Below are 46,964 nucleotides of genomic sequence, written 5' to 3' on the forward strand. Positions count from 1 at the left end.
GTCTGTCCCTGTAAAAATATGGAACACTTTCCCACATTCCCGACACTTGTATTTGACGATTGGTGTACGTTGGCGATCGTGTGGCGCTTGTCCCACTGGTATTGCGTGTCCATTGGGACAATACAATCCTTTCGGATGTAGAATTTCTAATAACCATTCATAGCAGGCTTGCTCATCTAACAATTCCGTCAGGGGAAATTTGATCATGGCATCTCTATCGATTCATGAAAATGACTCCCTCCTATTTTGCCATTTCACCTGCTTCCCCATATGAGCGAGGAAAATATATTGCCCTATTTCACCTGCTGAATCTAGGTTTAAAATTTTGCTACAACAACTCAGGCTTTTTCTTTGGCTTTACCATATTGGAGATCAGGCGATCGCTGTCGATTACAAATAGTGAAGGCAGATCCTCAGAAGGAAGAGTCATCGAACTGATAAAGTCAACTTTCCAGCGTTGGCTATAGGTTTGTGGTAGTGACACAATCTGATCTTGAGAAACTCTTTGAAGTGCAGGTTGGGAATTACTGAGGATACCAATTAAGTGTTCATTCTGACTATGCACAATAATCAAGGAGGGTTTGGAAGCCACGACCGCTCCATTAACAACTAACTGAGGGATATTATCTACTGTTCCTTTAGTTGAACCAAATAGTATTTTCCCAAGATCGACTATCGGCACATTTTGTCCTAAAAATGTAATTCTAGGAATATGTTTGTCTAGGGGAATTACCCGATAAATAGACTCGATCGGGAGAATAAACCAAGCAAGACGTAAGCGAAATGCAACATATTGCTTAACAATATCAGGACGAAGTTCTGAAAGTCGTTGCGATCTTAGGGAAGAAATGGCTGGCATAATTTGATAATTCGTAATTAATTAGCTACAAGTTGAGATAAAGTTTGCAGAAGCTCATTATCTTTAAAAGGTTTAGCAAAATAAGCTGATGCTCCTAGACGCATAGCTAAATCTCGGTGTTTATTGCCACTGCGCGATGTGAGCATCACCACAGGGATGTTTTTGCAATTCTCATCACTACGAGATTGAACTAGGAAACCAAACCCATCTAGTCGAGGCATTTCAATATCACAGATGACAGCCCTGACGTGAGAACTCTTAGGTAACGTTTGCAATTTCCGCAATTTCTCCATCGCTTCCAAACCATCTTTAGCTTGTTCAACTCGATAGCCAGACTTCTCTAAGGTCATCGCTAAGAATCTACGTACGTTAATAGAGTCGTCAACTATCAATACAGTAACGCGCCGATCGCTTCGCTCAGATGGCAAAGTCAGGGATTTGCTAGGAGGTGCATCAATGTCGGCGATCGCCCAAACTAGTAAGTTGTCAATATCTACCAGTGGTACGAGTTTACCACCGCCTAAAATTGCACAACCCATAAATCCTGTTGGCATCGGAATCAAACTTTGCACACCACGGATCGTTACTTCTTGCTCACCCCAGTAACGATCAACTTGTAATCCAAAGGGAACGTTATTGCGGGTGACAATTAGCATTAAAGGTTCGTCTACAATCGGGCGATTTTCTGTCTCGATTTGGAATTGTGGGCGTGAGAAGTGCAGGCGATCGCCTAGTTTTAACAAAGGCACAGAATAACCTTCCCAATCCACTACTTCTTGATCGGCGACGGGATAAATGGAAGTGTCTTTGATTAAGAGAATTTCTTCGACAGCGCTGGTAAGAATTGCCATCTGCAAACCGTTACTCTCAAATAGCAGTACCCGTGCAATTGAGAGAGACACAGGTACGGTTAAAACAAAGGTCGTTCCTTGCCCTGCTTCGGTTTCAACCCGCACACTGCCGCCAATCATACTGAGGTTTGAGCGCACTACATCCATACCGACACCACGTCCTGAAAGCTCAGTCACGCGATCGGCGGTGCTAAATCCTGCTTCAAAAATTAGCTCTAATAGTTCTGATTGACTAGAGCCATCCAGATCACTCTCGCTTAATCCCATTTGCAAAGCGCGATCGCGTAGTTTCGCAAAATCAACACCATTACCATCATCACTAACGGTAATTACAGTTTGATTACCCCGATAGCCTGCGGCAATTTCGATCTTTCCCTTTGGTGCTTTGCCAGCCGCCATCCGTACTTCTGGCGTTTCGATGCCATGATCAAAGGCATTGCGAACTAGATGTAAAAGGGGATCTTCCAAAACTTCTAAAACCGAGCGTTCAACTAGAGTGGAGCTACCACGGACTACAAGTTCTACCTGTTTGCCGTGAGCTAATGACAAATCCCGTAACAGACGGGGAAAGCGTCCTAGTACTTCGCTGAGCATTCGCATTCTAGCTTGTTCGATCGCTGTTTGCATTTGGCGAGATGCTCGACCCAGTTCCCGTTCTGTACCTTCCGTATCCGTTAAGGCAGTTTCTAAGTCGCTGGAAACCTCCTGTAACTGCACCACACTATCCATGATTTCCCGTGATAGCACATGTAACTCGCTATAGGAGTCCATTTCTAATAAATCAAAGCGACTAGTATAGGGAAGAATTGATTCGTTGTTTGGACTTTGATTGGTAAAGCGATCGCCTTTAATATTGCCCTTAATACTTGTCAGCGTTTCCGAGGCAATTACTGCATTGATCGGAATGAAAGATTCTGAGGAGGTTGCCACCCGATCATATGCGTCTCTGAGTTGAGCATTAGATTGCTCTAATCCATGCATTCTCGTATTTAAAAGCTGAACTAGATCGCGCATCCGTTTTAGCTGAAGTCGTAATCCGCTACGTTCAGCATTCAACTCACCAAAGCGATCGCTAAGGGCTTCTAACTGACGCAAAGGTATCCGAATTGTCGCGTCTAGACTTTGTTCAGAGGTTGAAGGATCGTTAACTACTGGGGAATGCTCTGTGTTTAAATCTTGGAAATTCGCCAGATCGAGCGAAGATTGTTCAAGACTAATAGCTTCATCTTCATGCAGAAAATCACTATCTAAAACTTCTTGAGTGTTTTCTCCGAGATTAAAAGTATTGAGAGAATCTGGACTTGCATCTAAGCGAGATGGTGCTATTTCAAAATGCTCTGGTAAAGCCTGAAACTGACTAACCAATACAAGGGCTTGCGATCGCCTCCAAGCTTCTAGAGCCGCAGTCGTCACATCTTGAAGATTATGGTCTTTATTAGCTAAGGCTGTACCAATTTCCGCACAAAGTTGGCTAAATGCTGGTAATTCCAACATTTCACCTAAACAGCCAAATTCTTGACTAGTAAGTTCAAATTCTTCCCTTAGCACTTGTGAATTTTGATCAGCAAGTACATTGGTTAACCTTTCTAGACAAGCATCTACCTCTGTTGCAAACATGAGGACACGCATATCCTGTCCTGCTTCTTCAGAAAGTAAACTCGCTTCATCCTGCGCTGACAAGTCTCCTAAGATTTCATGCAGTTGTTGGAAGGGAGAATTAATATGTTCTTGCAACCAGTTTTCTGGAGGAATTTTCCGCTGCTTATGAATCTTGGCAACCTTTCCCATCCCATCGATCGCCGCCAGAAATAGGCTTTCCATGTCTGGGGCGATCGCTGTTTGATTACTAGCTTGCAAAATCTTAAAAAAGTCCTCTAAACGATGAGCCAGTTCACTGAGGGCATGAAATCCCATCATTGCTGCACCACCTTTCATCGAGTGAGCAGCCCGTAAAATTTTATTGATTGCCGATCGCTGCAAACCGCGATCGCTTAAGCCTAATATTTCTGTCTCAATATCTGCTAGGAAGTCCTTAACTTCATCCAGAAATAATAATCGAACTTCCCATTCGCGATCGGTTAATGTATTAGTTGCCATATCGACCTCCACGTAATTGTTTAATTATTTTTTAGGTATGTGCAAAGCACATACCTAAAAAATTAAGCAGCATCAACCTTAAAAGTTTCTACCGAAGCTTGTAACTTACTAGCAACATTGGCGGTTTCCTGTAGAGCGATCGCCACTTCACGGGAAGTTTCCGATGACTTTTGGGATTGGGTCGAGAGGTTTTCCATAACCTGTTTCACTGATTGCGAGGTCTGCACCTGTGAAGTCGTAGCGATCGAAATACCTTGGAAGAGTTCATTTACCCTTGTGGCAACCTGTACAATCTGGCTTAAACTCTTTCGCGCATCTTCAACCTTGTTTGTACCTTCAACCACCTGTAAAGTACTAGCTTCCATTGATTCGACCACTTCACTAGTCTCCTGTTGAATGCTTTCAACAATGCGGGCAATTTCTTTGGTCGCCGTTGCTGACTGAGCAGCCAGTGCGCCGACTTCTTCCGCAACCACCGCAAAGCCTCGACCTTCTTCACCCGCACGCGCCGCCTCAATACTGGCGTTTACCGCTAGCATGTTGGTTTTTAGTGCGATTTGGTCGATCAAAACGACAACCTTAGAAATCTGTTGCGAAGCTTCACCGAGTCGTTTTACTTTTTTGGTAGTTTCGGCAACGGTTTGGCGCAGTTGCAAGATACTGGCTGCGGATTGCTCGATCGCCACGCTACCAGTTTCTGCGGTGTTCGCTGCCAAGGTGGAGGCATCAGCCGCCTGTCTAGCATTACTAGCCACCTGCTGAATCGAGTTAGTCATCTTTTCGACAGATTGCAATGCTTCATCAAGTTGTTCTGCTTGTAAGGTGGCATCTTGGGCAAGAGTGCGAATCGACTCATTGTTGGTATTGACTGATGTATTTACCTGTAAAGTGGCAAGTTTTACCTGTGTTACAACGTCTCGCAAGCTTTCAACGATCGCGTTAAAGAAGTCGGCAACGATGCCAATTTCACCAGCTGAGATTTGAGCGCGAACAGTTAAATCTCCACTCACCGCACCTTCAACGTCAGATAGTAGGGTGATTAACTCGCGTTGAATGGATTCACTGCGTAAACGTTCTTTTTCTGCTAATTGCTCAGATTGCTGCTTTTGTTCTTCTTGCAGCGCAATAAAATCTTGTAACTGCCCTGCCATCAAGTTGATGTTGTTACCAAGTTGAGCGATCTCATCCTGTCCTGTAATGTCAAGACGGGTTTCAAGATTACCTTTCCCTAGTTCAACTACGGCTTCTGTGGCTTCAATAATCGGGCGGGTCGCACGTCGAGAGATAGCGATTGCTAAGATAGTCGCCAAAATAGCCACGGCTAACGTTACTGACACCAAGATTAACAATAGTTGCTGCAAAGGTTTGAGAGCGATCGCCGTGTCAATGGCGATGACTGCATCCCACTTTAGGTCTGGTAATCCATCCAGCTTGGGAAGCGGTGAATAACCCACAAATTGTTCATTATTAGAAATTAGATCGATTGATGTTGCTGAACCTATTTCCCGTTTCTCAACTAGAGGAGCTAATGCTGGAAAGTCAGTTTTTAGATCGCGTCCAACTTGCTCCTTCTCAAAAGCCACGAAAAACTTGTTATCAGATTCAATCAAGTGATAATGGTCACCGCCAACACTAAAATCTTTGATAATATCTTCAAGAGCAGATGCTTGCATTCTGGTTCGTATAACGCCAATAGTTTTTCCCGTTATAGAATCTTTAATTGGTGCAGCAATAAAGATACTGACCTTCTTAGTAACAACAGAGGCTTCGGGCTGACTGATAAATGGTCTGTCTGTACTTACCGTTGTCTGAAAGTAGGGACGTTTAGCGATATTTGTAGGTGGTGGCTCTGAACTAGCATCGATAACTAAGCTGCCGTCTAAGCGATAGACGGCAATACTGTCATAGACAAGGTAACTCTTGAGATAATTCTCTAAAATTGCTTTCTGTTCGGATGCGGGCAACAAAGCCTGCACTTTTGGGTTTGTCAAGAATGATAGTTGTGCAAGTACTTGAATATCGCCATATCGTTCTCGCATGAAATAGGCAACCCGATAGGCCATCCCATTAGTCTGAACCACCTTAGATTGTTTTGTCGTATTGGTGATATCTTGGGCAACAAAGTAATAAGAAAATCCTCCGATCGCCAGCAAAGGGATCGTGATTGCGGCAACAGATACAATAGTGGTTTTTGTCCGCAGCCCTAGATCTTGCCACCATTTTCCAATTGATTTTTTATGGACTACAGGCGATAAAGGGATAGAAACCGATGAATTGCTAGGAGCTGCCGTTTCACCACTGTCATTGCTAGATGCTTTAGTACTATGACCGTTGTTGTTGTGAACTTCAGTGCTATCGACGCGGGAACGTGAATCAAGAACCATTGTTTAAAACTCCATTTTCAAGGAAAAAGTTACAAAGAAAAGAGAAAATCCAATTTACATCCAATCTAAACAGTGAAACTATGACTAGCGATCGCCTCCGCATCTAATACATACAGATTGTTTTGATTGCCTTCAGCCTGAATGAGCCAACCATGCAAAAATGGCACAGTTTCAGCTGGATTTTTGGACTGCGGCGAATCTTGAGGAGATACGATCGCAGTCTCGGCAAAACGAATTACCCGCCCAATGCGATAAACGCCCAAACCCAGAAATGATCCACCAATTTGCAAGATCGCAATATGTGTCTCAAGCGCAGTGGAATCAAGGGGCGTAAATCCTAATAATTGCGGTAAGTCCAATACCCAAAAAACGTTACTGCGATGCTCAACTAACCCCATCAGACAGGGGTGGACATTGGGCATTTGCGTAAACCGATTGGTAGCCAGTACCAAGGTTTCACGCACAAATTTTAGTTGCACAGCAACTGTAATCTCTTGATCTAATTGCAAGGTCAAATATGGCAAGTCTACACTTGCTTGTATTTCTTCTGCTTGTAACTCGATCATTAAGTCGATCATCTTAGCCTCCTAAACCTAGCGATCGTAAGGCTTGTAAAATATCCTCTTTGGTAAACGGCTTAGTGAGATAGACATCAACCCCCTGTTTCATCCCCCACAGGCGATCGAGTTCTTGACTTTTGGAAGTGCAAGCAATGACAGGCACTTTACTAGTAGCAACTTTTTTGATCGCCCGACATAGTTCCAATCCACTCATCCCTGGCATTACCAAATCTGTAATGACTGCATTTGGATTAGTTTTACTAAACTTCTCTAATCCTTCTGTCCCATCAGCAGCACTTACTACTGCATACCCCCCCTGTCGCAAGTAATCACAGATTAACTCACGTTCTGAATTGGTATCTTCAACAACTAGTACTGTAATCAAGATCTCTCTCCTTGCTATATATAAGTCAATAGGGGCTTTCTGTCATTTATGGCTCTAGTCTGCATTAGATGACAAATATGTCTAAGCAACAGAGCGTACAGCCCGTAAAATATCTTCACGGGAGAAAGGCTTGGTAACATAGACATCAATTCCTTGTTTCATCCCCCATAACTTATCAAGTTCTTGATTCTTAGAAGTACAAGCTACAATTGGCACATCTTTTGTCTCACTATTTTTTTTCAGACTACGGCATAGCTCTAAGCCACTCATCCCAGGCATTACCAAATCTGTAACAACGACATCTGGCTTTTTACCTTCGATTTTTTTGAGGGCTTCTTGCCCATTAGCAGCACTGATTACGTTGTAACCACTTTCTACTAAATAACTAACAATCAAGTCTTGCTCAGAAGCAGTATCTTCAACTACAAGTACGGTGGTCATAATCCATTCCCTCTAAAATTTTGTTGTGGGTTTGCGTTGGTAACTAAAGACTTTAGTAAATAAGATTTTACTTTTGGCATTCATCATATTTTGTCCAAACTAGTAATTCCTAATAAAATACTTAATAAAACAAAAGATACCACACAAAAGTAATGTGCTTTTAGGTTTGTGTTTTTTAACTTACACAAAGCTAAAAATCAATCCTGTTTTCCAAGTTTTTCATCACCAACACTCACATGAGATGGCGCATGATCATCTTTAGTAAATCAGCTTGGGTAAAAGGTTTGGTCAAATAATCTGTAGCTCCTGCAAGCCTTGCACGAGCGCGGTCAATCAATCCTTTATTGCCTGTCACCATGACAATGGGAATATCTTTTAAAATCGAAGATTTACGAATTAGAGTACAAAGTTGATAACCATCAACATTGGGCATTCCAATATCCAGCAGAATTAAATCAGGACGGATAGAATTAATCTTCATCAAGGCTTTCATTGAGTCTTGAATGAGCATAACCTGAAAATCTTGAATTCCTAAATAGCTGCTGATGATGCTAAGCATTGATTCACTGTCATCAATGCAAACAATCTTCCATGTTTTGACTGTCTGCTGAGCTGAAATTTGCGAAATACCAGAGTAGTCGTTGTCGATCGCTTCATCTTCTTCCACTTCGTCATTAAATGCACCTGAAAGTTTCTCAATGCTTTCCTGTTCTTCTTCAGGTGTTAGGCGATAGGTGTGTGGTAATAAGTTAAAAGGAGGTAAAGGTTCTTTTAAGGAGATGGAGCCATCGCCAATCAGAGAACTCAGTTGTTTAGCGATCGCGAGGGGATCTTTGCCCAATAATGCACCTAACTGACAAAAGTTAAATCCACGGAGAATCCTGCCAAGGCTCTTGACAGTCTCGACAGACATGCGTTTTGTAGCCTCTTTCTCGCTGACTAAATATGGACATTGATAGGGAGAATAAATTGCAGGTCCCAGCTTATACCAAGCTTTTAACCTTTGCTCAACAACTTCCAAGGTGCGATCAATAGACAAACTACAGTAGGTATCCCGCAATAAGTGAGCATAAAAACTGCTGCTTAAGTTCTCATTAGGAAGGCATAGGAAAGCTTCTATCACTTCTTGAATAATGCGAGCCACCAGTTTACCCGCAACTATTTTGGTTAGATAATTTTCATTAACTAGCCATTGAATCGCAAGGTATTCCGTACAGAGGTTTTCACTGGTCTCCTTATACTTTGTCTGTTCTGGCGAAGTCTCGTCAAACATCAAACGCAGTTGCGATCGCAATTTGTCGTTCAGTGCAGGAACTTCGCGAGTTAGTCCCCGCAAATGCCTTTCTACTCTTTCAAAGCTTTCTAATGAATGCGATGCATAGACCAATTTTCCCCTTTCAACATAGAAAGACCAACGAATGCGATCGCAAACAACGTACATGCATCCATTTTTACTGGATTCTAGGTTCCCTAAAAGCTTCCTAGGCGAATGTTTGTATTCGTCAATCATATCGATAGTGTTATATATCATGACTTACCCCAATAGCAAAAACTAACTTTAGGATTAATCTCAAATTCCCCGCGACGAAATACTATTTGATTTTTGATGGGTCTAAAAGACATGGTTAAAACACGATATCTTTTATCTCAAGATTTTATCAAATCAAACTGTAAATAGTTGGATTTGAACTTAACGATACATATTCAATATTAAACCATTATTTGTTAATAATAAATAAATTAAAAATAAAATAAAAATTTATAAGGTAAAGCCAAAACACAAAAGTGTAGCCACACTTTTGTGTTTTGGGATAACTCTAAATCGTTTGTCGGTTTTTGAAATTTGGGTTCGTGGAATAATATAGCTATAGCCACCTGTATCAGGACAAATCAAACCCCAAATATTGTGAGGTGGTGCGAAGCGCCGCCTCACAATATTTGGGTTTTATGTCCTAGCTATCTCTTAACAAAAAATTAGAGGTCTACATCAGATGACGCATAACCATCTTCAGTAAATCAGCTTGTATAAATGGCTTAGTCAAATAATCTGTTGCACCCGCCATATTTGCTCTAGCTCGATTGATTAGACCTTTATTGCCTGTCACCATAACAATGGGAATATCTTTTAAACTAGAAGACTTACGAATTAAAGAACAGAGTTGATAACCATCAACATTAGGCATTCCAATATCTAGCAGAATTAAATCAGGATGAATCGAACTGATTTTGATCAATGCTTTCATGGAGTCTTGAATGAGCGTAACTTGAAAATCTTCACTTCCTAAATAGCTGCTGATGATGCTAAGCATTGATTCACTGTCATCGATACAAACAATCTTCCACGTTTTAACAGATTGATTTAAAACTATTCGTGAAATACTAGAAATATCATCATTGTTTGCACTCTCTTCTGTGTCAAAAGTTTCTGCAAGTTTTTCAATGTTTTCACGTTCCTCTTCAGGAGCTAGATAGTATGTACGTGGCAACATGTTAAAAGGTGCTAAGGGATCTCTTAATAGAATTGAGCCATCACTAATTAAGGGGCTGAGTTGCTTGGCGATCGCTAGAGGATCTTTGCCTAGTAATGCACCTAACTGACAAAAGTTAAATCCACGTAAAATCCGACCCAGCCGCTTGACTGTTTCCGTAGACATCCGTTTTTCCGCAGTTGTCTGGCTGACTAAATAGGGACATTGATAGGGAGAGTTAATCGTTGGTCCTAGTTTGTACCAAGCTTGGAGTCGTTGCGTAACTACTTCTAGAACCCGCTCAATTGTTAAACTACAATAGGTTTCTTTCAAGAAATGCTCATAATAGATGCCTCCAAACTTGCCATCTGGTAGTCCTAGGAATGTTTCAACAACCTCTTGAATGATTCTTGTAATCAATTTGCCTGCCATGACTTTTGATAAATAATTATCATTAACTAGCCACAGAATTGCTATGTATTCCACACAGAGAATCTCGCTAGTAACTTTGTACTTAGCATTCTCTGGAGATGGGTCATCAAATATGAGTCGAAGTTGCGATCGCAATTTGTCGTTCAAAGCTGGGACTTCTCGACTTAAGCTTCGCAGATGTCTTTCTAATCTTTCAAAACTATCTAACGAGTGGGACGCATAGACCAATTTGCCCCGCTCGATATAAAACGACCAACGGATGCGATCGCGTACAACATAAACACATCCGTCCCTACTTAACTCTAGACTCTTTAATAGCTCTCTAGCAGATTCTTTTGGCTCTTTATCTACACTATCGATGTTAACTTCAGCACGCATCATGATTAGTACCAATTGCTAGGCGTGAACTCGAATATCTCCCCCCATGAGTATATTCTTCGATTATATATTTAGAGATTCTATACTTTTTGACTAAAGCTTTTTTAGTTTCCTTGAATATTCATTAAACCATAAACCTCACTTAAATAAATAAAATACTTATATAGCAATCCTAAATGGTTTGTGGAAGCGCACCCCAAAGGGGTGCGCTTCCACAAACCCAAAAATCTACAAATGATTTAGGACTGCTATATATAGCAATGTAAGTTTTGCTTAGGACATTAAACCCAAAAGATGATAGGCGGCGCTTCGCGCCGCCTATCATCTTTTGGGTTTTGATTTTTGTCCGAGCTGTCTCTTACATTCAAAATCATGGATCTGATTCAAAACCAGCTTAAAATAACTTAAACCCGTCTTTAAAACTGTGTCGCTTTTTTTATCAAAACTTTTACCACTGTTCTTTTATCCCCTTGGGCTGTCGAGTCTCTTAATTACGATCGCTTTACTGAATTTACTATGGCAATCCAAACGATCGCGCAATCCTAGTAACTCTAGTAAACCAATCAGCTTATTAAAAAAAAATCGTTTTGCTTCATTCCTAATCGGCATCGCGCTCGTGGTTTTATTGCTAAGCAGCAATGAAATTTTTTCTAAGTGGTTAGTGCGATCGCTGGAATGGCAATATTTGCCCAACGGTGATATCCCCCAAGCTGAAGCGATCGTCGTTTTAGGTGGTGGTACTCGTCCGCGCATAGCACCTAGACCTTGGTATGAGGTCAATGAAGCAGGCGATCGCATTTTGTACGGCTCATGGCTGTACAAACAGGGCAAAGCTCCCTTAATCATCGTTACTGGTGGTCGTGCTGAATGGTTAGGCGACGGTGGCAATCCTGAATCCGAAGATATGGCGGCGATCGCCGAATTTTTGGGTATACCCTCTAGGGCGATTATCCAAGAGTCGCAATCTTTTAATACTCGTGATAATGCGGTCAATACTAAGCAAATCCTCGATCAAAGAGGGATCAACAAAATATTGCTGGTAACATCGGCTCTACATATGCCGCGATCGATGGAAATTTTTCGGAAGATTGGTTTTGAAAGCATTGCCGTTCCAACTGACTTTTTATCGGTGCAAAATGAAAATAGTAAGGGTTTGGCGGCAGTGCTAGATTTGCTACCTACCGCAGATGCGCTCAGAAATACGACTAATGCCATCAAAGAATATATTGGGCTACTTGTTTATCAATTAGCGGGATGGGCTTAAAAGAAGATGGGGCGCAAAGCGCCCCATCTTCTTTTTTTAATGCAGAGAAATTTTTAAAAAGCTTGCTAAACAAGCTTTTTAAAAATTTCTCTGCGTTTGTTTAAGTTTGAGAGAAGCGCATAGCCCTGTATGGGGACTTGTGTACATGAGGTCTCTCTGATTAAATAGGCGCTAGTAATATCAACAAAGTTATAAATCTTTATGAGCAGGGGAAACGGCAATAATAACGGCAGCATGAACACAATTTGGCTCGTGCTGGGATTAGCTGCCCTCGGTACTGGCATGGGCGCAGCGATCGCCTCACGACTAGTTTCCTATCGTCCATCCTCTGCGGATATAGTCATCAATGAAACAGCTTTAAATCCTGTTACTCCAGTGAGCAATGACTCACAGGCTTTTTGTCAATACAATGCTTTGGACTCGGTGACGGCTTCGCTGTATCAGGTCAGAGCGATCAATGCGATCGCCAATGATCCGTTACCTGCTTTATCAAGTTTGAGCAGCACCATTAATGCTGACCTGATCGCCAGTTTTACCCCTGCGCCATTTCCTCAAATTAGCGATCGCGCGCGTACTGCCAAAATCCCGATCATCATGTATCACGACATCTCTCCTACTAAAGATGTGAGTTGGGATGTCACCCCCGAAGAATTGGAAAGACATTTTCAAGCGCTCCAAGAAGGTGGATATACACCAATTACGATGGATAGAATGGTTAACCATCTAAGGACTGGCGCACAATTACCCGAAAAGCCTGTACTACTCACCTTTGACGACAACTACGTTGGGCAGTATAAATATGCATTTCCATTGCTGAAGAAATATAACTATCCTGCTGTCTGGTCGGTGCATACGCGCTTTGTGGGTACTGGCGGACAGAAGCCCAAGGCTACATGGAATCAACTGCGAGAAATGCAAAAAAGTGGTCTGATTACGGTTGCTTCTCATACGGTCAACCACTTGAATTTTCGAGATCTGAGCGATGCTGAAATCGAGAAAGAAGTAACAGAATCAAAAAAGGTTCTCGAAAAAGAATTAGGGATTGCCATCGACTACTTTACCTATCCTGAAGGAGACTTTACCGACAAAGCTAGAGATAAAGTCAAGGAAGCTGGTTACAAAGCAGCATTGTCAATGAGTCTCGATCCAAGGCAAGAGCGATCGGCTAATGAGTCAGAAGATTTATTAACAATTATGCGTTTTGGGCAGTCGCGCTTTGATGAAGCGATTGAGCAAGCATCTGGAGGAACTTCTACTAACCAAGTTGCACTTTTACCCACGGTAAGTAATGGAGCCATTAACTTTACTAGTCCTGTGGAGAAACGTAAAGTTACCATTGATGGGCTACCACTTACCCTTGTTCATGGTGGTCGCGTTGTGACAACCCATGCGGATAGCCGTTATCAGGTTGCCGAAATTATGACCAAGACTCCTAATGCGATCGCCGCTGTTGATGGAACCTTCTTCTCTTTAGAACACCTTGATAGCAATAAGATGATTGGTCCTGTGTTGAGCCAATTTTCTAGTAAGGCTGGAGTCTTTATCAATGGTAACAAGGGCGAAAATCCACTTCTCAATGGTCGTCCCCTAGTCTTGATAAGTCCTACGGCGATTAAGTTTATTCCCTACAATGCTGCTAAGCACAATTCGCTAGAAGCGGTAAGAGCCGAACTCCCAGATGTGACTGATGCTTTTGTGGGGGCTGGTTGGTTAGTTCGTGATGGTAAACCCCAACCAGCAGAATCCTTTGGTAAGCTTTATGGTTTTGATGCTAGCCGCGATCGCGCCTTTTGGGGGATTGATCGTTCTGGTAGACCGACCATTGGCGTAACTATGGAAATGATCGATTCGGTTGGCTTGGGCAAAATATTAGTCAAAGCGGGATTGCGTGATGTGGTCATGCTTGACTCTGGTGCGAGTGCTGCCCTTGCCTATCGAGGTAAATCAGTCATGGCTTACGAGCCACGTCCTGTTCCGCATATTGTCGCGCTTCTCCCACCCGATCCTGCGCCTGTGGAAACTGCTGAGAAACCGAATTGTCCAGTTAGTTTAAATCCTTAGTTCTTGGCTGTATAGCTGTCACCAAGTGTATGAGGACATAAAACCCAAGAAGAGAATGGCGGCGCGAAGCGCCGCCATTCTCTTCTTGGGTTTTGCTTTTGTCCTAACACAATCGACGGCAGCTATATATAATACCAATTCACAAAAGTGTGACTACACTTCTGTGAATTAAAAAACAAACCCTGTAAGGGTTTTAAAAACATAAAATGGCTACGCCATTTTGTGTTTTGGTATAATTCCTAGTCCTATTGGGGTTGCCCGTAAAGAATGCCACGACCGCCTGTTCCTACATACACTCGACCGAATGTAAGGCGATCGCCTTCTAGATAGGTTATATCTCCCAAAACATGGCTATTGGTGGAAACCTTTACCCATGTTGCCTTAGCGGCATCTCCCGACAGGCTAGTTGCATCATCTGACCGAAATAGCCCCTTAGTATCGTTAATAATGCCATTGACAAAGACTGTCGGATTGCGGCGACCGTTAGCTGCTTTGCCAAAGGTAATATTGCTGGCTTGCTGAACATTTGCCAATTTGTGAAAGCTCAAGCCAGCATCACTGGAACGATATAGGGCGTTATCTTTGACTGTTAACCATACTTCGCCGCGCATATCAGGAGCAGCTTTTAGAGTATGAACCCAGTGACTGGGTAAGTCCACAGGAGTTTTTTGCCATGTGGCTCCACCATCGGTACTACGATAAAATTCTCCACGATTTGGGTTTTCGTGATGTTCACGATATTTATACAGATAAAAGATATTGCCATCTACACGATCAGAGGCGATCGCTTGACTCGAAAACCATACCTGCAAGGTGGTGCGATTAGGGGCATTCTGCACAGGTAGCCAAGTTTTACCACCATCTAGCGATCGATGTGGGTAAATGTTTCCCTGAGGAGCCCAAAGGATAATCGGATTACCATTGGCTTGCAAGTTAGCAGAGACTGCCACCTTGCCATTGATCGCCCCAACTGGAGCATTGGTAAAAGGTTGCCATGATCTGCCATTGTCTGAGGAATAGGCTGAACGCAACTGGCTATTTTCTCGACCTCCTTTACCCGAGGAACTGCCAACACGCACAATCATATTAGGATTGGCTTCCGCAAAATCAAGCCCTGTAGTATCGCCAAACTGTCCATTGTCATGGGTTTGTCGAGGGAGAATGTCAAGGGATTGATGACGAAATCCGTCCATATCAGCCACACCACTCAATAACTTAGCGCCATCTTTAACGGGAGGACTCTTGAGCGTAAATACTACTAATTCTTCTAGATTGTGCATGGCAGTACACCAATTTGATGGGTTTGCCGTAATATCCTCTGTCCGCATTACCCCAAAGCCAGTGGTGAGCCAAACTTGTTTTGGTTGCTGAGGGCTAATAGCCACTCCACCCATATAGGTGTAGAGATGCCAGTTTGGCCACCAGTCCACAGCTTTTACCTTGAGCTTGATATTTTGCCAGTTATTGCCGCCGTCCGTTGTCCGATATAGCCCAGTGGGCGAAAAGGGATAAGTGGCTACGATCACAGTATTGAGATTACTGGGATCAGAGGCGATCGCACTGTAATTTCTGCCCTTTGCAGGTGTAATTGATGTCCATTTGTTGGCGTGATACTTCCATACACTGCCTTGAGGATTAGATGGGGTGTTAAAAAAGGTGACGTACAAGCTGCCATCGGCAGTTACCAACCCTTGCTGAGGATGTTGATCGCGATCTGCTCCATGATCCAGCCTAGTCCAGCTTGTACCACCATCATTACTACGATAAACACCTTGACCCATTACCCCCACATAGATCACTTGAGAACGCTCAGCTCCCTGAGAATCTGTCTGTACCGATTGGTGATCAAACAAGACAAAGGTAATACCTCCATTCGCATCCATATTCGGGACTATATTGGCAAAGCTAGATACAAATTGCCAAGATTTAGCGCCGTCAATGCTGCGGTACAACCCATCTAACCGCGACCCAAAATATATAATCTGACTATTACGGGGATCAACTGCTAATCTTTCACCTGCCCAGCGCCATATTTCATTTCCCCCCATTCTTACCTGTTTGCCTTCTGGGGTTTTGAGATTGGTGGGAGTCCAAGTGTTTCCGCGATCGCTTGATTTTAAAATTTCACCATCGGCTTTTTGTGTATAGGCTCCAGTGGCTGCATAAATTACATCGGCATTACTCGCATCTAAGGCAATACTTTCAATGCTGTAGCGATCGCGGACACCATCTAGCAACTGCACCCAACTCGATGTCAACGTATTCCAGCGATATATACCACCCACATCTGTCCGCACATAGATCAAATCAGGTTGCTGCGGATGCATCACGATCCCCGTCACAAAGCCCATACCCGCGATCGCTACATTTCGCCAAACATAGCTCCCATCTTGGTTCAAATTAGTAGCCCCCGCCTCTAAGGATGCGCGATCGCTATCCCCAAGTGCTGCACAATTATGATCCCAATGATCCCAAGCCAATCTTGAGCAACTGCCCAGGGCCAACCCTGCGATCGCTAAAGAAATAATCACAGGGTTATATGGGTGCAATTGTCTAGCCATAGGATATTGATTAACGCAATTGGTAAATAAAACTTGCTGCTCTATGTCCAGTCATATGTCCAGTCAAGAGTGGTGCGGAGCTTTGTGCAGTAACACTCTTGACTTTATAGTGTCTATTTACTTGGTTGGGAAGGCAAAAATAAATTGACGCATTTGTTTTTGTAGTTGAAGATAAAGCTAGAGTAATTATGCATCAAATATATCAGCCCTAGATTTAGCAAATTCTTGATTTAGTAGCATACCTATTGAAGAAATCCATGACAGTACGACCTTCATCGCATTCCTTAGATGTCACAGAATCAGCTAATCTAAATTTTGACTCTACAACCGAAAAGATCAAAGTCCTCATGCTAGGACCTAGCTTAAATCATCAAGGTGGCATGGCATCTGTTGAGAAGCTATTAGTCCAACACATTAATCATGATATCGATGTTCAGCATCTATCAACCTATGAAGAAGGTTCAGGCCTACAGCGACTTTGGATCTTCCAAATGGCTCTATATCAACTCCTAGGGAAGTTATGGAAAAAAGAAGTAGATGTAATTCATGTGCATTTTTCTGAACGGGCGAGCGTCTTTCGCGCAGCTATTTGGATACTACTTGCTCGCCAATTTCGCAAACCAATTGTCATGCATAGTCATGGTTGCGACTTTCATACCTTCTATGAAGCCTTGCCCCAATTTGTCCAGAGCGTGATTAATTGGGCTTTTCAAAAAGCCTCCTGTTTCATTACCCTATCTCAAAGTTGGCAAGACTATTACATCAATCAATGTCAACTATCACCTGAGAATGTGGTGACTTTGATTAATCCTGTCAAATTGCCGCCGCAAGTACCTGATCGCCGCAATGTTCAAATTGTTAGTTTTGTATGTTTAGGACGTGTGGGTCAGCGCAAAGGTTCTTTTGATTTGCTCAGAGCCTTTGCCAAGCTATCGATCGCTCAGCAACAAAATGCAAGATTACTCCTCGCAGGTAATGGAGAAGTGGAAGAGGCGCAGCAGTTAGCCGAGCGTCTTGGTATTGCTGATCATGTAGAGTGCTTAGGTTGGCTGAGTGCCGAAGACTGTAATCAACTGCTTGAAAAATCCGATGTATTTGTTTTGCCTTCCTATGCCGAAGGGCTACCGATGGCAATTTTAGAGGCAATGGGTTGGGGGTTGCCAGTATTGAGTACCCCCGTAGGTGGTATTCCTGAAGTTCTGATTTCCCATCAAAATGGCATATTAGTTAATCCTGGCAATGTTCAAGAACTAACCGAAGCGATGGAAATACTGCTGGAAAATGAGGATTTGCGAATTAGTTTTGGAAAAGCAGCAAGGCAGAAAGTTGAACCTCTAAATATTGAAGGTTATCGCGCTCGACTGAGAAATATATATCGAAATCTACACAAAGGTCTGTCAGTTCAAGACCTTACATCTCTATAAATCAATCATCTATAAATCAATCATCTATGAGTCCACAACCCCTCGTTAGTATCCTAATCAATAATTACAACTATGGACGCTTCCTTCAAACCACGATCGCTAGCGCCTTAGAGCAGTCTTATCAACCCATTGAAGTGATTGTTGTAGATGATGGCTCCACCGATAACTCTCAAGAAATTATTGCAAGCTTTGGCGATCGCATTAAAGCAATTCTCAAAGAGAATGGAGGACAGGCTTCCGCATTCAACCAAGGCTTTGCGAGTAGTCAGGGAGAAATTATTTGTTTTTTGGATTCTGATGATCTATTTAGACCTGATAAGGTCGCAGCAATTGTCCATGATTTTCAAAAAGATCAAGAAATAGGTTGGCATTTTCACAACTTAGAATTATTTGGCGATGCCATTCCTATCAATCCCGCAGAAACGGATATCAATGCTCCCAATTTCTCAAGTATTTACAATCTCATGTCCAGTATGCGTCGAGGAAAACTAAGCAATACCTTGCCCTTTAAGCTCAACACGGCTACATCGGCAATGAGCTTTCGGAGATCGCTCTTAGAAAAAATCCTCCCCATGAATCAAAACATACGAATCACCAGTGATGACTATATAAAATACGCAGCTTTAGGCATTAGTAAAGGTTTTATTTCCTTTCAACCCCTTGCCAAGCAGAGAATTCATGGTAATAATGCCTATACTGGCAATACAAAAGTTGGCATATTAAAGGGGCTAATTCAGATCTTAACTGCCGCAAATCTTAAGGAAAAGTTTCCTGAATTATCGAAGTTTGCCAATAATCTTGCAGCCTTGGCGATTACGATCTTTTGGTGGCTCGGAGATGATAAATATGAGATGGAAAAGTTAATTAACAACTATCTCGCCAAAACAACATTGCCAGAAAAATTGCAGATATACAGCAAAGCGATTTATTACCGCCATATAAAAAATCTTCTGCCTAAACAAAAAAAATAGGCTAGATAACAGACTAATACCAATTCACAAAAGTGAGCCAACACTTTTGTGAATTAAAGACCAAACCCTGTAAGGGTTTTAAAACTAAAAATGGCGGAGCCATTTTTAGTTTTGGTATAAACAATAGATTGCGTAGGAGATGGCAGAGATGAACCCCATATTAAATCTTGTAGAACAGTGGTTTACGGTATTCTCTCTGATCTTTTTTACGGGTATATTGCGCTGGGCAAGCCTATTTGTATCGCCTGATGCTAAGGCAATCTCTGCCAATGATTTCAATCCATTTGATCCAATTAATGCAATTGTCCAATATCTAATCTATGCGATCGCCCTATTTTTTCTGCTCGCCCGTAAACAAAGCAGCATTAGGACTGCAAGAGGAAACATCCTCATCTGGCTATTACCAGTCTTAACCATCATCTCCTTTCTATGGTCAGATTTTCCCGATGAATCACTTCGCAAAGGAATAGTCGTCATCCAGACTAGCTATTTTGGTCTATATTTTGCCTCCCGATTTACCATCAAACAACAACTACATCTACTTGCTTGGACATTTGGTATCGTTGCAGTTCTCTCACTACTATTCGGGATTGCCTTTTCAGGAGCTTCAATCGAAGCAGGTGCAAATGCGGGTGCATTTAGAGGACCCTTTACTCAAAAAAATTTACTTGCTCGTGTTGCAGTCTTGGGCGCGATCGTTTTTTTAATTAATGCATTGAACGAACCAAAATATAAATTTTTTCTATGGGCAGGGTTTGCCTTAAATCTACTCCTAGTTTTAGCTTCCACATCCAAAACCGCTCTATTACTGCTGTTAATGGTGTTTATCCTGTTACCCCTATACAAAGCCTTACGCTGGAAAAGTACTATCACTATTCCCTTAGTTGTGGCAATTGTCGTCATTAGTGGCAGTCTTATTACTCTAGTTTTATCCAACTGGGAACTATCACTAAACGCAATCGGTCGAGATGCTACCCTAAGTGGTCGAGTAGGACTTTGGGAAGGAGCAATAGAAAAAATCATTGTAAGACCTTGGGTAGGCTATGGCTATCAAGCATTTTGGCGTGAAGATGGTGGAGCCTTTGATATTTGGTTGTCAGAAGGATATAAACCACCCCATGCCCACAATGGATTTATTAATGTTCCCTTAGATTTAGGTCTAATCGGATTATCAATTTTTTTAGCAATCCTTGCTATTAACTATGTGCGTTCTATAATCTTTTTACGCTCAGACAAAACAGTGGTCGGGCTGTGGCCCATCTATTACATCACCTTCTTTTTTATGTATAATCACAGCGAAAATACAATCATTGAACATAATTCAATTTTTTGGATTCTATTAGTATCAACCATATTGTCAGTAAAACAATATAATCGCAATCAAATTATTTACTCTCTAACATCTAAATCTCTGACCCAAGGATAGTCAGTGTTAAAGAATTATAGATAAAACAAAAGCTGCTAAATGTTCTTCTATCCTTTAGACTGAAATGATGAATACAAATATAAATAATCAAAGGATAGAATACATTGACTTTGCAAAAGCACTTGCGATCTTGTCAATTGTTATTTATCACTATTCACTGCCATATGTATCAGGAATCTTATCTAAATTAATCATGGTTGGAGGAGCAGGTGTACATTTGTTCTTTATCTTGTCAGGATTTGGGATTGGGCTTGCACCTCAGCCAATAAAAACTCTAAAGTTTTATCAAAAGCGCTTCTTGAAAATATTAATTCCCTACTATGTTGTAGTTTTAATTATCTTCACTATCAATTTAATTTATCCAATTTACAAAAATGATGGGCTATATGCTCTGGGAGGACACTTATTCTTTTATAAAATGTTTGATGAAAATATTATGACTAGTTTTGGATATCATTTTTGGTTTATCTCAACAATAGTTCAGTTTTACCTATTTTTCCCACTACTGTCTTATGTCAGACAAAAAATTCACTCAGATAAAAAATTTTTAGTAATATCACTTTTGATTTCATCTTCTTATTGGATTGTTTTAAGTTTTTTTAAGCTATATGACCAAAGAATATTTAATAGTTCATTTTTACAATATCTTTGGGAATTTAATCTAGGGGTAGTTCTGGCAAGTTTGTACATTTCAAAAAATTTTATATTATGGGAAAGTAATAAATTTGTTTGTTTCTTTTTGTCGATTTTAAGCTTTTTGATTGCAGCATTTTTAGAGTTAAAGGGCGGTATAGGAAGAATATTTAATGATGTTTTTTCCTCCTTAGGCTTTCTTTGTATTTCTATATTTTTATATGCAATCTGTAAATCGCGGTTTTTTTTGATTAAAGAGTTTATGATTTATATTTCCAAGATTTCCTATGAATTTTACTTGGTACACCTACTTATATTTGTTTTGATAAATAGTTGGCTAAATAATTTATTGTTAATACAATCAAACATTATTTATTCTTTTTTGTTGATTTTTCCGACATCAATAATAGCCGCCCATTTATTAATGAAATTCCTTAAATGGTTTTATCGACAACCATTTATAAGCAAACTAATGTAACCAAGTGAACTAATTATGAAGATAGCAATTTTTTTAATGGATCTTGGAGGAGGAGGAGCTGAAAGGGTAATGGTCAACTTAGCTCGGGGATTTTTGAATCGTGGCATGGAAGTTGATCTAGTTTTGGTAAAAGCAGAAGGTCCTTATCTCTCGCAACTTCCTCAAAATATCAATGTTGTAGCTTTAGATTCTCCCCGTCTTATCTCCAGTTTGCCTGCCCTAATTACATATCTAAAAACAGTGCGACCTTCAGTGCTAATGTCTGCTCTCGAAGATACTAACCTAGTCGCATTGTGGGCTAGAAAACTAGCTAATGTTCCTACTCAAGTAATTGTTACAGTACATAATAATTTATCTCGCGAATCTCAAAATGCAACACAGCTAAAGAGAAAACTCACCCCACAGTTAGTAAAACTTTTTTATCCTTGGGCTGATCAAATTGTCGCAGTTTCTGAAGGAGTTGCTCAGGATCTCATTAAAATTGGTCTACCTCGCCAAAAAATTCACGCCATCTACAATCCCATTATCACAGCCGATCTCCTAGAGAAATTAAAGGAAACACTCGATCATCCTTGGTTTTTACCTGAACAACCACCTGTCATTATTGGCGTAGGTAGATTAACGAAACAAAAAGATTTTTCCACCTTGATCAAGGCTTTTGCACAGGTCAAAAAGCAAAAATCATCGCGCTTACTACTGCTTGGTGATGGCGAAGAACGTTCTACCCTCGAAAATCTAGTGCAATCATTAGGTCTAACCCAAGATGTTCAGTTTATGAATTTCGTGGCAAACCCATACATATACATGGCAAAAGCCTCAGTATTAGTTTTATCTTCCGCTTGGGAAGGTTTTGGTAATGTTTTAGTGGAAGCGATGATATCTGGTACTGCTGTTGTTTCTACGGATTGCGAAAGTGGTCCCGCCGAAATTTTAGCGAATGGAAAATTCGGTAGGTTAGTTAAAGTTGGTAACGTGGAAGAGATGGCAAAAGCAATATTAGAAACACTAGCACATCCTCCTGAGATAGAAGCTTTAAGAGCACGAGCTAATGAGTTTACCCTTGAGAAATCAATTGCTGGCTATCAGCTTCTGTTACCCGCTTCCCAGTGAAAGATTACACGTTGCGATCGCATTGAGAATTTCGCATATTATTTATTAATATTCGCCACATTACCGCTCAATTAGTAATTATATAAAAGTATCGATACTAGTGAAGTATCCAACCATGCCAACTGGCGGAGACCTTTGATATATCTTTGATACGGGCTACTAATTGCATGACCTATATTATGTGATAAAGTGTCAATGCTAACCTATGCAAATTTGTTTTAAAAAGCTAATTTAGCAACTAGGATACAATAATCAGTCTGTTAATTTCGTCTATGTAGTGTTTTGCTTAGACTTAAATTAAGACTTTAAATTACAGAGTCTCAAACAATGCTCACCACACTTCTAGCTGGTGTTACTTAACTATGTTAGTTTTCATCGTTCCCGTTAAGAGAAAGCAATCGGCTACGTCTTGGTCTGAGCTATGCAAGTTATTTGAGCGTTCTCTCCGCTCCATATGCAATCAAACCTCAACAGACTTTAAAGTGCTAGTTGTTTGTAATGAGAAACCTGAAATTGAGTTTGAGCATCCTCAGGTGGAGTACTTGGAAGTGGACTTTCCCGTACCAGCCCCTAACTATAATGCCAAAGTTGATGATCGGGCTAAACGGGTTGTAGCTGGGCTTTTAGCTGTTAAAGCTCTCCAACCAAGCCACGTCATGTCAGTGGATGCCGATGATTGTATAAGCTCTAAAATTGCTGAGTTTGTGAATCAGCACCCATCAGATAACGGTTGGTACGTTAATGGTGGTTATGAGTACGAAGAAGGTAGTAATAAAGTTAATGTCCGCCGTAAAGATTTTCATAAGATTTGTGGAACTTGTAACATTATTAATTACCGTTTATACAACTTGCCAGAGAAGATGTTACCTTACAACGAATTAGCAGGTTATGACCGTTTTTTGGGTGGTCATCCTTTAGCTAAGGGAGATCTGGCAGAACGCGGTACACCGATCGCTCCACTTCCATTCCCAGGAGTTGTATTTGTGCGCGATCGCGCAGGTGAAAGTGTCTCAATGCAGGAAGGTTTAATTGCTAAATTACAACGCAACCCCAAAGAAGTATTGCGTGGCTACAAGAAAGCCATATTAGCTCCCTTTAACGAACAACTGATTACCCCAGAAATTCAGAAGGAATTTAACCTATTCCCAATTCGCTAGACATATTTACCCAAAAATCATCACAAATCGTAAGTATTAGGGAAGAAATTATCGTGTTAGCTTTTATCATTGCACTCAAGAGTTCGCAAGTATCAAGTTCATGGGGACTAGTCTGTAAGTTATTTGAAAGAACATTAAAATCTGTCTGCAATCAAACTTCAGAAGACTATCGAGTAATTGTAGTTTGTCATGAGAAACCCGAAATTCAATTTGAGTCTCCACAAGTAACTTACATTCAGGTCGATTTTCCTATCCCAGGCTCAACATTTGCTAGTAAAGACAAAGATAAAATGCGAAAGATGCAGGTTGGGCTATTACATGCTCAGAAAATCAATGCTTCCCATGTCATGTTTATCGATGCCGATGATTGTATAAGCAAGCATATAGCCCAATTTGCTAGTCAAAATCCTGAAGAAAATGGTTGGTTTTTTAGTAAGGGTTATGATTATAGAGAAGACATATGCTTATTACGCAAACGCAATAAAAATCTCCACTTACGCACAAATACAAGTCATGTTGTCAAAATAGATTTGTTAAAACCAGAGATGAACTTATCCTCAGATGAGATTGATGCCGACTGCGGTTTAAATCATCCCCACACAGCAAGAGTATTGAGTAAAAGAGGAACTCCGCTCAAAGTATTACCTTTTAGAGGTGTTATTTACATCACAGATAATGGAGAAAATATTTGGTGGAATCAAGAGGCGCTTGAGCCAAATCGCAATAGTATTAAGAATTCCATAACTCTTCTAATCAAAGGTTTATATCAATTTTTTATTACTCAGGCAGTTACTAATTCCATACGTGAGGAATTTAGTCTATATCCGATAAATTAGCGAGTAAGAGATCTCAATCCTTAAGGGAACTATGTTAACAAAGCTTAAACAGCTTAAATCATCTATTCACAATCGACTTCATCCCGAACAGCTGAAAATCATTAAGAACATTGGCTGGTTAGCATCTGAGCGCGTTTTTCGACTAGGTGTTTCTTTTGTAACAATGGCATGGACAGCTCGCTATCTGGGCGTAGATCAGTTCGGCTATTTCAATTATGCATTTGCTTTTGTATCAATGTTTACTCCTCTGCTGCAACTAGCATCAGATTCGATCATCTTTAGAGATTTAATTAACCACCCAGAAAAAAAAGAAGAAATCCTTGGTACGGCTTTCTTTATTCAGTTCATTATTGGAGTGATCATTTTTTGCTTGTCTACTGTCGCGGTATTACTATTTCATAGTTCCGATCCACTGATTTATAAATTAGTAATTATCTTAGGGACAGGTTCTTGCTTAGTAAGTTTTGGAGTTATAGAGTCTTGGTTCAACTCATTAGTGGAAGTCAAGTATCCAATCTGGGTAAGAAATAGTGTATTTTCTCTAGCAACATTATCGCGCGTAATTTTGCTGTCAATCAAAGCACCCATTGAATATTTTGCTTGGTTAGTTGTTGCTGAGAGCCTTTTAAATGCTATTGGTTTTACAATCGTCTTTCGGATGACTGGTCACAATATCTTGGCGTGGCGATCTAACTGGAAATACGCTAAGGAATTGATGAAGGTTAGCTTCCCTTTAATTTTCTCCTCTCTAGCCATAGCAGTTTATATGCGAATTGATCTAATTATGCTTGGGCAACTATCAAGCCCCCAAGCAGTAGGTACTTACTCTGCGGCTGTAAAACTTTCAGAGTTATGGCCATTTGCTTCAACAATGCTGGTTAAGTCCATAGCGCCATCTATTATTGCCGCCAAAAAAGTTAGTGAAGAAAGTTATTATCGGAAGCTCCAAAATCTGTGCAATTTACAAGCAATCTTAGTCTACTGCATAGCCATTCCTATGACATTTCTCGCTACCCCTTTTGTTGTTTTAGTTTTTGGCAAAGATTATGCTCCATCGGGTATTGTTTTATCTATTCACATTTGGTCGTCTATGTTTTTGTTCTTAGGCTATGTTAAAGAAATATGGATTACGACTGAAGGTAAGACTTGGTTTGCTTTCGCATTTACGATAGTCGGGGCTACGATGAATGTGTTGCTTAATTTCATATTAATCCCCCCTTATAAGGAAATTGGTGCTGCTGTGGCAACAGTAATCTCTTATTGTTTTGCTGATTATGTGATGTGTTTTGTATACCCATCTGTGCGACGTTTTGGCTGGATGATGACCCAAGCAATGAGTTTAAATTTAATCAAACCCAAATTCTAAATTCCTTAGAAATCTATTTTAGTATGCTAGAGAATTTCAGAGCCGATATAGATAGATATGTAGTATTGAAAAAGAAGTCTTGGTTGATCTTACTTCTTACAGAGCAAGGACTATGGGCTTTAGCTGAGTACCGTTTTAGCTCTTGGAGACATAACTATGTCCATATTCCTTTGATTCGCCAAGCTTTACATCTCGTGGGGGTAGTATGGCATAAACTCGTTGAAATCATGACAGGTATCAGTATTCCCTATAGTGTCAAGATTGGGAAAGGACTTTATATCGGTCATTTTGGAGGGATCTTTATCAATGAAGATGCTGCTATTGGTGAGAACTGTAACTTAAGTCAGGGTGTGACAATTGGTGTTGGTGGTAGAGGCGAAGCAAGAGGATGTCCTAAGATTGGCGATCGCGTTTTTATGGGACCTGGAGCAAAAATATTTGGAGCAATTACTATTGGCAATGATGTGGCGATTGGGGCAAATGCAGTCGTGACAAAAAATTTACCTGATGAAGCTGTTGCGGTTGGTATCCCTGCCAAAGTTGTTAATTTGAATGGGTCTAAGGACTATATTATGCTGCGAGATTAGTTCTTCAGAAGGCAGTATGCAATACAAACTATAGATTCAGTCACTTTCATTAAGACAACTCAAAACCTAAAAAGCTAGAGTCGGCACTTTGACACTAGCTTTTTAGGTTTATGACCTAATAAGACTGGCGATCGCTATATCTAAATAACGTGAGTTCGGGATAAGCTACAAAATTTAAAAAGCCAAAACAGTAAAAGCCTCGCGAAGCGAGGCTTTTACTGTTTTGGCTCCTAGTTTGGGTTAATTGCAAATTGGCTCCTAGAGAGAGTTTGCAATTAACCCGAACTGAGGTTAAATACCAATTCACGAAAGTGTGACAAAACTTTTGTGAATTGAAAACCAAACCCAGTAAAGGTTTTAAAAACACAAAATGGCTACGCCATTTTGTGTTTTGGCAAATATATTGGTCAAACCAATTAGGCTTCAGCCGTTTTTTTGCTTACTGTGGTCAGTTCATACTTGTACTTTTTCAAAGCAAATTTTGCTTAAGCTCAGAATAGTACTTTTTGTCATATTCCAAGCCTCTAAATTAATTTTCATACAGTTACTATACAAAACACTAACATTTTGTTAACCTAATGTTAACAATGCATTAATCCTAAGTTAATGTAGGGTTAACCATTATGTAAACTAGGTTAAGATGGAATGAGCAAAGTTCAAGCTACCTCCAAATTTCTTTCTTTAGGTATAAAGATAGACATTAAGCTATTAATTACATTCATCCCAAGTTTACTATTCTTAATTGTGGGTATCACAACTGGATACTCTTTTGGAGTAACGCCTAGTCTTTTGCTTGGAGATCTTGCTGACATAGCAGGCAAGATTAATCCCTTATATGGTTTATTCACCAACATTGGTGTTTTGTGTTGGATTGCAACTGCAACAGTATGTTTATTCACAGCTATTACATTACGAAAATTAAAATCTAAAAAAATATTTAATTTTTTGATATATTCAGGAATCCTGTCAGCATATTTAGGTATTGACGATGCTTTTATGCTTCATGACTTCGTAGCACCGATTTACTTAAAGATTTCAGAAAATTTTATTTTGGCATCCATATTAATTGCCTTCATAGTTTATATAGTCAGATTTTATAAACTTATTCTAGCTAGCAACTATACCTTCTTTATTCTGGCGCTATCCTTCCTAACAATGTCATTGGGCTTAGATGTATGCCTAAAGTTTTTTGAAGAGACCGCTAAGATTGATGTAAATGTTGGTTTGCCATTAATCCTTGAAGATGGATCTAAATTCCTTGGTATAACTAGTTGGTTAAGTTACTTTATATACTATTGTCATGATTTGTTAATGAGTATTTTGGGCAAAGACACTCACTAATAAGCACTACTTGATTTCTATATATTTCACTATACATACAAATAAATAAAAAATCTTTGGCTGAAACAATATGGGCTTTCTGGGTTTTCGGAGAAGCCACTATAGTTTTTAATTTGACCTGTTATCTATAAATCCTCAACATTCCTAGCTTTAAAAGCCTTACGCCAGTGTTATACATTGTCGTTAAGCAAGGCTTGTTGCAAATATTTAAGTGCAGGATAAAAACTTGAAATGCACTCCTATCAAGAGCTTAAAATGATAGGCTCAAAATCCTTGTTTAGTATTGTTTTTGGGCTGTTTTGGTTTTCTACATTTGATTTTTCCTATACATTTAGTGCAAGTGTACATATTAATTAATCCTAAAATCTTTACCTAGAAGTCATTTTCAGCGATGACGAGAAAAGCACGGTATGGTTTAATACAAAAACACTCAGCAAGACTCAAACCTTTGGTGTGAAAGGCTTTCATCTTTGATTGGGTTTGATTTATTCTTAAGAACCCAGAAGATCGAATAATACTTGTTTACTTACTTTGAGTATTTGGTTGTTCCTTAGCTCTTTTCTTGCATATCAAGTATTATAAAATCACTAAACAACAAACATTATGCAAAAGCAATTAAACATTTTAGTAACAGGTGGTGCAGGTTTTATTGGATCTGCTGTAATTGCAAATCTACAATCCGTGGGGCATAACATTCATGTCATTGACAACTTGTCCTTCGGCAATCGAAAATTTCTAACAATTCCCGATACTCATTTTCATAATGTCGATATCTTGAATGCAGAGCAACTGGATTCATTAGTTCAAACAATCTCTCCTGATTGGTTAATTCATCTAGCTGCAATTCACTTCATCCCATACTGCAATCAAAATCCTACAGAAGCCAGTCTTACAAATATTCAAGGCACAATCAATGTATTGAGTGCAGCTAAGAAGCTAAAAAAATTAGAAAAGGTTTTCTTTGCTTCCACAGCAGCAGTGTATCCCATCGTCGATCAAGCAATTCCAGAAAGTCATCGCCCTGAGCCTACAGATATTTATGGCATTTCTAAGTTGGCTGGGGAGTATCTAATGAACGAATTCTATCTGCAAACATCGATCCCAACGATCATTGGTCGATTTTTTAATGCTTTTGGTCCCAATGAGACCAATGCCCATGTTATCCCTGAAATTCAGCGACAGGTTAACTTAGGAGCAAGAACAATTCAGCTAGGGAACCTTGATCCCAAGCGGGATTTTATCCATACCTCTGATATGGCGATCGCAATCTCAAAACTTCTCAATAAGTTTGATCAGGGCATTGACACCTTCAATATCGGTCGAGGTATTGAGTACTCCATTAGAGAAGTAGTTCAAGCATTTGAGCAGTCATTGGGAGCAGAAATCACGATCCAAGTTGATCCTAGTCGTGTGAGAAAAGTTGAGCGGATGCACTTATTAGCTGACATTTCCAAGCTTACCAGTTTCATTAATTGGGAACCGCAAATTAGCTTGAGCCAAGGCATTAATACACTTATTGAAACCCAAGAGTCTCTCTAAGCTATGTAAATTAGCTGTTTTTTTTTGTGATGAATCTTGACAAGTATGTTATTCCTTAATTCTATTCCTTTGTTAACCAAGTAACTCAAATTAATTGCCAGTATATGTCTACCAATTCTCCCAAGAAGAAAGTTCTATTTCAACTCCCAGTTAAGTTAAAGCCGATTTATTACGGCACTCAACCTAGAATATTAGGGATTTTGAAGTACTTCAATGATCGCCGCGATCGCATATCTGTAGATGTGGTAGTTGCTAATCAATGGCTCAAAGAATCGTACATTACTCCCAAATGGGATGACGAACAGACCCAAGAAGCTCTGAAGTTTGTTGATAACGTATTCATATACGAAGCTAGGCGCAATTTGCTCGAATTTTTATACACCCGCAGCAAAATCTTCTACTATCAAGTTCTATGGAAGGAACAGATGCCCATTGATACAGACTTCTATTCGCCTCCTGGCTATGTCAACTATGTGCGTTCCCTAGGCAAACGCAACACATACGATTTTGCTTGGATCAACACTGTCAACTTTGCCCATCTTGCCAAACCATTCCAATCGACTTCCACCAAGACAATCATCGATACCCATGACATCATGTGTCGTCTTCGTAAAGTCCTTAAAGATGTACTTAATTACAAAGGACTAAAGTTTGATTACGATCTAAATTTTGAGAAGGAAGTTCAATTGCTTAACACCTTTGACGTAGTAATTTCTGACTCCAATTACGAATTTACAACCCTAAAAAATTATCTGTCCGCCGATAAGCTCTCCTCAATTCCCCACTGTGTGGATGTCCTTGGTAGTGATGCGGAGCTAATTCCCTATCAAGAGCGAAACTTTAAGTATGACTTATTGTTTCTTGGTATGAGCAATCCTCAAAATGTCGATGCTATGAAATTCTTTCTAGGTGAAATTTTCCCTAATATTGTCAAGGGGAAACCCGATGTACGCCTCGCGATCGCAGGCAAGATCAGTAACGATATTCAAAATATCTGTAACGATCTCCAAGTCGATCCTCAACTGCTACAGAACATTGAAATAATGGGCTATGTACCAGATCTATCTGCACTTTACTATGGAGCAAGATTAATGCTTTGCCCCGTTAGAACTGGTGGTGGAACCAATATGAGATTGGTAGAAGCAATGTCATATTCACTGCCCATCATTACAACTCGGCAATGTGCTGGAGCATTATCTATGCAGAATAATGTCAATGCACTCATTACCGATGATCCAGTTGAATATACCGAATATGTTCTTCAGGCATTGGCAGATCCTCAACGCGCCCAGCAGATTTCCCACGAAATCAAACAAACCTATGATCGCCAATATGCCAAATCTGTCATTTATGAACAACTAGACACTTTATTTGGCATTAACTGATATTTTCCCCAATCTCACATGGCAAATATCAACCAACGATACGAAACAAGCACAACACAGCCTAAAGTGAATGTATAGCTGCCGTCGATTGTGTTGGGACAAAAGCCCAAGAAGAGAATGGGGCGGCGCTTCGCGCAGACATTCTCTTCTTGGATTTTATGTCCTCATACACTTGGTGGCAGCTCTTACTTTTCCCGTTATCTAGCTGTTTCAGTATAACCGCCAATATTCCTACTGCCACAAGCCTTATTCTAGCGTTGTACATTGTCATTAAACAACACTTATTGCAAATATAGTTGATTCTAAAACTCTTGCCTAGAAAGCGTTTCAGAGATGACGTGAAAAGTAAGGGTGGCAGCTATACTATAGCGTTTTTCAAGCAAGCGAGGTACAAAGGTTTGTTTCTCTGTCGAAGGCGGGAAACAAACCCGTACTTTACTAGACTGATAAACGCTATAAAGCCCTAAGCTTTAATATATGGAATACCCATTCTCAAAAGAGATGTATCTTCTGCCATTTCCATCTGATGTCTTAAAAAAATATGTCAGTTAGAATGCTTAAGCCAACAAAATACACCTATAGATACAGAAGCATCGGCAAAATCTGGTATTTCTCAAATTAGAAAATGCCTCACTGTCTACGAGAAGCTGTTAAGGAATGAAGAGGATATATAACGGCATATCAAGATTGCTCATCCTCTACCTGTAATACCAATTCCCGAAAGTGTGGTGACACTTTTAGGAATTAAAAACTCAACCCAGTAAGGGTTTACAAAACACAAAATGGCGTAGCCATTTTGTGTTTTGTAAGTTTCCTGCCACTTGGCTCAAAAATCCTTAACGTATATCAATTCTAGAAAAAGGGAGGGGGGCTTAATCTGGTAACAGATTCTGTTTTTCATGGCTCAATTTAAGATTGCTATGTAGCGCTATTATTGATATTCAAACTAAACTACATATCTATTTAAAGACCATAGAATATACTTTAGAAAATTGGATGATTTATTCTTAAATAAATCAGTTTAAACTTTTATTAGTACCACATAATAGGAATTGACAAATTGCAGATTGAGAAAATCTCTTGACTATCGTCACTATTACGAAGTATTATTCGACAGTTCTTTTAAGACTTGTTAAGAAGAGTCTTAAAAGTTATTAATGAAACTATGACGCAATCTATTGAGCCCGCTAATAATTTAGTTCTTGGATTAGTAAAAAATTATGATTTTAATACCTTAAAACCATTTTTATATTCCTTGAAAAATTCAGTTTATACTGGTGATGTTTGCCTAATTGTGAGCAATGTTAGTGAAAAAACCTTGCTAAATCTTCAAGAATTTTCCCTTCATTATCCCCAATTTAGTTTTTATACCTATTGGGACTTTCCAAGCTTAAAAATCCCATACAAGTTACAAGACAAACAATTACTTTATAAAAGTCTTAATCTTTATGTACTGTTTGATATTTATCCTATTAACCGTTTACATCTTTGGGGGATTAATACCTTTAGCAAAATTGTCGCAAACTATAAACATCAAAATTATTACGAAGTTCGTGCAAATTTGATAAAGCACTATTTGCACTTGGTCAACTCTAGATTTTTCTTGTATTATTTATACATTTTGCAGTCTGAAAAAAAATATGAAAAGATATTATTAACAGATGTTAGAGATGTTGTTTTTCAGGATGACCCCTTTAACTTTGTGTTAACTGCACCGTTAAACTGCTTTTACGAAGAAGATAGAAGAATTTACGATTGCCCATACAATTCAGACTGGCTCAAGAGAAGCTTTGGGAAAAAATCTTTGTCAGAAATTGGTCATCTAAGAATATCTTGTGCTGGAACGACTATAGGGACAAAAGAAGGCATCATAAATTATTTAGAATGGATGATGGATTACATTCTTCAATCTAACTACCAACGTTTTGGTGTAGATCAAGCTGCTCATAATTTAATCTTGCACAGAAATATGATTCCAGACGTTAAATTTTATGATAATTACCAAAGTCCGGTCTTGACGATGAATTATATTGATTCCGAGAAATTGAGATTTAGTCAAGATGGATTTTTACTCAATGAAGATGCCAGTGTTATTAGCGTTTTACATCAATATGACAGATTAGCAGATGACTTAAAAAACAAGCTAAAAGCTTATAATAGTTCGCTTACGTAATATTTAGAAGACAGAAATTTCTGTGCTGGAGCCTTATTGATGCAAAATAATATCAATACACTTATTGCTGATATCCCAATCTAAAATACTGAATATAGCGCTTTTCAAACAAGCGGGGAAACACCAACCTTTGTACCACACTTGCTCGAAAAGCACTATATCTTCTAAAGTTATGGGCAGATCCTCAACTCGCCCAATCAATTTCTCACGAAATCAAGCAAACTTATGATTGCCAATACGTTAAATCTGTTATCTATGACCAACTTGACTCTTTATGTGGGACATTAGCTGATATTTTCACCAATATCACAGGGCGAATCTCAACCAATACAGAGTTGTTAGGGAGATAATGTAAAAAAATAAAATACAACCTAAATTCAATTTGGTACAGTCCTAAACTTGAACATATGGAATCTCAATCCTATCCAGAAGATATCGACTTTAGTAAATATTGGTTGATCCTGAAGCGTCAGTGGCTTCCAGCGAGTGCAGCTTTTTTGTTGGTTGTTTTGACTGCCGCAGTAATGACCATGTTTGAGAAGCCCACTTACGAAGCTCAAGGTAAATTATTATTCAAAAAACGAGATGTATCTTCCGCCCTTCTATCAGATACTCCCGAAAAAGCAGGTCAGTTAGAATCCTTAAGTCAACAAAATACACCCGTAGATACGGAAGCAGAGGTAATTCGTTCTTCCCCAATCCTTGAACAAACAATTGCCTCCTTAAATTTAAGAGATAAGACAGGTAGCGCTCTCGATCCAGAGGATCTTTCTAAGAACTTGACAATCAAAGGTATTAAGGGAACAGATATCCTCTTAATCTCCTATAAAGGTAACGATCCTAAAGAATCTGCTGATATCGTAAATAAGTTAATTGAAGTTTATATTGAGCGAAATATATTTATCAATCGCTCGGAAACGACAGCAGCCCGTGAATTTATTACTGGTCAACTGCCTAAAACAGAGCTAGCCCTACAACAAACAGAAAAACAACTACGTCTATTTGATGAAAAGAATAACGTTATTAATTTACCTGACGAAGCAAAATCAGCAGTTTCATCCTTAGCGATATTAAACCAAAAAATTGTAGAAGTAGAGGCTAATCTAGCCAACACAACGGCTCAATCAGAAGAACTCCGCAATAAAATAGGGCTAACTGCCGAGGCAGGGATGCAGTTAAACTCCCTTAATCAATCGGATGCAGTGCAACCAGTTCTAAAGGAACTACAACAGGTAGAAAGCGATCTCGTAAAGCAACGCACACGCTATACAGAAAATCACCCCGAGGTTGTTCAACTAAAAGACCGACTAGCAGCGATCAGATCTCTACTCAACGAGCGAATTGCTCAGGTTGTGGGAAATAGTCAGCCCATTCCTTTTAGTAACCTCCAAAGTGGCACTTCTGCTCAAACTTTAACTGATAGTTTTATAACAATGGAGGTAACAAAACTTGGTTTAGATAGTCAATTAAAAGCTCTTTTAGAAGCTCAGAGAGACTATCGCAGGCGAGTTAATCTTTTACCGAGACTAGACCAACAACGTCGCGATCTCGAACGGCAGATGGCAACTGCTAAATCTAAATATGAAATTTTAGTCAAACGTTTACAAGAGGTAGAGATTGCAGAGAAACAAAATGTTGGCAATGCTCGCATAGTAGCAGCAGCAACCCCACCTACTCAGCCCGTAGATTCTAAGAGGCGTTTGATTCTAGGTGGTGGCGTAGTGGTAGGTGCATTAATCTATATCATCGTAGCCTTTTTGCTCGATATTTTAGACCCATCAATTAAAACTGCCAAGGAAGCGCAAAAATGTCTCAATTATCGTTGGCTAGGTATGATTCCTCTGTTAAAGAAAAATCCAGCCCTTGCGATTCAGCCAGATTCCAAAGAGCTAGCCATAGAGCTACCGGTCAGAGATAGACCCTACTCACTAGAAAGTGAAACCTATCGGATGTTGCAGTCTAACCTGAAATCCCTAAAATCGAATCCGATGGTTAAGACAATCGTTGTAACAAGTTCGGTTTCCAAAGAAGGAAAGTCAACGATATCAGCTAACTTGGCGATCGCTCTTGCTCAATCAGGACGCAAGGTTCTATTAGTCGATGCAGATTTTCGCTATCCAATGCAGCATTATATATGGGAATTAAGTAATGCCCTAGGGCTTAGTGATGTCATCGTAGATCATGAAAAGTTGCAAGATGCGATTAAGGAAGTTGATGTAAATCTGAGTGTTTTGCCAGCAGGTTTTACTCCTCACAACTCCTTGTCACTGATTGATTCACCCCAGATGTATACCCTAGTAAAAGACTTTTATCATAACTATGATTTTGTGATTTTCGATACCCCACCTCTTGTTTTGGTTCCCGATGTATTGACTCTAGGCAAAATAGTTGATGGTATTTTGTTAGTAGTACGCCCTGGGGTTGTCGATGCGGCTAGTGCAACTACCGCTAAAGTACAGCTAGAACAATCAGATCTAAGGGTTTTAGGTCTTGTAATTAATGGCGTTGTAATCGGACAAGAGCCAGATAATTACCTACGTCACCTCAAGGATTACCATTCTGTTCCACCAAGAAATATTCTTGTTGCTAATAATAATCAACAGACAAATTAATTAAACCACTTAGGCTATACATCAAATCTTGTAAGACTAAAATACATAATAAATTCACAAACCAATTAGAAAAATAGATTTGATTTTTCTTGATAATACCTTTTGGGTATTGCAAAGAGACTGCTAGGAATAATAAAAGCGAAAATCACAAATGATTGCAAGAATCTTTCCACACATATGTTTTGAGCTTTGTGTCCCAAGCCAAATTTTCATTGCTATATATGATTTTTAACTATTATGTTATCTTTTGTTAAAAGCGTAGTTAGAATTAATTAAATAAGGCTTTACAAACTCTAATAATTCATGTCAAATAAGTTTAATTTAAAAAACTCGGTAAGAATTTTAAATATTCAGATTGACAATACCTCTGTCAATGAAATGCTTGCACATCTTCAAGAGGGAGTTGTCTTAACGCCCAATGTAGATCATTTAATGAAACTACAAAGTGATCCAGATTTTTACCGCATCTATGAATTAGCAGATTATCGAGTGTGTGATAGCCAAATTTTACTTTATGCTTCACGATTCTTAGGTACACCTTTGAAGGAAAAAATCTCTGGCTCCGATTTATTCCCAGCTTTCTGTATGTTTCACAAAGAGAATCGTGATATAAGAATCTTTTTGTTAGGTGGTATGGATGGTGTTCCAGAGAAAGCCACTGCAATGATTAATCAAAAAGTAGGAAGAGAGATTGTTGTTGGTGCGTATTCTCCACCCTTTGGATTTGAAGCAGATGAGCAAGAGTGTAGGGCGATCCTTGAAAGAATTAAACAATCTGGAGCGACTGTGCTGGCGGTGGGTGTGGGAGCGCCCAAGCAGGAAAAGTGGATTTATAGTTATAAAGATCAGTTGCCAATGATTAAGATTTTTATGGCTGTGGGTGCTGCGATTAATTTTGAGGCTGGGGTCATTAGCCGTGCGCCTCAATGGATAAGCAATTTGGGATTGGAATGGTTATATAGATTTTTGGGTGAGCCAACTCGACTTTGGAAGCGCTATTTTATTGATGACTTTCCATTTTTTTTCTTGCTGGTTAAGCAACGCTTGAGCCTATATCAAGATCCTATAGTTTCTTTGCGTCAAGAAGAAGACGATCGCTCTAATATGTAAGGTAGTCCATCATAAGTAAGAATAAAACTATGAAAAAGGTTGAGTCTCTCTTAACTGTATGGGACTAACTTCCAACTCATCCCTAATCTGTTGACGAACGTCTATGCGAAATTTACGCAATCTCCTGTTTGCTGCTTTTGGTGGAGTGTTGATGGGACTTACTCCCGATCCGTTTAGTCAGTGGTGGCTAGCATGGATCGCGTTGATTCCCCTCTGGATGCTTGCTCAAAGGTTAAAAGTCAAAGAAGCGATCGCAATGGGAGCGATGTGGGGATTTTGCTATCACGGTATGGCTCTATTTTGGATTACCACTGTGCATCCGATGGAATGGATGGGTGTACCTTGGTGGACGAGTTTTTGGATTGCCACATTGGTTTGGCTGCTGATTACAGCGTGGGGCGCGGTATTATCGGGATTATGGGCTGGGGGAATGTCTCTCCTTACGCAGAATCTCAATGTGACGAGTCGGGTAATTATTGCCTGTGCGATGTTTAGTGGATTAGAAATTGTGTGGAGTTGGGGACCACTTTATTGGACAGCCCTAGGATTTACCCAAAGCCCCCATGATTTGCTGCTGTTACAAATTAGTCGAATTTCTGGACAACAGACTATGACTTCAGCGATTGTGGCAATTAATGGATTATTTGCAGAAATTCTCTTGCAGAGAACTTGGGCGGATAAACGACGCTGTGCGATCGCAGCCATTACTCTCTTGGTTGCGATCGCGGGTTATGGTGCATGGGAAATGCAAGGCGATCGCATGACAAGCAGTAATGGACAAGCGATCAAAGCAGGGATTATTCAAGGCAACTTCCCAAATGCTCTGACTGTAAAGCCGAAAGGATGGGAAATAGCAGTTAATAACTACACCAAAGGCTACGAAAAACTAGCTCAGTCAGGAGCAGAAATGATCGTTACGCCTGAGACTGCAATTTCTTTTCTTTATCCTAATTACGATCCTCGTCGCGAACCCTTTGATCGGGCGGTGGAGAAATATCGAGTTCCAGTATGGCTAGGGGGCTTTGGTACAACTCGTAATCCCAATGCAGAAGACCCAAATAACTATACAAATAGCCTCTTTTTGATTGATGGTTCTGGCAAGATTCTCAGTCAATACGATAAAGTTCGGCTTGTGCCAGTGGGTGAATATATTCCCTTAAGACCAATTTTAGGAAATCTAATTAGGCGCTTATCGCCATTGCGTGGTGAAGTGGATGCTGGTTCTAGTGAACAATTAGTCGATACACCTTGGGGACGTTTTATCGTCGGAATTTGCTATGAATCTGCCTATCCTGCCACTTTCCGTTTTCAAACTGCCGCAGGTGGTAAATTAATTCTCTCTGCTTCTAATAATGCTCATTTTGCCTCCTATATGTCAGCCCAACACCATGCCCAAGATGTGGCTAGAGCGATCGAAAGCGATCGCTGGGCTGTCAGAGCAACTAATACTGGCTATTCGGGCTTTGTCGACCCCAATGGACGCACGATTTGGCTTTCAGATGTGAATACCTATGAAACGCATTTGGAAACAGTTTATTTAAGAGATACTAAAACTCTGTATGTCCTATGGGGCGATTGGTTAACACCTTTACTCTGTGTGATTAGTGTCGCTATTTATGCAAGATATCGCTTCGCATCCTAAAGAAAGCTACCAATCACCACCCGCACCTCCGCCATCGCTACCTCCGCCTCCAAAATCACTACTAGAAGAAGAACTACCACCATAATCGTAGGAATCATAGCTACTCGAACTACTACTGGAAGTATCACTAGAACTGTAATAGTCTGCACTACTGGAATAACTTACAGGCGCAGGGATAAAAGGATAGACAGGTTCTTCATGAAAACAGTTTTGGCATTGACGTATACTAATTGCGTCTTTAGAAGCTTTTTTGGGGAACTTCTTGGGTTTACGAGATTGCTTAAGGTCTGCTGGAGTCATTGTCGCATAGCTACATACAGGGCAAATTGTTTCTTCTTTTAAAATATTAGGCTGGCAATAAACATGCTGACGATCGCCTTTAGCAGTTTGATTGGTTGCAAGATAGCAGCGATCGCAAGAATATACTGTGTAAGTGGCATTCCCTAACTCAACAGCCTTTAACTCTGGCTTAGTTAAGTACTGATTAGTTACATCTGAAGCTACACGCTGAACAAGATTTCGACAGCTTTGACAAAAACGCTGTTCCTTCGCTAAACACATGTCAAGGTATAGGTTATTCACTATATGCAGCCATATAAATTGATATCCCATCGCCATAACTAAGTTTGTCCCTGCAAATAACAAGTGACTAGGAATTGTCAACAAAATTGAAGTACTTGTAATTAGCCATAGCACAACTAAAGCAGGTAAATGCAAAACAATGATCAAGCTAGAACGTTCAAATCCAAATCGAGTTCCTCCATAGCGCTGTATTGGAGTTTGGAAAATGACAGTTAACTGAGCCAACCAAAATTTTTCAATACTCAGCCACAACTGAAGAGAAGCAAAGGCAACTATCAAGTTAATCAGTACTGTAACCAAAAGTTGATTAATGGGCTGAATAAATAAGCTAGTTAACATTTCTTGAGATAGTACCCATGCATTGATGCTAACGGCGATCGCCGCTAGCCCAAACACCATTAACAACATTCCTAAACTAGTAAATTCCGTCAATTGAGGAATACGTAACTGAAAAACAACAGGATTTTGAAGTTCTACCCTCACTGTAGATAATGTTTGTCGCCATTCTCGAATTTTGATAACGATCAATATCGCGCCACTTAGAGCGATCGCTACGCCAATAAGCCCAATATTGCTATAAATGGGTATAAAGGGGAAAGGATAAAAATTGATTTTCTCTAAACGTCCCGCCATTTCCTCTACGCCGTTAATGATGCCTAGATCGTAATTCTGACGCTTAAACTCAGGGGTAATCAGATCTTCGATAATTTGCTTTACTTGGCGATCGCTAATATATGCTAAAATCCCTCGCCCAGACTCTATTTCAATCCTGCGCTCGTTTACTGCAATCAGAAACAATACGCCATTATCAATACCCCGTTTACCAATACCCCAAGTATTAAATAATTCTGTTGCATAGGCTTTAACCGTTGCCGATGGTATGGTATCTGGCACTGTCACTACCGCGATTTCTGAACTATTATTAGCGGCTAATTGCGAAATTCTTTGATTGAGTCGAGATTCGGTTTCGGTACTTAAAATATTTGCGACATCGCTCACCCAAGTTCCATTTAATTTTCTAGGATTGGGAATGTCACTAATGGGAATCGCATGTAAAGGTGCTGTAGGTAATAGAACTGACCATAGCAAAAATATTAAACAGATAATCCCAGCTAATTTACCCTTCATAGGTTGTTATCTCCATTCCAGAAACGTTGTACTTAATCTCGTTAAATCCTTTTACATCAACCACATCTTGCATCGTAGCGCTTAGATATAACTTACCAAATTTGCCTCTATCTTGAGCCATTTTTGAAGCGACATTGACAGGCATTCCTGCAATATCCTTAGTTCCGAATGGTAAATTGAAAATTAGAACTTCGCCTCGATCAATGCCAATCCGACAGGTGATATCTTGTTTTACTAGTTCTTGACGGAACGTTTGGGCAAAGTTGACTGCATCATGAGCATCATCAAAAGCATAAATTCCTAAGGAGCTAACCACCTTGATTTCCTCGGCTGATGTCTTGTTCAGCAGTCGCAATCCGATATCTTTCATCAAAGCTGAGAATGATAACTGATTAAACATCGAAACCTCATGGGTTTCCACAGATTCACTCTTACTCTCGATTAGCACCACCACTTTTTGCTGGATGTACCTCTCTATTAAATTATGAGTAAAACTTTGATCGATATTTTGGTTTGCGAGTTGAGTTTCATATGCCAATAAATCAGCATAAAAATCTTCGGAATAAGGAATTGGATAGCGTTGATTGTCTGGTTGCAATTCTGTCAGGCGATCGCCACCCAATACTCGATAAATATTACCGATTGCAGGATGTAAATCATCGCGTTTTTTAATGATGAAGTTGTGTTTTGCTGGAAGGCGATCGCGTATGGCTTGACTGATTAAGATCTCACCGCCACAGGTGTGATTCTCGGCAATTTCCTCGATCGCATCGGCTTCTGCTCCATACAAACCGCCACTAATCGAATAAAAACTACCATAATGAGCGCCTAGCCCAATCTTGATCTGGCAACTTTTGGCGATCGCATCTTGGATTGTTAGGAGTGTGGACACAAGGGTCGATGCGCTTAGGTCATCTGGATAAAACATTTGGGTATTGTCCGCCGCCCAAATCCCCACACTTTCACCCCCGATCGCTTTCCCATAGCCATGCACAATCTTTTTCGGTTGGTTGATGATGGCAAGAATCTCTAGCAACCCCTTTTGCTGGCAAAGCTTAGTTAGTCCAACTGAGTCTGAAGATACGCTGTAACCTATTACTTTGTGACCATCAAGGAGCTTGAGTGCATCTGCATAGGTTTGGTCGCTGCTCAGCCATTGCTCAACCAATTTCAGTGGTAGCGCACCGATGATGTCTTGAGTGACATCAAACAGATTTGTGGAATAGCGTTTTTTGCTGAGCTTTTCTAGCATAAAAGTATCTCAGTTAAATTCCTAAAAATAAAAAGGGACGCATTGCGTCCCTTTTATTTTTATTTGACCAGCCCAGCTCTAAGAGCGCGAACTGCTGCTTGGGTGCGATCGTCAGCACATAGCTTATTCAAAATATTCCGCACATGAGTTTTAACCGTGCCAACCGTAATATAAAGTCGTTCGGCAATTTCAGCATTGCTATTACCATTTACAATCTCAGACAGAACTTCTAGCTCACGTTCAGTCAGTGGTGTTGCTTGCAAAACTTGTTTGTAATCAGCCTCTGCTGCATCAATTTCTACAGTTGCCTCGCGGCGACGTACCTGCTGCAAGACAATGCTAGCGATCGCAGGATCAATCCATGAGTTACCCTCGGCAGTTAGCTTCAGCGCTTGCACCAGATTTTCGGAACTAATATCTTTGATGCAATAGGAATCTGCACCTGCGGCAAAGGCGGCTAATACTGTCTCTTGGCTATCGGTGAGGGTGAGAATCAAAACTTTAGTGGCACGACCCGCCTCTGTAGCTGCCGCTTTAATTTGGCGAGTTACTTCCACGCCATCCATATCAGGCAAGCCCAAATCAACGATCGCTACATCAGGTTGTTGGCTGTTTACTAGTGATACGCCTTCTGCGCCTGTGGCAGCCTCACCAACAAACACAAGATCAACTTGCTGTTGCAAAGCGATCTTCATGCCCATTCGGGTTAGGTCATGGTCTTCAATTAGGACAACACGAATCGAACTCATAAGCACTTGTGCAGGTTATGCATGGTCTGTATTGATACCAGAATCTCACAGAAAGGGGCAATAAAATCAAAAACACTCTAAATATCATAGGTAGGGGCAATTCATGAATTGCCCTTACTTTGCGTTCTTTTGCGTAAGTTTTACTAAGGTTATGAAGATATTGAACTTCCATAAGTTCTACCTACTCCCTTCCCAGTGAAAGAATAGACGTGGCGGCGCGAAGCGCCGCCACGTCTATTCTTTCACTGGAAATAAAACCCAAAAGATTAGTGGCGGCGCTTCGCGCCGCCACTAATCTTTTGGGTTTTGATTCGTTGCTATATGTGTGGTCAATACTTCCATTTACTCAAATATTTCTTTGGCATTAAAATATAAAACCCAAAAAATATAAGGTAGAACTTCACGCCATCTCATACTCTTTGGGTTTTACGCAAAATCGCGTTAAAGTAGTCCTACATCTAAATATTCAGTCTATTAGGATGACAAAGCTTATGTCTCGTTTACCTATTTCTTTATTCACCGCTTTTAGCCGCCGCAACGCTCTGAAGATTATTAGCGGGCTTCACAACTTCGATCGCGACTCCGTGAAAATGGTCGTGCAAGCAGCCGATCGCGGTGGCGCAACATTTGTAGATATCGCGGCTGATGCGGAATTAATTGCGATCGCTAAGGCTAATTGCTCTTTGCCCATTTGTGTATCGGCGGTTGAAGCTCACAAGTTGGCTGAGGCTGTGGCTAATGGTGCTGATCTAGTTGAAATCGGTAACTACGATAGTTTCTATGCTCAAGGTCGTGTATTTACTGCCGATGAAATCATTGCTTTGACCGCAGAAACCAGAGCATTGCTGCCTCACACCGCAATCTCTGTTACCGTTCCCCACACTTTGCCCCTCGATGAGCAAGTCACCCTTGCTGAGAAACTTGAAGCGATTGGTGCAGACATCATCCAAACTGAAGGTGGTACAAGCTCCGCTCCAACCCATGCAGGTGTTCTTGGTGCGATCGAAAAGGCTGCGCCGACCCTTGCAGCCGCCCATGCTATCAGCCGTGCAGTTTCGATCCCCGTAATGTGTGCTTCTGGTTTGAGCAATATCACTGCACCAATGGCGATCGCTGCTGGCGCGTCTGGTGTTGGTGTTGGTTCCGCCGTTAACCAATTGAATGATGTTATTTCGATGATTGCGACTGTTCGCGCTCTCAAAGAAGCGATCGACAGCAACATTGCTAACCAAGCAGTTGTGTAATCAATATTTGTTTAATTTCCTGTCAGCAAATTAGCAAAATCGATAAACTATAGCTATAGCCACCTGTATCAGGACAAATCAAAAACCAAAAAGATGAGTGGCGGCGCTTCGCGCCGCCACTCATCTTTTTGGTTTTATGTCCTAAGCAAAACTTACATTGCTAAAAAAGGCGAGCGCCTTTTTTAGCTTGGGGGATGACGACCTAATAATTCTTCTTCAGCACGAATTGCTAACATTGTGACTCTGTTTAAGTCTAATGCTTTTATGGTAGCTCTTCCTGTAGGTGTTAATCCAACAACTTTTACACCTTCCCATTGGAAATGCTTGCTCCATGACTGTTCACGCGGATTGAAAATAGTTACAGTCTCTCCTGTTTCCAAGTCCTCAACCTCTTGACGTGCGCCTTTTCTTAGCGAACAAGATACACAAGCAAGGGCTAAATTATCGGGAGTTGTTTCGCCACCAGCGACGACAGGAATAACATGGTCGATATGAAAGGTAGCTACCTGCCCTATTTGCGAGATACCGCAATATTCACAGCGATCGTCAGATCTCTGGATTACTAATCTACGAAGAGATGTAGGAATGGAAGACATTTAACTAAACTTTTGCACCCTTTGTGCCCGCAAAAAAAGTAAGGACAGAAATTCTGCTAAATCGATGAGTCCTTGAGCTTCTTGTCTTTCATTCTGAGATAACCAATGTCCTGCATCTTGGCGATCAAGTAAAAACTGAAGCCTTGCTTGAACTGCTTCTGGAAGCTGAAATTTGGTTAACTCGATGGGGATTTCTACAACTTCAAGCATAAACGTAATGTACTAAGTGCAAGTTGATTGATTTAGTATAAGGCATCCTCAAAAGTCCTGATCGCCTTTCCCATAAAATCCAGCAATTCTAATTATGAAAACGATTTTGGTGATTCCATTGCCTTCGGCAATGGAATCACCAAAATCGTTTTTTTGAAAGATCGCCGTTGGCGCTTTCAAAAAAACGATTTTTATAATGAGAATTGCTGCTTACATTGCTATACTTGTATATTAGGCTATTATAGAAATCCTATGATTACACCTCTTAGTAAGCCTATTTTTCCATGACATCACTGTTATAAAAACTGGTAATCCCAGTCTATTTAAGTTTAGCGATCGCTTACAAGATCAAATGGAACTACTTTTAGATAAAAAGAAACGCGATCGCTTGGATCTATCTTTAGATACATCATTCATGCAAAAAATAGGACTTCAATCCAGCATTTTCAAATTCAAAGGGTAACCATTTTATTGCTATATCTAGACAAAGAACTGCCTACAACACTTATAAATTTTCATCAACATTAGGAGATTGCTGATGGCGCAAGTTAGCACTCGCCTTTACTGGTTGTTCAAATCACTCATTGCTTTCACTCCCTATCTGCTGGCAGGTTTGCTAGCGGGCACGATCGTTTTAGCGCTAGGTGTTTTCATTGCTCGTTTCCTTCTATGGGATTGGTTACTACCTTTTGAAGAGTTATGCTTGATAACTCTCAAAGAATGGTCTAATCCGACCCTAGATCGATACATGATGGCTCTAACTTGGATGGCTCAGGGCGAAATTACTATTCCGATACTCATGGCGATCGCAGGAATTCTGATTTATCGAGACGAAGCAGTTCCTGCTCTGATTTTGGCGATCGGGCTAAGCGGTTCATGGTTGCTTAATGGCATTTTTAAGTCTTTCTTTCGACGTAAAAGACCTGATCTATGGGCTTCTTCTAAACGTCCGATGGATTACAGTTATCCTAGCGGTCATTCCATGAGTGCAATTTCCTTTTATGGTTTATTAGCGGCGATCTTAACGCAGTCTCTAAGTATTCCTTTAGGAATTACTATTCCCTTAGCTGCGTTTTTAACATTGGGGGTGGGCTTTAGCCGAGTGTATTTTGGTGTGCATTGGCCGACAGATGTCCTGAGTGGATGGGTTGCTGGCGGTATCTGGCTTGCATCCTGCCTATACGGACTAGTTCAAATTAGTGGAATTTAAACTGAGATGGATGGAAGATCGGTAAAAATGCTGTCAGCTTGCTCTGTTAATCCATAACTATTGTTTGCGTCAGCGAACTTTAATAGCAACTCAGGCGTAGGTACACAAATCAAAAGAGCGTCTGGAATCACTTCCACAGTGATGGGGGTAACGCCTAGGTACTGTCCGTCTGCATGAACTTCTAATGGAGGATAACTCTTAATATCAATTTTAGCAGCGCGATGAACGTTGAGGCGCTCATGGGGAAGGCGTTCACCCCGCATAGCTTTAAAGAAGTGACACAGATGATCCCATTTGGATGGGTTATCAATATATACTACATCCAGCTTGCCATCATTCATTTTTGCGTCAGGCGCTAAGGTAAATTGCACTCCATAGCGAGGACTATTGCAGATATTGACTTGCAAAATGCGTAAACGGCGCATCCGTTTGCCGTCAAGGCGCAAGACTAAGCGATGTTGTTTAAACTGCAAAAAAGCTTGAATACCTGAGAAGAAACTTTTAAAAGCAGCCCAATAATTTTTCTTGATTCCTTCTTTGACTTCATCTCCCCAAGGAAAGAGTGTCGCTTCTAGACCCACGCCCACCACTTCCACAAAGTAATGATTGTTTGCTTTGCCCATATCAAACCGACCCCGCGTTCCCTCCACCAGAGTCTGAATAGCTTGAGATAAATCGTTGGGAATATTTAAGCTAGCGGCAATGTTATTGCGGGTTCCCATAGGAATAATGCCCAACACAGTTTGAGTATGCATTAATCCTCGCGCTACGGCTTCAATCGTGCCATCGCCTCCTGCGACAATTACAAGCTCAGCACCTGCTTTTGCAGCTTCAGCGGCAAGCCTCTCTCCATCTTCATCGGGAGAAGTCGTACAGAGTTCAGCTTCGATGCCTTGATTTTGCAAAGCTTCGACAATTTCAGTTGACAGATCAGGTTTGTCAGCGGGGCCAGAGGTGGGGTTGATGATGAGTCGGGTATTCATCTCTGTCTTTTTCCTATTGGTTTGAAGTTAAAAATAATGTAAACGGTTAGGATAAAAGCCTACTCATGCACAAGTTCATTAATTTAGATCTGTCCAAAAGATGAGCCAATAGATCTAAAGTCTACGGACTATAGCAGTTTGTTGATACTTTCCCTTCCTTCTATAAGCTGATCTACCAAACTGACGAGATTAACCCACCACCAGTGAGTAAGCAGCATTTTCCCATGGTCTTTAACTGCTCAATATTTTTTGCCTTTTCTTTTCGATATAACATCGCGGCAATAAACCCAAGAATCGAGTGGCGGCGCTTCGTGCTGCCACTCGATTCTTGGGTTTTGGTTTGTACTATACTTTGACAGGGGGGAGACTTTATTTTTTAAAAGGGGAAGAATGGAAGAAAAGTTAACTTTTCTCCAAAATGATCCAAATAACATTTAGCAAAGAAGAAATAGATGCCCTACATTAGGAAAGATTCCATC

The 46,964-nt window shown here is 40.4% G+C and carries 36 protein-coding genes; 20 read left to right on the forward strand and 16 right to left on the reverse strand.

Annotation, left to right across the window (positions count from 1 at the left end):
* The 9 genes from H6G05_RS20335 to H6G05_RS20375 all read right to left on the reverse strand — a co-directional run.
* Positions 1-207, reverse strand: a 207-nt coding sequence (locus tag H6G05_RS20335) for an IS1 family transposase (RefSeq protein WP_190578217.1), incomplete at its 3' end; no start/stop codon positions are given.
* A 121-nt stretch (positions 208-328) separates the two neighbouring features.
* The gene (locus tag H6G05_RS20340) at positions 329-859 is read right to left on the reverse strand and encodes a chemotaxis protein CheW (protein ID WP_190580886.1); all 531 of its coding nucleotides are present in this window, start codon (positions 857-859) and stop codon (positions 329-331) included.
* A gap of 17 nt (positions 860-876) precedes the next feature.
* Positions 877-3,807 carry a hybrid sensor histidine kinase/response regulator gene (locus tag H6G05_RS20345; protein WP_190580888.1) on the reverse strand — a complete coding sequence of 977 codons (2,931 nt, stop codon included), beginning with the start codon at positions 3,805-3,807 and terminating at the stop codon, positions 877-879.
* A gap of 62 nt (positions 3,808-3,869) precedes the next feature.
* Complete coding sequence (locus H6G05_RS20350; protein WP_190580890.1) at positions 3,870-6,191, reverse strand: methyl-accepting chemotaxis protein; 2,322 nt, start codon at positions 6,189-6,191, stop codon at positions 3,870-3,872.
* Positions 6,192-6,256: 65 nt separating this feature from the next.
* On the reverse strand, positions 6,257-6,769 hold the full coding sequence (locus H6G05_RS20355) for a chemotaxis protein CheW (protein WP_190580892.1): 513 nt from the start codon (positions 6,767-6,769) through the stop codon (positions 6,257-6,259).
* Between the two features lies 1 nt (position 6,770).
* Complete coding sequence (locus tag H6G05_RS20360) at positions 6,771-7,136, reverse strand: response regulator transcription factor (protein ID WP_190580894.1); 366 nt, start codon at positions 7,134-7,136, stop codon at positions 6,771-6,773.
* Positions 7,137-7,217: 81 nt separating this feature from the next.
* Positions 7,218-7,577 (reverse strand): response regulator transcription factor, encoded by a 360-nt coding sequence (locus H6G05_RS20365; protein WP_190580896.1) that lies wholly within the window; start codon positions 7,575-7,577, stop codon positions 7,218-7,220.
* A 232-nt stretch (positions 7,578-7,809) separates the two neighbouring features.
* The gene (locus H6G05_RS20370; RefSeq protein WP_190580898.1) at positions 7,810-9,108 is read right to left on the reverse strand and encodes a response regulator; all 1,299 of its coding nucleotides are present in this window, start codon (positions 9,106-9,108) and stop codon (positions 7,810-7,812) included.
* Between the two features lie 451 nt (positions 9,109-9,559).
* A complete protein-coding gene (locus H6G05_RS20375; protein WP_190580900.1) occupies positions 9,560-10,858 on the reverse strand; it encodes a response regulator in 1,299 nt (432 codons plus the stop codon).
* Between the two features lie 421 nt (positions 10,859-11,279).
* Here H6G05_RS20375 and H6G05_RS20380 point away from each other — a divergent pair, with 421 nt between their 5' ends.
* A complete protein-coding gene (locus tag H6G05_RS20380) occupies positions 11,280-12,119 on the forward strand; it encodes a YdcF family protein (protein ID WP_190580902.1) in 840 nt (279 codons plus the stop codon).
* Between the two features lie 234 nt (positions 12,120-12,353).
* Positions 12,354-14,180 (forward strand): polysaccharide deacetylase family protein, encoded by a 1,827-nt coding sequence (locus H6G05_RS20385; protein ID WP_242025698.1) that lies wholly within the window; start codon positions 12,354-12,356, stop codon positions 14,178-14,180.
* Between the two features lie 245 nt (positions 14,181-14,425).
* Here H6G05_RS20385 and H6G05_RS20390 read toward each other — a convergent pair whose 3' ends face one another.
* The gene (locus tag H6G05_RS20390; RefSeq protein ID WP_190580906.1) at positions 14,426-16,741 is read right to left on the reverse strand and encodes a sialidase family protein; all 2,316 of its coding nucleotides are present in this window, start codon (positions 16,739-16,741) and stop codon (positions 14,426-14,428) included.
* A 257-nt stretch (positions 16,742-16,998) separates the two neighbouring features.
* Between H6G05_RS20390 and H6G05_RS20395 the strand changes: the two genes are divergently transcribed.
* The 16 genes from H6G05_RS20395 to lnt all read left to right on the forward strand — a co-directional run bounded on the left by H6G05_RS20395 (position 16,999) and on the right by lnt (position 38,531).
* Positions 16,999-18,165, forward strand: coding sequence for a glycosyltransferase (locus tag H6G05_RS20395; protein ID WP_190580910.1), 1,167 nt, complete (start codon positions 16,999-17,001; stop codon positions 18,163-18,165).
* Positions 18,166-18,191: 26 nt separating this feature from the next.
* A complete protein-coding gene (locus tag H6G05_RS20400) occupies positions 18,192-19,136 on the forward strand; it encodes a glycosyltransferase (RefSeq protein ID WP_190580912.1) in 945 nt (314 codons plus the stop codon).
* Between the two features lie 148 nt (positions 19,137-19,284).
* A complete protein-coding gene (locus H6G05_RS20405) occupies positions 19,285-20,562 on the forward strand; it encodes an O-antigen ligase family protein (RefSeq protein WP_190580914.1) in 1,278 nt (425 codons plus the stop codon).
* 64 nt (positions 20,563-20,626) lie between these two features.
* Positions 20,627-21,673 (forward strand): acyltransferase family protein, encoded by a 1,047-nt coding sequence (locus H6G05_RS20410; protein ID WP_190580916.1) that lies wholly within the window; start codon positions 20,627-20,629, stop codon positions 21,671-21,673.
* Positions 21,674-21,688: 15 nt separating this feature from the next.
* The gene (locus tag H6G05_RS20415; protein ID WP_199310685.1) at positions 21,689-22,783 is read left to right on the forward strand and encodes a glycosyltransferase; all 1,095 of its coding nucleotides are present in this window, start codon (positions 21,689-21,691) and stop codon (positions 22,781-22,783) included.
* 362 nt (positions 22,784-23,145) lie between these two features.
* Positions 23,146-23,940, forward strand: a complete 795-nt coding sequence (locus tag H6G05_RS20420) for a glycosyltransferase family 2 protein (RefSeq protein WP_190580918.1) — start codon at positions 23,146-23,148, stop codon at positions 23,938-23,940.
* Between the two features lie 53 nt (positions 23,941-23,993).
* Positions 23,994-24,776, forward strand: coding sequence for a glycosyltransferase family A protein (locus H6G05_RS20425; RefSeq protein WP_190580920.1), 783 nt, complete (start codon positions 23,994-23,996; stop codon positions 24,774-24,776).
* 31 nt (positions 24,777-24,807) lie between these two features.
* Positions 24,808-26,142 (forward strand): flippase, encoded by a 1,335-nt coding sequence (locus H6G05_RS20430; RefSeq protein ID WP_190580922.1) that lies wholly within the window; start codon positions 24,808-24,810, stop codon positions 26,140-26,142.
* A 23-nt stretch (positions 26,143-26,165) separates the two neighbouring features.
* Entirely contained in the window at positions 26,166-26,729 is a 564-nt protein-coding gene (locus H6G05_RS20435; protein ID WP_190580924.1) for a serine O-acetyltransferase, read from the forward strand.
* A gap of 645 nt (positions 26,730-27,374) precedes the next feature.
* Positions 27,375-28,070, forward strand: a complete 696-nt coding sequence (locus tag H6G05_RS20440; protein ID WP_190580926.1) for a hypothetical protein — start codon at positions 27,375-27,377, stop codon at positions 28,068-28,070.
* Positions 28,071-28,673: 603 nt separating this feature from the next.
* Positions 28,674-29,609, forward strand: coding sequence for an NAD-dependent epimerase/dehydratase family protein (locus H6G05_RS20445; RefSeq protein ID WP_190580928.1), 936 nt, complete (start codon positions 28,674-28,676; stop codon positions 29,607-29,609).
* Between the two features lie 104 nt (positions 29,610-29,713).
* Entirely contained in the window at positions 29,714-30,994 is a 1,281-nt protein-coding gene (locus H6G05_RS20450) for a glycosyltransferase family 4 protein (protein WP_190580930.1), read from the forward strand.
* 1,165 nt (positions 30,995-32,159) lie between these two features.
* Positions 32,160-33,167, forward strand: a complete 1,008-nt coding sequence (locus tag H6G05_RS20455) for a hypothetical protein (protein WP_190580932.1) — start codon at positions 32,160-32,162, stop codon at positions 33,165-33,167.
* Between the two features lie 407 nt (positions 33,168-33,574).
* Positions 33,575-35,779 (forward strand): GumC family protein, encoded by a 2,205-nt coding sequence (locus H6G05_RS20460; RefSeq protein ID WP_190580934.1) that lies wholly within the window; start codon positions 33,575-33,577, stop codon positions 35,777-35,779.
* Positions 35,780-36,082: 303 nt separating this feature from the next.
* Positions 36,083-36,889, forward strand: a complete 807-nt coding sequence (locus H6G05_RS20465) for a WecB/TagA/CpsF family glycosyltransferase (protein WP_190580937.1) — start codon at positions 36,083-36,085, stop codon at positions 36,887-36,889.
* Positions 36,890-36,992: 103 nt separating this feature from the next.
* A complete protein-coding gene (gene lnt / locus H6G05_RS20470; RefSeq protein ID WP_190580939.1) occupies positions 36,993-38,531 on the forward strand; it encodes an apolipoprotein N-acyltransferase in 1,539 nt (512 codons plus the stop codon).
* A 6-nt stretch (positions 38,532-38,537) separates the two neighbouring features.
* Here the strand turns inward: lnt and H6G05_RS20475 are convergent, their stop codons facing one another.
* The 3 genes from H6G05_RS20475 to H6G05_RS20485 are packed head-to-tail and all read right to left on the reverse strand — an operon-like array spanning position 38,538 to position 42,242.
* The gene (locus tag H6G05_RS20475) at positions 38,538-40,241 is read right to left on the reverse strand and encodes a TPM domain-containing protein (protein WP_190580941.1); all 1,704 of its coding nucleotides are present in this window, start codon (positions 40,239-40,241) and stop codon (positions 38,538-38,540) included.
* A complete protein-coding gene (locus H6G05_RS20480; RefSeq protein ID WP_190580944.1) occupies positions 40,231-41,493 on the reverse strand; it encodes a nucleotidyl cyclase domain-containing protein in 1,263 nt (420 codons plus the stop codon). Before H6G05_RS20480 ends, H6G05_RS20475 begins: the two co-directional genes overlap by 11 nt.
* A gap of 59 nt (positions 41,494-41,552) precedes the next feature.
* Positions 41,553-42,242: a response regulator gene (locus H6G05_RS20485; protein WP_190580946.1), complete on the reverse strand. Its 690-nt coding sequence runs from the start codon at positions 42,240-42,242 to the stop codon at positions 41,553-41,555.
* A 491-nt stretch (positions 42,243-42,733) separates the two neighbouring features.
* On the opposite strand from H6G05_RS20485, the gene H6G05_RS20490 reads away from it, so the two are divergent.
* Positions 42,734-43,486 carry a DUF561 domain-containing protein gene (locus H6G05_RS20490; RefSeq protein ID WP_190580948.1) on the forward strand — a complete coding sequence of 251 codons (753 nt, stop codon included), beginning with the start codon at positions 42,734-42,736 and terminating at the stop codon, positions 43,484-43,486.
* 182 nt (positions 43,487-43,668) lie between these two features.
* On the opposite strand, the gene H6G05_RS20495 is transcribed toward H6G05_RS20490, so the two are convergent.
* The gene (locus tag H6G05_RS20495; RefSeq protein WP_190580950.1) at positions 43,669-44,082 is read right to left on the reverse strand and encodes an HNH endonuclease; all 414 of its coding nucleotides are present in this window, start codon (positions 44,080-44,082) and stop codon (positions 43,669-43,671) included.
* Positions 44,083-44,292: a hypothetical protein gene (locus H6G05_RS20500; protein ID WP_190580952.1), complete on the reverse strand. Its 210-nt coding sequence runs from the start codon at positions 44,290-44,292 to the stop codon at positions 44,083-44,085.
* Positions 44,293-44,830: 538 nt separating this feature from the next.
* On the opposite strand from H6G05_RS20500, the gene H6G05_RS20505 reads away from it, so the two are divergent.
* A complete protein-coding gene (locus H6G05_RS20505; RefSeq protein ID WP_190580953.1) occupies positions 44,831-45,502 on the forward strand; it encodes a phosphatase PAP2 family protein in 672 nt (223 codons plus the stop codon).
* Here the strand turns inward: H6G05_RS20505 and H6G05_RS20510 are convergent.
* Positions 45,499-46,485, reverse strand: coding sequence for a diacylglycerol/lipid kinase family protein (locus tag H6G05_RS20510; RefSeq protein ID WP_190580955.1), 987 nt, complete (start codon positions 46,483-46,485; stop codon positions 45,499-45,501). The two genes, H6G05_RS20505 and H6G05_RS20510, sit on opposite strands and share 4 nt — an antisense overlap.
* Positions 46,486-46,964: the final 479 nt, after the last annotated feature.

Source organism: Phormidium tenue FACHB-1050, from assembly GCF_014696925.1.
Taxonomy (GTDB): domain Bacteria; phylum Cyanobacteriota; class Cyanobacteriia; order Pseudanabaenales; family Pseudanabaenaceae; genus Pseudanabaena.

Bases quoted from the DNA above. Each gene is read 5' to 3' on its own strand.
- H6G05_RS20340 (WP_190580886.1), bottom strand. From the start codon at position 859: ATGCCAGCCATTTCTTCCCTAAGATCGCAACGACTTTCAGAACTTCGT.
- H6G05_RS20345 (WP_190580888.1), bottom strand. From the start codon at position 3,807: ATGGCAACTAATACATTAACCGATCGCGAATGGGAAGTTCGATTATTA.
- H6G05_RS20350 (WP_190580890.1), bottom strand. From the start codon at position 6,191: ATGGTTCTTGATTCACGTTCCCGCGTCGATAGCACTGAAGTTCACAAC.
- H6G05_RS20355 (WP_190580892.1), bottom strand. From the start codon at position 6,769: ATGATCGACTTAATGATCGAGTTACAAGCAGAAGAAATACAAGCAAGT.
- H6G05_RS20365 (WP_190580896.1), bottom strand. From the start codon at position 7,577: ATGACCACCGTACTTGTAGTTGAAGATACTGCTTCTGAGCAAGACTTG.
- H6G05_RS20370 (WP_190580898.1), bottom strand. From the start codon at position 9,108: ATGATATATAACACTATCGATATGATTGACGAATACAAACATTCGCCT.
- H6G05_RS20375 (WP_190580900.1), bottom strand. From the start codon at position 10,858: ATGATGCGTGCTGAAGTTAACATCGATAGTGTAGATAAAGAGCCAAAA.
- H6G05_RS20385 (WP_242025698.1), top strand. From the start codon at position 12,354: ATGAACACAATTTGGCTCGTGCTGGGATTAGCTGCCCTCGGTACTGGC.
- H6G05_RS20390 (WP_190580906.1), bottom strand. From the start codon at position 16,741: ATGGCTAGACAATTGCACCCATATAACCCTGTGATTATTTCTTTAGCG.
- H6G05_RS20395 (WP_190580910.1), top strand. From the start codon at position 16,999: ATGACAGTACGACCTTCATCGCATTCCTTAGATGTCACAGAATCAGCT.
- H6G05_RS20400 (WP_190580912.1), top strand. From the start codon at position 18,192: ATGAGTCCACAACCCCTCGTTAGTATCCTAATCAATAATTACAACTAT.
- H6G05_RS20405 (WP_190580914.1), top strand. From the start codon at position 19,285: ATGAACCCCATATTAAATCTTGTAGAACAGTGGTTTACGGTATTCTCT.
- H6G05_RS20410 (WP_190580916.1), top strand. From the start codon at position 20,627: ATGATGAATACAAATATAAATAATCAAAGGATAGAATACATTGACTTT.
- H6G05_RS20415 (WP_199310685.1), top strand. From the start codon at position 21,689: ATGAAGATAGCAATTTTTTTAATGGATCTTGGAGGAGGAGGAGCTGAA.
- H6G05_RS20420 (WP_190580918.1), top strand. From the start codon at position 23,146: ATGTTAGTTTTCATCGTTCCCGTTAAGAGAAAGCAATCGGCTACGTCT.
- H6G05_RS20430 (WP_190580922.1), top strand. From the start codon at position 24,808: ATGTTAACAAAGCTTAAACAGCTTAAATCATCTATTCACAATCGACTT.
- H6G05_RS20435 (WP_190580924.1), top strand. From the start codon at position 26,166: ATGCTAGAGAATTTCAGAGCCGATATAGATAGATATGTAGTATTGAAA.
- H6G05_RS20440 (WP_190580926.1), top strand. From the start codon at position 27,375: ATGAGCAAAGTTCAAGCTACCTCCAAATTTCTTTCTTTAGGTATAAAG.
- H6G05_RS20445 (WP_190580928.1), top strand. From the start codon at position 28,674: ATGCAAAAGCAATTAAACATTTTAGTAACAGGTGGTGCAGGTTTTATT.
- H6G05_RS20450 (WP_190580930.1), top strand. From the start codon at position 29,714: ATGTCTACCAATTCTCCCAAGAAGAAAGTTCTATTTCAACTCCCAGTT.
- H6G05_RS20455 (WP_190580932.1), top strand. From the start codon at position 32,160: ATGACGCAATCTATTGAGCCCGCTAATAATTTAGTTCTTGGATTAGTA.
- H6G05_RS20460 (WP_190580934.1), top strand. From the start codon at position 33,575: ATGGAATCTCAATCCTATCCAGAAGATATCGACTTTAGTAAATATTGG.
- H6G05_RS20465 (WP_190580937.1), top strand. From the start codon at position 36,083: ATGTCAAATAAGTTTAATTTAAAAAACTCGGTAAGAATTTTAAATATT.
- lnt (WP_190580939.1), top strand. From the start codon at position 36,993: ATGCGAAATTTACGCAATCTCCTGTTTGCTGCTTTTGGTGGAGTGTTG.
- H6G05_RS20475 (WP_190580941.1), bottom strand. From the start codon at position 40,241: ATGAAGGGTAAATTAGCTGGGATTATCTGTTTAATATTTTTGCTATGG.
- H6G05_RS20480 (WP_190580944.1), bottom strand. From the start codon at position 41,493: ATGCTAGAAAAGCTCAGCAAAAAACGCTATTCCACAAATCTGTTTGAT.
- H6G05_RS20485 (WP_190580946.1), bottom strand. From the start codon at position 42,242: ATGAGTTCGATTCGTGTTGTCCTAATTGAAGACCATGACCTAACCCGA.
- H6G05_RS20490 (WP_190580948.1), top strand. From the start codon at position 42,734: ATGTCTCGTTTACCTATTTCTTTATTCACCGCTTTTAGCCGCCGCAAC.
- H6G05_RS20495 (WP_190580950.1), bottom strand. From the start codon at position 44,082: ATGTCTTCCATTCCTACATCTCTTCGTAGATTAGTAATCCAGAGATCT.
- H6G05_RS20500 (WP_190580952.1), bottom strand. From the start codon at position 44,292: ATGCTTGAAGTTGTAGAAATCCCCATCGAGTTAACCAAATTTCAGCTT.
- H6G05_RS20505 (WP_190580953.1), top strand. From the start codon at position 44,831: ATGGCGCAAGTTAGCACTCGCCTTTACTGGTTGTTCAAATCACTCATT.
- H6G05_RS20510 (WP_190580955.1), bottom strand. From the start codon at position 46,485: ATGAATACCCGACTCATCATCAACCCCACCTCTGGCCCCGCTGACAAA.